Source organism: Dyella ginsengisoli LA-4, from assembly GCF_000334915.1.
GTDB classification, from domain to species: Bacteria; Pseudomonadota; Gammaproteobacteria; order Xanthomonadales; family Rhodanobacteraceae; genus Dyella_A; species Dyella_A ginsengisoli_A.
In genome coordinates this window covers 112,400-167,761 of record NZ_AMSF01000016.1, presented here as the reverse complement: position 1 = coordinate 167,761, position 55,362 = coordinate 112,400, and the positions used below count along the sequence as shown (strand labels likewise).

The 55,362-nt window shown below is 68.1% G+C and carries 54 protein-coding genes and 4 tRNA genes (2 of these 58 only partly in view); 34 read left to right on the top strand and 24 right to left on the bottom strand.

The genetic code is table 11. The features are described from left to right. Positions 1 to 571 carry the 5' portion of a hydroxyacylglutathione hydrolase gene (gene gloB, locus C693_RS0104985; RefSeq protein ID WP_017461154.1) on the bottom strand. Its footprint begins 197 nt before the window's first position, so the window shows 571 of its 768 coding nt (coding positions 1-571); the start codon lies at positions 569 to 571; the stop codon falls past the left edge of the window. A 184-nt stretch (positions 572 to 755) separates the two neighbouring features. Here gloB and C693_RS0104980 point away from each other — a divergent pair, with 184 nt between their 5' ends. The 3 genes from C693_RS0104980 to dnaQ are packed head-to-tail and all read left to right on the top strand — an operon-like array spanning position 756 to position 2,622. Then, positions 756 to 1,436, top strand: a complete 681-nt coding sequence (locus tag C693_RS0104980) for a methyltransferase domain-containing protein (RefSeq protein WP_017461153.1) — start codon at positions 756 to 758, stop codon at positions 1,434 to 1,436. Between the two features lie 26 nt (positions 1,437 to 1,462). Continuing rightward, positions 1,463 to 1,906, top strand: coding sequence for a ribonuclease HI (gene rnhA, locus C693_RS0104975; protein WP_017461152.1), 444 nt, complete (start codon positions 1,463 to 1,465; stop codon positions 1,904 to 1,906). After that, entirely contained in the window at positions 1,903 to 2,622 is a 720-nt protein-coding gene (gene dnaQ / locus C693_RS0104970) for a DNA polymerase III subunit epsilon (protein ID WP_017461151.1), read from the top strand. The genes rnhA and dnaQ overlap by 4 nt, the downstream gene beginning before the upstream one ends. A 5-nt stretch (positions 2,623 to 2,627) precedes the next feature. On the opposite strand, the gene C693_RS0104965 is transcribed toward dnaQ, so the two are convergent. Further along, positions 2,628 to 3,329 (bottom strand): PP2C family protein-serine/threonine phosphatase, encoded by a 702-nt coding sequence (locus tag C693_RS0104965; protein WP_017461150.1) that lies wholly within the window; start codon positions 3,327 to 3,329, stop codon positions 2,628 to 2,630. A gap of 111 nt (positions 3,330 to 3,440) precedes the next feature. On the opposite strand from C693_RS0104965, the gene C693_RS0104960 reads away from it, so the two are divergent. Beyond that, positions 3,441 to 3,530: transfer RNA gene (locus tag C693_RS0104960), tRNA-Ser, on the top strand. Between the two features lie 55 nt (positions 3,531 to 3,585). Here C693_RS0104960 and C693_RS21110 read toward each other — a convergent pair. Together C693_RS21110 and ppsA are read right to left on the bottom strand one after the other, a co-directional pair. Further along, positions 3,586 to 4,338 carry a TetR/AcrR family transcriptional regulator gene (locus C693_RS21110; RefSeq protein ID WP_017461149.1) on the bottom strand — a complete coding sequence of 251 codons (753 nt, stop codon included), beginning with the start codon at positions 4,336 to 4,338 and terminating at the stop codon, positions 3,586 to 3,588. Positions 4,339 to 4,518: 180 nt separating this feature from the next. Beyond that, entirely contained in the window at positions 4,519 to 6,891 is a 2,373-nt protein-coding gene (gene ppsA, locus C693_RS0104950) for a phosphoenolpyruvate synthase (protein ID WP_017461148.1), read from the bottom strand. Between the two features lie 225 nt (positions 6,892 to 7,116). Here ppsA and ppsR point away from each other — a divergent pair, with 225 nt between their 5' ends. Both ppsR and C693_RS0104940 read left to right on the top strand, forming a co-directional pair. Beyond that, the gene (gene ppsR, locus C693_RS0104945) at positions 7,117 to 7,932 is read left to right on the top strand and encodes a posphoenolpyruvate synthetase regulatory kinase/phosphorylase PpsR (RefSeq protein ID WP_026107192.1); all 816 of its coding nucleotides are present in this window, start codon (positions 7,117 to 7,119) and stop codon (positions 7,930 to 7,932) included. A gap of 25 nt (positions 7,933 to 7,957) precedes the next feature. Next, positions 7,958 to 8,440, top strand: coding sequence for a DUF1249 domain-containing protein (locus C693_RS0104940; RefSeq protein ID WP_017461146.1), 483 nt, complete (start codon positions 7,958 to 7,960; stop codon positions 8,438 to 8,440). Between the two features lie 61 nt (positions 8,441 to 8,501). Here the strand turns inward: C693_RS0104940 and C693_RS0104935 are convergent. From C693_RS0104935 to C693_RS0104925, 3 genes are all read right to left on the bottom strand, one after another. Then, positions 8,502 to 8,578: transfer RNA gene (locus C693_RS0104935), tRNA-Asp, on the bottom strand. A 54-nt stretch (positions 8,579 to 8,632) separates the two neighbouring features. Beyond that, positions 8,633 to 8,708, bottom strand: a tRNA-Glu gene (locus C693_RS0104930). Positions 8,709 to 8,716: 8 nt separating this feature from the next. Next, positions 8,717 to 8,792, bottom strand: a tRNA-Ala gene (locus C693_RS0104925). Positions 8,793 to 8,948: 156 nt separating this feature from the next. On the opposite strand from C693_RS0104925, the gene C693_RS0104920 reads away from it, so the two are divergent. The 5 genes from C693_RS0104920 (at position 8,949) to C693_RS0104900 (ending at position 13,900) form a co-directional block, all read left to right on the top strand. Further along, the gene (locus C693_RS0104920; RefSeq protein WP_026107191.1) at positions 8,949 to 10,691 is read left to right on the top strand and encodes a cation:proton antiporter; all 1,743 of its coding nucleotides are present in this window, start codon (positions 8,949 to 8,951) and stop codon (positions 10,689 to 10,691) included. Positions 10,692 to 10,861: 170 nt separating this feature from the next. Beyond that, positions 10,862 to 11,629 (top strand): FKBP-type peptidyl-prolyl cis-trans isomerase, encoded by a 768-nt coding sequence (locus tag C693_RS0104915; RefSeq protein WP_017461144.1) that lies wholly within the window; start codon positions 10,862 to 10,864, stop codon positions 11,627 to 11,629. Between the two features lie 127 nt (positions 11,630 to 11,756). Continuing rightward, positions 11,757 to 13,097 (top strand): UDP-glucose dehydrogenase family protein, encoded by a 1,341-nt coding sequence (locus C693_RS0104910; RefSeq protein WP_026107190.1) that lies wholly within the window; start codon positions 11,757 to 11,759, stop codon positions 13,095 to 13,097. A 5-nt stretch (positions 13,098 to 13,102) separates the two neighbouring features. Next, positions 13,103 to 13,327 (top strand): SlyX family protein, encoded by a 225-nt coding sequence (locus C693_RS0104905; RefSeq protein ID WP_017461142.1) that lies wholly within the window; start codon positions 13,103 to 13,105, stop codon positions 13,325 to 13,327. Positions 13,328 to 13,351: 24 nt separating this feature from the next. After that, complete coding sequence (locus C693_RS0104900; RefSeq protein ID WP_017461141.1) at positions 13,352 to 13,900, top strand: DUF2058 domain-containing protein; 549 nt, start codon at positions 13,352 to 13,354, stop codon at positions 13,898 to 13,900. 45 nt (positions 13,901 to 13,945) lie between these two features. Here C693_RS0104900 and C693_RS0104895 read toward each other — a convergent pair whose 3' ends face one another. Further along, a complete protein-coding gene (locus C693_RS0104895) occupies positions 13,946 to 16,015 on the bottom strand; it encodes a 3-hydroxyacyl-CoA dehydrogenase NAD-binding domain-containing protein (protein WP_026107189.1) in 2,070 nt (689 codons plus the stop codon). Positions 16,016 to 16,176: 161 nt separating this feature from the next. Between C693_RS0104895 and C693_RS0104890 the strand changes: the two genes are divergently transcribed. The 11 genes from C693_RS0104890 (at position 16,177) to recO (ending at position 28,049) form a co-directional block, all read left to right on the top strand. Beyond that, a complete protein-coding gene (locus C693_RS0104890; RefSeq protein WP_017461139.1) occupies positions 16,177 to 16,671 on the top strand; it encodes a hypothetical protein in 495 nt (164 codons plus the stop codon). Positions 16,672 to 16,690: 19 nt separating this feature from the next. Next, positions 16,691 to 19,249: a putative bifunctional diguanylate cyclase/phosphodiesterase gene (locus tag C693_RS0104885; protein ID WP_430536798.1), complete on the top strand. Its 2,559-nt coding sequence runs from the start codon at positions 16,691 to 16,693 to the stop codon at positions 19,247 to 19,249. 128 nt (positions 19,250 to 19,377) lie between these two features. Further along, a complete protein-coding gene (gene rpoE, locus C693_RS0104880) occupies positions 19,378 to 19,971 on the top strand; it encodes an RNA polymerase sigma factor RpoE (RefSeq protein ID WP_017461137.1) in 594 nt (197 codons plus the stop codon). Beyond that, a complete protein-coding gene (locus tag C693_RS0104875) occupies positions 19,968 to 20,618 on the top strand; it encodes a sigma-E factor negative regulatory protein (protein WP_026107188.1) in 651 nt (216 codons plus the stop codon). Before rpoE ends, C693_RS0104875 begins: the two co-directional genes overlap by 4 nt. Before the next feature lie 116 nt (positions 20,619 to 20,734). After that, a complete protein-coding gene (locus tag C693_RS0104870) occupies positions 20,735 to 22,192 on the top strand; it encodes a DegQ family serine endoprotease (protein ID WP_017461135.1) in 1,458 nt (485 codons plus the stop codon). Between the two features lie 141 nt (positions 22,193 to 22,333). After that, complete coding sequence (gene lepA / locus C693_RS0104865) at positions 22,334 to 24,124, top strand: translation elongation factor 4 (protein WP_017461134.1); 1,791 nt, start codon at positions 22,334 to 22,336, stop codon at positions 24,122 to 24,124. Between the two features lie 71 nt (positions 24,125 to 24,195). Continuing rightward, a complete protein-coding gene (lepB, locus tag C693_RS0104860; protein ID WP_017461133.1) occupies positions 24,196 to 25,143 on the top strand; it encodes a signal peptidase I in 948 nt (315 codons plus the stop codon). A gap of 136 nt (positions 25,144 to 25,279) precedes the next feature. After that, the gene (locus C693_RS0104855) at positions 25,280 to 25,657 is read left to right on the top strand and encodes a DUF4845 domain-containing protein (RefSeq protein ID WP_017461132.1); all 378 of its coding nucleotides are present in this window, start codon (positions 25,280 to 25,282) and stop codon (positions 25,655 to 25,657) included. A gap of 3 nt (positions 25,658 to 25,660) precedes the next feature. Further along, entirely contained in the window at positions 25,661 to 26,317 is a 657-nt protein-coding gene (rnc, locus tag C693_RS0104850) for a ribonuclease III (protein WP_017461131.1), read from the top strand. A 66-nt stretch (positions 26,318 to 26,383) separates the two neighbouring features. Beyond that, positions 26,384 to 27,331, top strand: a complete 948-nt coding sequence (era, locus tag C693_RS0104845) for a GTPase Era (RefSeq protein WP_017461130.1) — start codon at positions 26,384 to 26,386, stop codon at positions 27,329 to 27,331. A 7-nt stretch (positions 27,332 to 27,338) separates the two neighbouring features. After that, the gene (recO, locus tag C693_RS0104840) at positions 27,339 to 28,049 is read left to right on the top strand and encodes a DNA repair protein RecO (RefSeq protein ID WP_017461129.1); all 711 of its coding nucleotides are present in this window, start codon (positions 27,339 to 27,341) and stop codon (positions 28,047 to 28,049) included. 6 nt (positions 28,050 to 28,055) lie between these two features. Here the strand turns inward: recO and C693_RS0104835 are convergent, their stop codons facing one another. Continuing rightward, positions 28,056 to 28,814 carry a response regulator gene (locus C693_RS0104835; protein WP_026107187.1) on the bottom strand — a complete coding sequence of 253 codons (759 nt, stop codon included), beginning with the start codon at positions 28,812 to 28,814 and terminating at the stop codon, positions 28,056 to 28,058. A 45-nt stretch (positions 28,815 to 28,859) separates the two neighbouring features. Here C693_RS0104835 and C693_RS0104830 point away from each other — a divergent pair, with 45 nt between their 5' ends. From C693_RS0104830 to C693_RS0104790, 9 genes are all read left to right on the top strand, one after another. Beyond that, the gene (locus C693_RS0104830) at positions 28,860 to 30,881 is read left to right on the top strand and encodes a hypothetical protein (protein WP_026107186.1); all 2,022 of its coding nucleotides are present in this window, start codon (positions 28,860 to 28,862) and stop codon (positions 30,879 to 30,881) included. A 27-nt stretch (positions 30,882 to 30,908) separates the two neighbouring features. Beyond that, positions 30,909 to 31,511 (top strand): YdbL family protein, encoded by a 603-nt coding sequence (locus C693_RS0104825; protein ID WP_017461126.1) that lies wholly within the window; start codon positions 30,909 to 30,911, stop codon positions 31,509 to 31,511. Between the two features lie 79 nt (positions 31,512 to 31,590). After that, positions 31,591 to 32,901: a 23S rRNA (uracil(1939)-C(5))-methyltransferase RlmD gene (rlmD, locus tag C693_RS0104820; protein ID WP_017461125.1), complete on the top strand. Its 1,311-nt coding sequence runs from the start codon at positions 31,591 to 31,593 to the stop codon at positions 32,899 to 32,901. An 11-nt stretch (positions 32,902 to 32,912) separates the two neighbouring features. Continuing rightward, positions 32,913 to 33,443 carry a CYTH domain-containing protein gene (locus tag C693_RS0104815; protein WP_017461124.1) on the top strand — a complete coding sequence of 177 codons (531 nt, stop codon included), beginning with the start codon at positions 32,913 to 32,915 and terminating at the stop codon, positions 33,441 to 33,443. Then, positions 33,437 to 34,453, top strand: a complete 1,017-nt coding sequence (nagZ, locus tag C693_RS0104810; RefSeq protein ID WP_017461123.1) for a beta-N-acetylhexosaminidase — start codon at positions 33,437 to 33,439, stop codon at positions 34,451 to 34,453. Before C693_RS0104815 ends, nagZ begins: the two co-directional genes overlap by 7 nt. Beyond that, positions 34,450 to 34,998, top strand: coding sequence for a hypoxanthine-guanine phosphoribosyltransferase (locus C693_RS0104805; protein WP_017461122.1), 549 nt, complete (start codon positions 34,450 to 34,452; stop codon positions 34,996 to 34,998). Before nagZ ends, C693_RS0104805 begins: the two co-directional genes overlap by 4 nt. Positions 34,999 to 35,029: 31 nt before the next feature. Then, the gene (locus tag C693_RS0104800; protein ID WP_017461121.1) at positions 35,030 to 35,581 is read left to right on the top strand and encodes an NADPH-dependent FMN reductase; all 552 of its coding nucleotides are present in this window, start codon (positions 35,030 to 35,032) and stop codon (positions 35,579 to 35,581) included. Positions 35,582 to 35,604: 23 nt separating this feature from the next. After that, the gene (locus tag C693_RS0104795; protein WP_017461120.1) at positions 35,605 to 36,348 is read left to right on the top strand and encodes an S-methyl-5'-thioinosine phosphorylase; all 744 of its coding nucleotides are present in this window, start codon (positions 35,605 to 35,607) and stop codon (positions 36,346 to 36,348) included. A gap of 161 nt (positions 36,349 to 36,509) precedes the next feature. Further along, the gene (locus C693_RS0104790) at positions 36,510 to 36,719 is read left to right on the top strand and encodes a cold-shock protein (protein ID WP_017461119.1); all 210 of its coding nucleotides are present in this window, start codon (positions 36,510 to 36,512) and stop codon (positions 36,717 to 36,719) included. A gap of 69 nt (positions 36,720 to 36,788) precedes the next feature. Here the strand turns inward: C693_RS0104790 and pdeM are convergent, their stop codons facing one another. The 13 genes from pdeM to C693_RS0104725 form a co-directional block, all read right to left on the bottom strand. Continuing rightward, entirely contained in the window at positions 36,789 to 37,448 is a 660-nt protein-coding gene (pdeM, locus tag C693_RS0104785) for a ligase-associated DNA damage response endonuclease PdeM (protein WP_017461118.1), read from the bottom strand. Further along, positions 37,445 to 39,892 (bottom strand): ligase-associated DNA damage response DEXH box helicase, encoded by a 2,448-nt coding sequence (locus C693_RS0104780; RefSeq protein ID WP_017461117.1) that lies wholly within the window; start codon positions 39,890 to 39,892, stop codon positions 37,445 to 37,447. The genes pdeM and C693_RS0104780 overlap by 4 nt, the downstream gene beginning before the upstream one ends. Next, positions 39,849 to 41,444 carry an ATP-dependent DNA ligase gene (locus C693_RS0104775; RefSeq protein WP_017461116.1) on the bottom strand — a complete coding sequence of 532 codons (1,596 nt, stop codon included), beginning with the start codon at positions 41,442 to 41,444 and terminating at the stop codon, positions 39,849 to 39,851. The genes C693_RS0104780 and C693_RS0104775 overlap by 44 nt, the downstream gene beginning before the upstream one ends. Next, a complete protein-coding gene (locus tag C693_RS0104770) occupies positions 41,444 to 42,457 on the bottom strand; it encodes a ligase-associated DNA damage response exonuclease (RefSeq protein WP_026107185.1) in 1,014 nt (337 codons plus the stop codon). Before C693_RS0104770 ends, C693_RS0104775 begins: the two co-directional genes overlap by 1 nt. 121 nt (positions 42,458 to 42,578) lie before the next feature. After that, complete coding sequence (locus C693_RS0104765; RefSeq protein ID WP_017461114.1) at positions 42,579 to 43,061, bottom strand: L,D-transpeptidase family protein; 483 nt, start codon at positions 43,059 to 43,061, stop codon at positions 42,579 to 42,581. A 51-nt stretch (positions 43,062 to 43,112) separates the two neighbouring features. Continuing rightward, entirely contained in the window at positions 43,113 to 43,670 is a 558-nt protein-coding gene (locus C693_RS0104760) for a DUF3228 family protein (RefSeq protein ID WP_017461113.1), read from the bottom strand. Between the two features lie 219 nt (positions 43,671 to 43,889). Beyond that, positions 43,890 to 44,522 (bottom strand): glutathione S-transferase family protein, encoded by a 633-nt coding sequence (locus C693_RS0104755; RefSeq protein WP_017461112.1) that lies wholly within the window; start codon positions 44,520 to 44,522, stop codon positions 43,890 to 43,892. Further along, positions 44,519 to 45,406 carry a glutathione-dependent disulfide-bond oxidoreductase gene (gene yghU / locus C693_RS0104750; protein WP_017461111.1) on the bottom strand — a complete coding sequence of 296 codons (888 nt, stop codon included), beginning with the start codon at positions 45,404 to 45,406 and terminating at the stop codon, positions 44,519 to 44,521. Before yghU ends, C693_RS0104755 begins: the two co-directional genes overlap by 4 nt. A gap of 127 nt (positions 45,407 to 45,533) precedes the next feature. Then, positions 45,534 to 47,303 carry an ABC transporter transmembrane domain-containing protein gene (locus tag C693_RS0104745; protein ID WP_017461110.1) on the bottom strand — a complete coding sequence of 590 codons (1,770 nt, stop codon included), beginning with the start codon at positions 47,301 to 47,303 and terminating at the stop codon, positions 45,534 to 45,536. Positions 47,304 to 47,431: 128 nt separating this feature from the next. Further along, a complete protein-coding gene (locus C693_RS0104740; RefSeq protein ID WP_017461109.1) occupies positions 47,432 to 48,028 on the bottom strand; it encodes an IMPACT family protein in 597 nt (198 codons plus the stop codon). Beyond that, positions 48,025 to 48,909 carry a hypothetical protein gene (locus C693_RS23975; protein ID WP_017461108.1) on the bottom strand — a complete coding sequence of 295 codons (885 nt, stop codon included), beginning with the start codon at positions 48,907 to 48,909 and terminating at the stop codon, positions 48,025 to 48,027. The genes C693_RS0104740 and C693_RS23975 overlap by 4 nt, the downstream gene beginning before the upstream one ends. Beyond that, a complete protein-coding gene (locus tag C693_RS0104730) occupies positions 48,906 to 49,460 on the bottom strand; it encodes an RNA polymerase sigma factor (protein WP_017461107.1) in 555 nt (184 codons plus the stop codon). The genes C693_RS23975 and C693_RS0104730 overlap by 4 nt, the downstream gene beginning before the upstream one ends. A gap of 157 nt (positions 49,461 to 49,617) precedes the next feature. Next, a complete protein-coding gene (locus tag C693_RS0104725) occupies positions 49,618 to 51,369 on the bottom strand; it encodes a vWA domain-containing protein (protein ID WP_017461106.1) in 1,752 nt (583 codons plus the stop codon). Positions 51,370 to 51,484: 115 nt separating this feature from the next. Between C693_RS0104725 and C693_RS0104720 the strand changes: the two genes are divergently transcribed. Both C693_RS0104720 and C693_RS21100 read left to right on the top strand, forming a co-directional pair. Beyond that, the gene (locus C693_RS0104720; protein ID WP_017461105.1) at positions 51,485 to 51,958 is read left to right on the top strand and encodes a DUF1456 family protein; all 474 of its coding nucleotides are present in this window, start codon (positions 51,485 to 51,487) and stop codon (positions 51,956 to 51,958) included. A gap of 52 nt (positions 51,959 to 52,010) precedes the next feature. Next, positions 52,011 to 52,583 carry a BLUF domain-containing protein gene (locus C693_RS21100; protein ID WP_100243649.1) on the top strand — a complete coding sequence of 191 codons (573 nt, stop codon included), beginning with the start codon at positions 52,011 to 52,013 and terminating at the stop codon, positions 52,581 to 52,583. A gap of 4 nt (positions 52,584 to 52,587) precedes the next feature. Here C693_RS21100 and C693_RS0104710 read toward each other — a convergent pair whose 3' ends face one another. Continuing rightward, positions 52,588 to 54,036, bottom strand: a complete 1,449-nt coding sequence (locus C693_RS0104710; protein WP_017461103.1) for a hypothetical protein — start codon at positions 54,034 to 54,036, stop codon at positions 52,588 to 52,590. Positions 54,037 to 54,126: 90 nt separating this feature from the next. Further along, entirely contained in the window at positions 54,127 to 54,597 is a 471-nt protein-coding gene (locus C693_RS0104705) for a VOC family protein (protein WP_157798551.1), read from the bottom strand. Between the two features lie 131 nt (positions 54,598 to 54,728). Between C693_RS0104705 and C693_RS21095 the strand changes: the two genes are divergently transcribed. Continuing rightward, a protein-coding gene (locus C693_RS21095; protein WP_017461101.1) for a YdcF family protein crosses the window boundary here: on the top strand, positions 54,729 to 55,362 show its 5' portion. Its footprint extends 191 nt past the window's final position; the window shows 634 of its 825 coding nt (coding positions 1-634); its start codon is at positions 54,729 to 54,731; its stop codon lies off the right edge, out of view.

Genomic DNA, 55,362 nt, shown 5'->3' with positions numbered 1-55,362 from the left:
CGAGTCGTTCGGCCAGATCGGGATTCTCCGGTTCCACTTCCAGCGCAAAGCGCCCATTCGATGCGGTGTATTCGTGCGCACAGCAGACCTGAGTGCCTGGTGGCAGTGCAGACAGGCGATCGAGCGAAGCGAGCATCTGCTCCGGACTGCCTTCGAACAGCCGCCCACAACCGAGGCTGAAAAGCGTGTCGCCGCAGAAGAGCCAACCCGCGCCCACATAGGCGATGTGGCTCAGGGTGTGTCCGGGAACGGCGAGTACCTCCAGACGAACATCCGGTCCGAACAGCTCTACCACGTCACCATCGGCGACCCGCTGGTTGACGTGATCGATTCGTGGGTCGCCCGGTGCGTGAATCTCCACCGGATGGGACTGCCGCAACTGCGCCACTCCGCCGATGTGGTCCTGGTGGTGGTGGGTCAGCAGGATGGCGTGCAGGGAGAGCTCATGCTCGGCCAGGGCCTTTTCCACGACGTCGGCGTCGCCGGGGTCGACCACCGCTGCGCGTCCCTGGTCGTCATGCATCAGCCAGATGTAGTTGTCGGCCAGGGCCGGTAGCGCCATCAGGTGCAAAGCTCTCTCCAGGCGGGGCGTATGCGCCCTCCGTAGCGGATGGCAGCAAAGTCCGGCCGCCGACTATAGCCTTGGAGCAGAGGGAGGCTCGTTAGTCGGGCGTTAACTTCCACGCGTCGCGTGCAGCTGCCGGTCAGGGCGGTCAACCGCTACACTGCGACCGATCGGCCCACAGGTGCATCGCATGTCCGCTGCCTTCCCTGACATCTATGCCAGCGCACCCTTGCGGCGCCTGCTGGAAGATGAGGTGCGCGGACTGACTCCCGACCTGCAGCGTTGTCGCGGCGATCACGGCCTGCTGGTATCGGCCATTGAACAGGATCAGCTGCCGGCTGTGCCGATGCTGTCCTGCTGGACCCGGCTCGCCGTAGCCGGAACGCGCTACAGCGGCGACATCGCCGGCCGAAGCGACGAATCATTGCCATTTCTGGATGATGCGTTCGAGCTGGTTGTCCTCAGGCATGCGCTGGAAGCGGCTGCTGCGCCGATGGCCTTGCTGGACGAGTCGTTGAGGGTACTGGCGCCCGGTGGAATGCTTGCCGTCAGCGGGCTGCATCCCCTCAGCCTTTGGCTACCCTGGCTGGCCTGGCGGGCGCGCCGACAGGCCCTGCGTCTCCACATGCCGTTGCAGCTGGGTGAGTGGTTGCGGCGGCGTGACATGCAGGTGGAGTGCGTGCGCCGACTGGGGCCCGTGTGGCCGGTGGCCGATGCCGCGGCCGCCCTCGGCGATGCCTTGGGCGGAGGGTATGTCCTGATGGCCCGCAAGCGTCGGCGGGCAGCCGCGCCATTGCGGCTGGTGCCGCGGCCGATTCGTGCTCCGGTGGACGGGCGGCTGGCCCCCGGTGCCCGGCGGAACATCGCCTGAGCAATCCGAGAACAAGAGGAAACGTTTTGACGCAAGTGGAAGCATTCACCGATGGTGCCTGCCTCGGGAACCCGGGACCGGGTGGCTGGGCGGCGCTGCTGCGTGCCAAGGGCAAGGAGCGCATGCTCGCCAACGGCGAGCCGGACACCACCAACAATCGCATGGAGCTGATGGCCGCGATCGCTGCACTGGAGGCTCTCAGCCGGCCCTGTATCGTCGACCTGACCACCGATTCGCGCTACGTCATGCAGGGCATCGAGCAGTGGGTGCCGAAGTGGCGCGCCAATGGTTGGCGCACCGCGGACCGCAAGCCGGTCAAGAACCAGGATCTCTGGGTGCGTCTGTCCGATGCCGCTGCCCGCCATACGGTTCGCTGGCACTGGGTGCGTGGCCACAACGGGCATGCGGAGAACGAGCGTGTCGACGAAGCCGCACGGGAGCAGGCCGAGCAGCACAGGAGGCGCGCATGAGGCAGGTTGTGCTGGATACCGAGACGACCGGCCTCGAGGTGCGTCAAGGACACCGGCTGATCGAGATCGCCTGTCTGGAGATGGTGGAGCGTCGACTGACCGGGCGCCGTTACCAGACCTATCTGAATCCGGATCGGGCGATAGACGAGGGCGCGCGCCAGGTCACCGGCATCGAGGACGAGTTCCTGCTCGACAAGCCGCGGTTCGCCGATGTGGCCGGGGAGTTCCTGGCCTTCATCGAAGGCGCCGAACTGATCATCCATAACGCCGTGTTCGACCTGGCCTTCCTGAATGCCGAGCTGGCGCGGCTCCCTGGCGCTCTCGGGACGATCGGCGATCGATGCACCGTGCTCGACACCCTGGCGATGGCGCGCGAGCGCTATCCCGGCCAGCGCAACAGCCTGGATGCCTTGTGCAAGCGTCTCGGCGTGGACAACTCCGCCCGCGAGCTCCACGGCGGCCTGATCGACTGCCAGTTGCTGGCGGACGTCTATATCGCCATGACCTCGGGTCAGGTCGCGCTCGATCTGGGTTTCGAGAAGGCATCCGAGGAACAGCAGACGGCAGTGGTGGCGCCAGTGGTGCTTTCGCGCCGCCCGCGGGTGCTGCGGGCCGGGGCCGACGAGCTGGCAGCGCACGAAAAGCGGCTCGATGCCCTGGACAAGAGCGCCGGGGGAACCAGCCTCTGGCGCCGCGAAGCCGTGACTCCTGTCTGACCTGGTTAGCGCAAGCGGATCAGGATCGCGGTGAGGTTGTCGTTGCCGCCCGCATCGAGACCGGCCAGCAGCAGATGATCCACGCATTCCTGCGCGGCCAGATCGCTCCGTTGAACCAGGTCGGCCAGGGACGTGGTGTCGAGGCCATCGGTCAGGCCGTCGGTGCATAGCAGGAAGGCGTGGCCCGGGCGCTGCTGACCGCCGGCGACTCCTATGTGCAGTTGCCCGGCGGCGGTGATGCCCAGTGCCTGGGTCAGCACATTGCGCTGCGGATGTCGCGCCGCGAGCTCCGGATCGAGCCGGCCGGTGTTGACCAGTTCCTGCACCAGCGAGTGGTCGTGGCTGATCAACTGGAACTCCCCGGCCAGCCGGTAGATGCGGCTGTCGCCGACCCAGGCCACGTCATAGGCTTCATCGTGCAGGTGGAGAGCAGCCAGTGTCGTTCCCATGGGCAGGGTGTCGCGTCGTCGATACGCGTGCTGTTCCAGCTGTTCCGCCGCAAGTCGGACCGCGTCGTGCAAAGGCTGCCCGCGGCGGATCTGCTCGACCACCGCATCGCGAGCAAGCGCGGCTGCGACCTCGCCGTGCTGGTGCCCACCCATACCATCGGCAACAAGGAACAGCCCGAGGTCAGGATCGGCGTAGTAGGTGTCCTCGTTGCGCGTGCGGCGCAGGCCGACGTGGGTTCCGTGTCCGAATTCGATCATGGGGGCGGGCGGTGGCTGACCGGCGCAGCATGCCGGATGCATCCCCAGTTGTCACGGCGCTCATGCCTGCGTATCATTGCCGGCTCACGCGAACCACCGCGTGCCCCCTTTGGAGAGGTGGCAGAGTGGTCGAATGTACCTGACTCGAAATCAGGCGTACGTGTAAGCGTACCGTGGGTTCGAATCCCACCCTCTCCGCCAATTGAAAGGCCCCGCAGCGATGCGGGGCTTTTTCATTTTCGGCTCAGTCGAAGCGTCACGCTTCCGCAGGAGCGGCCGGAGGGGTGTGTTTGCGACTGCACGCCATTGACCGGACCTGGCTGAGCTGTTGCAGGCGGTGGATCTTTTCCACCTGCGCCGGGGTACCCAGGGGCGCGGTGAGGGCTGGAGAGACCAGCGCCACCAGGCGGGCGAGCAGTTCGGTGTCGGGGATCGACTGGCCCATGCTCAGCTCGGCGACGAGCTCGTCCATGTCGTCAGTCGCCAGTACCCCGGAGAGTGACTTGAGCGCGAAATGCAGCCGCAGGCCCAGCTCGCTGCGGGGCACGTGGGGCAGCGCACGTGCGAATGCATCGAAAAATCGTCCGAAGATCGGCCGATAGTGCTGCTGAAGATGGTCGCGGATGAACGGCGAGGCGTCGCTGTAGACCCTGCCCAGCAGCCTCAGGAAGGCCGGCCCCGCGTCGGGATCCCTCCCCAGTTGCATGGCCGGCACGAAGAGGATGCCCAGGATGGTCTCGCAATCCGGCAACTGCTCGGCGGCCTCACAGGCATCAAGCAACTGCAGGCGCTCCTCGTTGAGCCGGTCGAGCCGCTGGGAGAGCAGCTCGCGCAACATGGTGTCCTTGTTGCCGAAGTGGTAGTTCACGGCCGCCAGATTGGTGCCGGCATGCGCGGTGATCTGGCGCATCGAGAGGCCTTCGTAGCCCCTGTCGATGAAGAGGTGCTCGGCGGCGTCCAGCAGTCGCCGCCGGGTCTCTGCCGCCTGGTTTCCCCCGGTAGTGCGCATGTTGAGCCCCTGTGACCTGATGGAACGTGCCCCGATGCACGTGCGTCAAACGCGCGTATGACGCTAGTGGGCGAGCCCGGAAGGCTGCAAGCTGCACTGCACGACGTCGCGGTCATGGCCGGGAAAAAAAGAAAAAGGGCGGGGTTGCCCCCGCCCTGTTTTTCGATGTTCCGGATCGGGTTAGCCGCGCTTCTTCTTGGCCAGCCGCAGCCAGGTATCGACCACCGTGTCGGGGTTGAGCGACACCGATTCGATGCCCTGGTCCATCAGCCACTCGGCCAGGTCGGGGTGATCGCTCGGGCCCTGGCCGCAGATGCCGATGTACTTGCCCTTGGCACGTGCCGTCTGGATCGCCATGGCCAGCAGCTTCTTTACCGCCGGGTCGCGCTCGTCGAACAGGCTGGCGACGATCGAAGAATCGCGGTCCAGGCCCAGGGTGAGCTGGGTCAGGTCGTTCGAACCGATCGAGAAGCCGTCGAAGATCTCGAGGAACTCGTCCGCCAGCAGGGCGTTGGAGGGGACCTCACACATCATGATGACCTTCAGACCGTGCTCACCCTGCTTGAGGCCGTTGGCGTCCAGCACCTCGATCACCTTGCGGCCTTCGGCCAGGGTGCGCACGAACGGGATCATCACCCAGACGTTGTCCAGCCCCATGGTTTCGCGCACGTGCTTGACCGCCTTGCACTCCAGCCCGAAGGCCTCGGCGAAGCTGGGGTCGACGTAGCGGCTGGCACCGCGGAAGCCGATCATCGGATTTTCTTCGTGCGGTTCGTAGCGGCTGCCACCGACGAGGCCGGCGTACTCGTTCGACTTGAAGTCGGACAGGCGCACGATGACCGGCTTCGGGTAGACCGAGGCGGCGATGGTGGCGATGCCTTCGCCCAGCCGGTCGACGTAGAACGACACCGGATCGGCGTAGCCGGCCATCCGCTCATCGATCCTTGCCTTGGTATCGGCGTCCTGCTTGCTGTATTCCAGCAGCGCCTTCGGATGCACGCCGATGTGGCTGGCGATGATCATCTCCAGCCGCGCCAGGCCGATGCCGGCGTTCGGCAGCATGCCGAAGTCGAACGCGCGCTCCGGGTTGGCCACGTTCATCATGATCTTCAGGGGGGCTTCGGGCATCGCGCCGAGGTCGGCGGTGATGCGCTCGAACGGCAGTTTGCCCTCGTAGATCGTGCCGGTGTCGCCCTCGGCGCAGGACACGGTCACTTCGGCGCCGTCCGGGATCGACTGCAGCGCGTTGCCGGTGCCCACCACCGCCGGCACGCCCAGCTCGCGGGCGATGATCGCTGCGTGGCAGGTGCGGCCGCCGCGGTTGGTCACGATCGCGGCGGCGCGCTTCATGATCGGCTCCCAGTCCGGGTCGGTCATGTCGGCGACCAGCACGTCGCCGGCCTGGAACTCGCTCATCTGCGTCAGCGACTTGACCAGGCGGGCCTTGCCGGCGCCGATCTTCTGGCCGATCGCGCGGCCCTCGGCCAGCACCTTGCCCTTGCCGTGGAGCTGGAAGCGCTCGAGCTGGGTGGCATGGGCGCGCGACTTCACCGTTTCAGGGCGGGCCTGCACGATGTAGAGCTTGCCGGTGTTGCCGTCCTTCGCCCACTCGATGTCCATCGGGCGGCCGTAGTGCTGCTCGATGACGAGGGCCTGCTTGGCCAGTTCCTGCACGTCGACATCGGTCACGCAGAAGCGGTTGCGCAGCTCGGCCGGGGTTTCCTCGATCCGCACGCGCTCGCCGGGCTGGTCCGAATACACCATGCGCTGCTGCTTGGCGCCGAGGCTGCGGCGGAGCAGGGCGGGCTTGCCGGCCTTGAGCGTGGGCTTGAAGACGTAGAATTCGTCCGGGTTGACCGCACCCTGCACGACCATCTCGCCGAGGCCGTAGGAGCCGGTGACGAACACCACGTCGCGGAAGCCGGACTCGGTGTCCAGCGTGAACAGCACGCCGGAGGCTCCCACGTCCGAGCGCACCATCAGCTGCACGCCGGCGGACAGGAACACGTCCTCGTGGGCGAAGCCCTGGTGCACGCGGTAGGCGATGGCGCGGTCGTTGTAGAGCGAGGCGAACACCTCCTTGACCTTGTGCAGGACGTCCTCGATGCCGACGACGTTGAGGAAGGTTTCCTGCTGGCCGGCGAACGAGGCATCCGGCAGGTCCTCGGCGGTCGCGGAGGAGCGCACGGCCACCGCGATGTCGTCGCTGCCGGCGTCCTTGCATAGCTTGGCGTAGGCGCGGCGGATGGCCTGGTCGAGGTCGGCCGGCAGCGGCGTTTCGGTGACCCACTCGCGGATCTCTTTGCCGGCCCGGGTCAACGCATCGACGTCTTCCACATCCAGGCCTTCCAGGCGGGCGCGGATGCGCGCCGCGACACCGCTCTTGTCCAGGTATTGCTGGAAGGCGTCCGCCGTGGTGGCGAAACCGCCCGGCACCGACACACCCAGTTTGCTGAGGTTGCCGATCATCTCGCCCAGCGAGGCATTCTTGCCACCAACCTTGCCCAGGTCGGTCATGCGAAGCTGGTCAAGCCAAAGCACCAGGTCGTTCAAGGTGGATCTCCTCGGAACTCAAGTGGGGTAGGTCGGTGCGACCAGCCGAAAGCGGGTCACAAAGAACTGGTATTGTCCGCTGCGGATGGTGCATGGCACAAGAAGACCAATGCAATCCGTCGCCGCTCCACCTGCATACCAGTCAGCCGAGGATCAAGAAACACAGCGCCTCAGGCATGCGCTAACGTGAGCCACCGCCCTACACAGCCTCTTTCGGATCGAATCATGCAGCGGACTGTTTTCTTCATTTCCGATTCAACTGGTATTACTGCCGAGACAATCGGCAACAGCATCCTGGCGCAATTCGAGGGGATGGCCTTCGACAAGCATCGCCTACCGTTCGTGGACGACGCGAAAAAGGCCGAGGCAGCCGCACTGCGCATCAAGACGAGATACGCGCAGACGGGGCAGCGGCCGATCGTGGTCAACACCATGGCGGATCGAACCTTGTGCGATATCGTGGCGACCAGCGGAGCGTTGATGCTGGATGTGTTTGCCCCCTTCATTGGCCCGCTGGAGGTGGAATTGGGGGCGAAGCGCTCGGGGGCGGTGAACCGCTCGCACGGGCTGGTCGACTTCGACAAGTACGAGGCGCGCATCAACGCGACCAACTATGCGCTCACCCACGACGACGGCATCGACGTCGACTATGCCCAGGCCGACCTGATCCTGGTGGGCGTGTCCCGCTCGGGCAAGACGCCGACCTGTCTCTACATGGCCTTGCATTATGGGGTGAGTGCCGCCAACTATCCGCTCACGGACGACGACCTGGACAAGCTGGAGCTGCCAGCCCGCTTGCGCCCCTACAGGGACCGCCTGTTCGGCCTCACCATCGACCCCCAGCGTCTGGCGCAGATCCGCGAGCAGCGTCGGGCCAACAGTCGTTATGCCACGATCGAGCAGTGCCGCTGGGAGTTGGCGCAGGCGGAGAAGCTCATGCGTCGAGAGGCCATCCCCAGCCTCAATACCACGCATGTTTCGATCGAGGAGATCGCCAGCAAGATCTTCGAGCGCTTCGGCATCGAGCGCACCATGTTCTGAATTTCCAGAGGAGCTTTCCGGCTGTATGAGCGTTGTCCTGGATCGACGTACCGCGCTGCTTCCCGGGCGCTTCGAGTTCCTCATGGGGCTGTACGCCGAGAACTATCATCGGCTTGCACGACTTTTTGCTCCCCGGGATCTCTCTCCCGGACGCTACGTGTCGAGCATCGACGACGGTCTGGATGTGCACCTGCAGGTGCTGGAACGCCATCCGTACACGCTCGAGCTGGAACTGACCTACGACCTGGTCGACGAACAGACCGGGCTGCGCACGCCGTCGGCGCAGCTGCGGGTATACACGGACGCGCATGTGGCCGAGGCACTGCACTGCCATCCCGGACGGCACCTGTGGCAGGTGCTTGGTCCGTTTCCGCCGGCCCGCACGGTGCTGCAGCACCGTCTGCGGATGAATGGGTTCCTGACCCGCTGGCTGGAGTATCTGGCCGAGCAGGGGCACTCGCTTGGCACGCTAGAGCGCGAGCTGGAGCCGCCGACTCCGGTGGCATGAGCGTGCGCGCCGCACGAATCGCGGGCAACAAAAAACCCGCACAAGGCGGGCTTCTCGTAAGTGGCGGAGCGGACGGGACTCGAACCCGCGACCTCCGGCGTGACAGGCCAGCATTCTAACCGACTGAACTACCGCTCCACATTTTGGTACAGCTAAACTTCCATCGCTTTCGCGATCTGGCGGGCTCCAACTTGGCGTCCCCACGGGGATTCGAACCCCGGTCGCCACCGTGAAAGGGTGGTGTCCTAGGCCTCTAGACGATGGGGACTAATAAGTTGGTGGAGCCAGGCGGGATCGAACCGCCGACCTCCTGCATGCCATGCAGGCGCTCTCCCAGCTGAGCTATGGCCCCGCCGCTGGAAGCCCGAAAGAATAGGCAGGGTTCGCGATTCCGTCAAGCGAAATTTTGAAAAATTTTCACCCGACCCGTGCGGAGCGCTTCGACATCCATTGCACCCGCCTGTCGGCTCCAGCGACTAAGCTGGGTGCACGTCTCATGGGACCGCGCATGCACGAGATCGGCTTCATCCGCGACTTGGCGATCGTGATGATCGTGGCTGGTGCCACGACCATCCTGTTTCACCGTCTGCGCCAGCCGGTACTGCTCGGATACATCCTCGCCGGAGTGCTCATCGGCCCCCACACCCCGGGCGTACTGGTGGCTGATCCGCGCGCCATCGACGACATCTCCAATCTCGGCGTCGTGCTGCTGATGTTCACCCTCGGTCTCGAGTTCAGCATCCGCAAGCTGCGTGAGGTGGGGCTTGGCATCCTGCTCGTCGCGGTCGCCGAGGTCGGGGTGATGCTCTGGATCGGCTACGGCCTGGGCGAGGCTTTTGGCTGGCGTGGCACCGATGCCTTGTTCCTCGGTGGCATCGTCGCGCTGTCGTCCACAATGGTGGCGACGCGGACCCTTTCAGAAGTGGGGCTGGGCGATCGCCCGTTCGCGCGCCTGGTCATCGGTTTGCTGGTCGCCGAGGACATGCTGACCATCGTGTTGCTGACCATGCTCACCGCCGTGGCGATCGGCGGGTCGGTGGAGGCGTCCACGGCGTTTACGCTGATCGGCCATCTCGGACTCTTCGTCGTGGCGGGGATGATCGTCGGCCTGCTGCTGGTGCCCCGGCTGGTCGATTACGTGGCGGGCTTCGGTCGGTCCGAGGTGCTGCTGGTCAGCACCCTGGGGTTGTGTTTCGGGGCAAGCCTGTTTGCCGCCTGGATGGGGTTTTCCGTGGCGCTCGGCGCATTCCTCATGGGCGCGGTGGTGGCCGAGGCGCGCAGTGCGGGCCAGGTGATGCACCTGATCGAGCCGCTTCGCGACATGTTCGCGGCGCTCTTCTTCGTGGCGATCGGCTTGAAGATCGATCCGGCCATGCTGGCGCAATATGCGCTGCCGGCGTTGCTGATCGCCGCCGTCGTGATGGTGGGCAAGACGGTGACCTGCAGTCTGGGCGTGTTCGTGATTGGCCATGACCCGCGTACCGCCGTGCGCACGGGCGTCAGCATGGCGCAGATCGGCGAATTTTCCTTCGTGATCGCGACGCTGGGCCTGTCGCTGGGTGCGGTCAGCAACTTCATCTATCCGGTCGCGGTGGCCGTCTCGGTGATCTGCATGGCGCTGTCGCCGTACCTGGTCCGCTCGGCGGACGGGTTGGTCGATGGCTTGCGACGCGTTGCGCCATCGTCCCTCAGCCTGCTGGCCACCAGCTACAGCGGCTGGCTCGAAAACCTGCGACCGGTCGATGAGAATGCCGCCGTGGCCGCGATGCTGCGACGCCTGCTCGTGCACATCGCGGTGAACGTGATGCTCGTGGTGACGCTGTTCGTGGTGGGGGCTTACGTCAATGCCCACAACTGGGCCTGGTTCTCGCAACTGGGTCTGTCGCGTGACGCCCGGCACACGGTGATCTGGGCGACTGCGCTGTTCCTGTCGCTACCGCTGCTGATCGCGGTCTATCGCAAGGCAGAGGCGCTGGGCATGTTGCTCGCCGAGCTGGGAATCCGGGAGCGTCACGCGGGTGCCTACACTCGGGCCATCCGCGGCGTGCTGGCCAGGCTGATTCCCCTGGCCACATTGTTCGCGCTGGCGGTTCTGGTGGGCGCGCTCGGCTCGACCATCCTGCCGCCCCGCGGTATCGCTCTGTCGCTGGCGGCTGCGGGGGTTCTCCTGGCGGTGGTGCTGTGGCGGGGACTGGTCAAGGTGCATGCCAGGCTGCAGGCGGTCCTGCGGGACACGATCGCCAAGCCGTGACCCCTGTCACGTCCGCCCGAGGGAGGGCGCCAGGGAACCTTTTCCGGGGGTAAGGGTCGCAGGCCCCGCGTCGTTGCCAAGCGCTGGCGGCGGCCGCACAATGAACGGCCAGTCTCCGGGTCGGAGGCTTGTCCGGCGCCGCCGGCATATTCCATATGAGGGAGTCTCGAATGAAGCATTTTCTGCGTCCCACGCTCACGGCGGCCGCTCTGGCCGTGGCGCTGGGCATGACCGCCGGCGCCCATGCGCAGGCAGCCAAGTCCTCCGCGGCCGGCAAGGTCGACAAGACCAAGGCCAGCTACGTGGTGGGTTGGGACCTGGCCAGCTCGCTCCCGCCGCTGGTGCGTAACGAGGTCGATCCGGCCACGGTGGCACGCGCCGTGCAGTCCGCGCTGTCCGGCCAGAAGCCGACGATGAGCGAGGACGAGTACAAGCAGGTCAAGCAGGCGTTCATTGCCAACCTGCAGGCCAAGGCGAAGGCCGAGTACGAGAAGGTGGCCGCGCAGAACGAGTCCGAGGGCAAGGCGTTCCTGGCCAAGAACAAGACCAAGCCGGGCGTGAAGACCACGGCCTCCGGCCTGCAGTACGAGGTGATTGCCGCCGGCAGTGGCCCGCGCCCCGGCCCGAACGACACGGTGCAGATCGCCTATACCGGCACGTTCGTCAATGGCGAGAAGTTCGATGCTTCGGCGGACCATCCGGAACCGAAGGGCGGGACCTCGGTGCCGATTCCGCTGGCTGGCGTGATCCCCGGCTTCCGCGAGGGCCTGATGCTCATGCAGACCGGCGCCCACTACAAGCTGTTCATTCCGTCGAGCCTGGCCTACGGCGCGCAGCCGGGTAACGGCTTCCCGCCGAACGAGACGCTGATCTTCGACGTCACGCTCGAGAAGACCGGTCCGACCCCGGCAGGTCAGGCCTCGGGCCCGGGTAACTGATCCAGGTTCTTTCGCCGAGCTGAACCGGAAGAGGGCGCGAAGCGATTCGCGCCCTCTTTTTTCATGGGGAAGCGGCGGCGTGGGCTGCTAGAATTTGCGACTGATTTCCGCGGAAAGACGACATTCGATGAAAGTCACCATCTTCGGCACGGGATACGTAGGTCTGGTTACCGGCGCGTGCTTGGCGGAAATGGGCAATCACGTAGTCTGCGTCGACGTCGATGCGAGCAAGGTGTCCCGTCTCAGGCAGGGGAAGATCCCGATATACGAGCCGGGACTGGAGCCACTGGTGCACCGGAACTTCGCGGAGGGGCGTCTCGGGTTCACCACGGACGCGGATCCTGCCATCGAACACGGTGACATCATCTTCATCGCTGTGGGCACGCCGCCGGATGAGGATGGCAGCGCAGATCTTCAGTACGTGCTGGCGGTGGCTCGCACGATTGGCCGCCGGCTCGATCGCTATGCGGTGATCGTCAACAAGTCCACCGTGCCGGTGGGGACCGCGGACCGCGTGCGCGCTGCGGTCGCCGAAGAGCTCGCGAGGCGCGGCGTGCAGGTGCCGTTCGATGTGGTCTCCAACCCCGAGTTCCTCAAGGAAGGCGACGCTGTCGAGGACTGCCTCCGGCCGGATCGTATTGTGCTCGGCAGCGACAGTGAAAAGGCGGTCGCGGTGATGCGCAAGCTCTACGCGCCGTTCAATCGCAACCACGACCGCACCGTGCTGATGGACGTCCGCTCGGCCGAACTGACCAAGTACGCGGCCAACGCCATGCTGGCGACCAAGATCAGCTTCATGAACGAAATCGCCAATATCGCCGAGCGGGTGGGCGCAGACGTGGAGTTGGTGCGGCAGGGTATCGGTTCGGATCCGCGCATCGGCTATCACTTCATCTACCCGGGGGCAGGCTATGGCGGTTCCTGTTTTCCCAAGGATGTCCAGGCACTGGAGCGTACCGCCCGGGTCCATGGCTACGAGGCGCGGCTGCTGGGTGCCGTGGAGCAGGTCAACCGGAACCAGAAGGAAAAGCTGTTCGAGCTGATCCACCGTCATTTCAATGGCCAGCTGGCCGGCAGGACCGTGGCGCTATGGGGTCTGGCGTTCAAGCCGAATACCGATGACATGCGCGAGGCTTCCAGTCGACGCCTCATGGAGATGCTCTGGGAGACAGGTGTCCGCGTGCGCGCCTTTGATCCGGAGGCTGCGGACGAAACCCGGCGCATTTACGGCGATCGCGACGACCTGGTGCTGTGCGAGCACCCGTACGACGCGCTCGACGGAGCCGATGCGCTGGCGATCGTCACCGAGTGGAAGGCCTTCCGCAGTCCCGATTTCGACCGTATCAAGGCGACGCTGGGCACCCCGGTGATCTTTGATGGGCGCAACCTCTACGCTCCGTCAGCGGTAGAGGAGGCGGGGCTGGCCTATTACGGTATCGGCCGCGGCCGTAGTTTGAGCAGGGGCTGATCCGCATGGCTTCAGACCGTCCCGATCTCGAGCAGCGGCTGACCGAACTGGAGGTCAGGCTGACTTTCATCGACGACACGGTGCATGCGCTGGGTACCGCCGACGCCGAACAGGCACTGCGGATTGCCGCACTCGAGCGCATCGTGCGTGACCTCCGTACCGAGTTGGCTTCGGTGCGGATCGGGGCTGGCAGTGACGCTCGAGACGAGCCGCCGCCGCCGCACTACTGAATTATCACGGAGACGAATCGAAGCATGGGCGACTCCTTGCGCGACCAGCTGCTGAAGAGCGGCATCGTCAAACAGGTCAGGGATGAGCGTCGGGCCGCGCCGCCCGGGGCCAGGCCGAAGCCGGCCAAAACCGGTCGGCGCGACGGCGGGCGTCGTGCCGACAGTAGCGAGATCGATCTGGCCAAGGCGTACGCCATCCGGGCGCAGGCCGAAGCCGCCGAGCGACGCAAGGCGGAGCAGGAGGCGGCCGAGCGGGCGCGTGTCAAGCGCGAGCGCCGGAACCAGGTTCAGAAGCTCCTGGAGGGGCAGGCGCTGAACAAGCCGGAGGCTGATCAGGCCCGCCACTTCGAGTACGGCGGCAAGATCCGTCGCGTCTACGTCGACGCGGGCCAGTTGCTGGCACTGAACGCGGGCGAGCTGGGGGTGATCCAGTTCTCCGGGCGCTACATCCTGGTCAGTCGCGCCGTGGCCGATCAGGTGAGGGCTGTCGATCCGGACGCTCTGGCTCTGGTCGTCGACCCGGACGCCGCGGACTCGTCCAGCGACGGCGTGCCAGACGACCTGGTCTGGTAACGCGGGGCGCCGGCGGCAGCGTGCCGGTGCCCGCTCTGGAACGGCTCAGCCGGCGTCGAGCCCGGGTGACGCGCGCAGCGCAGGCAGGTCCCAGCCCGTCTTTGGCGCGAAGCGGATGCCGTGGACCCTTGCCAGTTTTTCCAGGCGCCCCTTGATCGCCTCGGCCCCCTCGCAGCGCGCGTAGGTAATCGGGCCGCCGCGAAACGGTGCGAAGCCTGTGCCGAAGATAACGCCCGCATCGAGCAGGTCCGCGTCGTCGACCACTCCCTCGGCAAGACAGGCGACCGCTTCGTTCACCATGGGCAGGATCATGCGATCCTGCAGATCGGCGGCCGGAGTGTAGTCCGGGTCGACTTCGGGTTTCTTCGGTTTGCCGTCTTCCCAGATGTAGAGGCCGGCGCCGTCCTTCTTGCCGCGTTTCCCGGCTTCGAGGCGATCTTCGATCCCCGGAGGCAGTTCGAGACCGAGGAACGGGGCGAGTTCCTTGCCCACCGAGGCGCACACATCCAGACCGACTGTGTCGGCCAGTTCGATCGGGCCCATCGGCATGCCGAATTTCTTCGCCTCGCGGTCAAGCACCGGTCCCGGCACGCCCTCGCTGTAAAGGCGCAGCGACTCGAGCAGATAGGGCATGAGGATGCGGTTGACCAGGAAGCCTGGCGTGCCCTTCACCGCGACCGGCAGCTTGCCCAGAGCCTTGCAGAAGGCAAGTGCGCGCTTCTCCACGTCGGCATCGAGCCCCTCGTGTCGCACCACTTCGACCAGTGGCATCTGTGCCACCGGGTTGAAGAAGTGCAGGCCCAGGAAGCGCTGGGGGTGCGCCAGCGAGGTGCTCAGCTCGTCCAGGGGGATGCTCGAGGTGTTGCTGGCGAGGATTTCACTGGCCTGGAACTGTGGCTCGATCACCGCATACAGCGCCCGTTTGGCTTCTGCGTTCTCGAAGATCGCTTCGATCGCCAGATCGGCTTCGGCTACGCCTTTGCCTTCGATATCTGCGCGCAGGCGTCGCACGGCAGACTCGATCTTTTCCTGCGTCTTGAGTTTCTTCTCATACAGCTTGCGCGCCCGCTCCAGTGCCGGCTGCACGTATTTGATCTCGCGGTCCTGCAGGGTCACCTGGAAGCCCTTGAGCGCGCACCAGGCGGCGATGTCGCCGCCCATGACGCCCGCGCCCACCACGTGGACATGTTCGATGCCATGCTCGATGTCGGAACCCTGATGCTTGAGGCGCTCCTGCAGAAAGAAGATGCGGATCAGGTTGTGGGCCGTGGGCGTGTCGGCCAGCTTTGCCACCGAGCGCGCCTCCAGCCTCAGCCGTTGCTGGATCGAGCCGCTGCCGCGACGCCACACCTCGATGAGGGCGAACGGCGCCGGGTAGTGCTCGCGGCGTACCTTGGCGGCAGTCTGCTTGACCACCATCGGCGCCAACACCTGGCGCACCGGCCACAGGTTGGTCGCCCAGGCCTTCGCTCGTCGCGAGAGCGGACGCTGCTGCGGGCGCCGGAGCAGGGTGCGTGCTTCAGCCAGGAGTTCGCTTGCCGGTGCGATCCGGTCGACTACTCCGAGCGCGAGCGCGCGCCTTGCAGACAGCGGCTTGCCGGTGAGCATGACCGGCAATGCGTCGGTGGCGCCGATCAGGCGGGGCAGCCTTGCCGAGCCTCCCCAGCCGGGATGGATCCCCAGCATCACCTCCGGCAGGCCAATCCGTGTCGTGTCCTCGTCGGCGGTGATGCGCTGGCGACAGGCCAGCGCCAGTTCTGTGCCGCCCCCCATGCAGGCTCCATGGATGGCGGCGACCGTCGGACAGGGCAGGCGCGCCAGCTGTTCGAATACCCGCTGTCCGTGCTCGATGTTTTCCCGCACCGTGCCCTGTGCGGCGTAGTTCACGAATTCCCGGATATCCGCGCCTACGGCGAACCCGGAGGCCTTTGCCGAGTGGATGATCACGCCGGCCGGCTTCTCGATGGCCAGGCGCTCGACGATCTGTTCCAGTTCGTCAAGCACCGCCCGCGAGATGGCGTTGGCGCTGCTGCCAGCCCTGTCCAGCGAGAGCGTGACGACGCCGTTGTCGTCCACGCCGGTTTTCCAGTGGTTGAATCGCAATCCTTCGAACATGGGCATGAGGTGCCGAGGGAGGGGAGCCAAACCATACCCTCCCGGAGGGTCGATTGCGAGATTGCTGCAGCCGTTCCGGGGAGCACCGGTGGCGCCCCGCGCCAACCGCGTCACGTCGGCTATTGCCAATTGCCCTGCAGTGCGCAAACGTACCGCGCTGTATGCAAACCATGATGGCCTCCAGTCCGCCCAAGGCGGGCATCGAGCTCTTCGAGCGCATCCTCTCGGCACCGGGAGGACTGATTGCGCTCGAGGGCGGGGACATGGCGGCCCTGGTGCAGGACTTCCGGGCGATCGCCCGGCATACCGGGCAGGCGGTCTACCTGTGGCAGCCGGACGTCGGGTTGGGCAGCCTGCGTGAGGCTCACTCGAAGGTGCCGGGGTGTCAGCGGCTCGGCAATGCCCTGCGCTACATGCAGCAGAGCATGCATTTCGGCGTATACCTGATATCGGGCATCGAACTTCCGCTCTCGGCGATGGATGCGACCTTGCTGCGACAGCTGGCACGCGCCCCCAGTGGTCACTTGCGGCGGGTGGTGCTGCTCGATCCGCCGGCGGCGCTGGTCGAGCACCTTGGCGAGGCGATCGTGCGGATCGGGGGCGAGGCCGACCTGCCTGTCCGTCCACGGCTGCGCGATGGTCGTTGGGTGGTCTGATTTGGCCGCCGCGAACGACATGCTGGTGGTTGCATCGCACCGCGAACTGCGGCGGCGGCTGTTCGACGTCCTCGATCGCGAGGACCACGATCGCATCCTGAGCGCTCGCGATGCCGCCCATGCGGCCATCCTGCTGGCTGGTCGCGGGCCTGTCTCGCTGGTCGTTCTGGCGTTCGAAGGGGACGGTCGTGCATCCCGCGCCTGCTGCGAGCAGCTCCGCGCGATGGAAAGCTGCCGCGCCGCGCCGATGCTGGCGGTGTTCGCGCCGGACTGCAAGATCGGTCCGGCGCTGCTGCCCGAGTCGGTGGCCGACTGGCTCGACAGCACCAATATCGAACGTGACCTGGTGGCCCGGTGGCAACGGGTCCTCATGCGCCAGTCGGCTGGCGTATCGGCCCCTGCAGAGCCGCTGCGCCCGGCGCCGGAGGAGACGCTCGCTTACCGCTTTGCCTTCGATGACGAGGATGGTGACGCCGAATGGGTGATCGTGGACCCGGCCGGCGACCGCGTGCTCGATCTCAACGCTGCCTTGCTCCGGCACTCGCTGCTTGCCGTGACCGATCTGCTCGGCAAGCCGCTCGGCCAGCTCCTGGCGTTCGAGGGTGTCGAACTCGAGCAGGTGCTCGGGGAGGCCGATCGCCACTGGTATCCGTGCCAGCGTAGAACCCGGCACGGTACCGACACGGGGCAGGCGAATGCACGGCGCGTGAGGCATCGCGGACGCGATGCCGTCGCCATCGCGTTTCGCAGCGATCGGGCCGAAGCCCGCGGCGAGGCGGCGCTGGCACTCCTGTCGCGCATCGTCCAGTCCGGCGGAGGGGTGGACCCGCATGCGTCCACGGCCCGGCTGCTGGTCGATGAGCTCTCTCTTGACTACCTGGCGCTGTGGTCGGCGCGTCCCGAGGACAGCGCCACGCCGATACGGCTACTGCAGCACTGGGAAGGCGACGACGTGCCCTGGCCGTCGCCGCAGGAGCAGGTCTCACTGCGGCGTGTGCTCGGCGGCAAGAGCATGTTTCACGCCGAGGATGGCCGCCGACTGGCCGAATACGATCCGCTGCTGCAGCTGCTCCAGCTGGAGGGATTTGCCGGGCTGCCACTGCTCGACGAGCGTCGCAGCGTCATCGGTGCGCTGCTGGTCGGACGCCACCGGAGTCTGGGGCGCGCGGAGATCGTGGAGCCCGTCCTGCACTGCGCCGCTGCGCGCTTTGCCCAGTCGATCGAGTTGGTGCGCACGCGCGAACAGGGGCGAGCCGAGGGACTGCTCGACGCGCTTACCGGCCTACCCAACCGCTTGTTGTTCAACGACCGCCTGGAAACGATTCTGCGGGAGGCCCACCGCACGGGCGAGTGCTTTGCGGTGTTGTTCCTCGACCTGGACAATTTCAAGGGGATCAACGACACCCTTGGGCATGCCGCTGGCGATCAGGTCCTGCGCGTGGTGACCCAGCGGCTCAGCAGCTCGATTCGCGCTTCCGATACGGTGGCGCGCTATGCGGGAGACGAGTTCACAGTCGTGCTCCGGCACATCATCAAGAGCGACGATGTTCTGCGCGTGGCAGAGAAGATCGTGCAGGTGATGGAGGCCCCCCTGCACCTCGACGGTGGCGAGGAGTTGCAGGTCACCGCCTCGATCGGCGTGAGTTTCTTCCCGGATGACGCTGCCGATGCCGACACCTTGCTCAGGCACGCCGACGAGGCGATGTACGCGGCCAAGCATCTGGGACGAAACAATTTCCAGATCTACGAGATGAGCCAGGACCAGGCTCAGCAGCAGGACGTGGCCCTGATATCGCGGCTACGCCACGCCGAACGCAACGGCGAGCTGCGCGTGTTCTACCAGCCGCAGGTGGATGCAGGCACCGAGGATATCGTGGGCATGGAGGCGCTGGTGCGCTGGGAGCATCCCGAGCTCGGGGGTATCAGCCCCGGCGTCTTTATCCCGCTGGCGGAGGAATCGGGCCTGATCGTGTCGATCGGCGAATGGGTCCTGCGCACGGCCTGTGCCCAGGCGCACGCCTGGGAGCAGGCGTATGGCCTGCGCCTGCGACTCGGGGTGAACCTGTCGGCGGTGCAGCTGATGGAGCGGAATCTTCTCGAGGTGGTTGCGGGGGTGCTGGGCGAGACCGGGCTCGATCCCGAGCTGTTGGAGCTGGAGGTGACCGAGAGCATCTCGATCAAGGAAGTGCCGAACCTGGTCGAGAACCTCGAGGGCCTTCACGAACTCGGGTGCCGGATCGCCATCGATGATTTCGGCACCGGCGCGGCGTCGCTGGACTATCTGCGGCGATTGCCGGCCGACCGCATCAAGATCGACCAGAGCTTCGTGCGCAACATCGGCATCGATCCGGACGACGAGGCCATCGTTCGCGCCACCATCGAGATGGCCCATCGACTCAAGCGCGGGGTTGTCGCGGAGGGCGTGGAAATCGAGCAGCACTTCGAGTTCTTGCGGGCCAATCAGTGTGACGAGCTGCAGGGTTATCTGTTCTGCCGACCCTTGCCGCAGTCCAGCTTCGAGCGGCTTCTGGCGGAGCGCCAGCGCCTGGTGGAGTCGGGTGGGGCGGTGGCGGCTTGAGCCGGGCCGGGTCCATCCCAACCTGAAGGGGCGGGGTGAACTTGCGGCGTCGCGACTTGTCTGACCGCCTCCATCCTCCCGTCGAGAATCCGGTATTCGTGGCGACAGTAATCAAGGAGACGGCCCGGATGGGCGAAAACGAGCTGGACCGGGCGCTGGTCGAACGCGTCCAGAAAGGGGACAAGCGGGCGTTCGACCTGCTGGTGCGGAAGTACCAGCACAAGATCATCGGGCTTGTTTCCCGCTATGCGAACAATCACGCCGAGGCCGAGGATATCGCCCAGGATGCGTTTGTCCGCGCCTGGCGGGCGATCGGGTCGTTCCGCGGGGACAGCGCCTTCTACACGTGGATGTACAAGATCGCCGTCAACACCGCCAAAAACCACCTGGTGGCGCAGGGGCGGCGTCCGCCGGCCGATGATATCGACGCGGAAGACGCCGTCTTCGTGCCGGGCTCCGACCGCATGCAGGAGACCGCGACGCCCGAGCGCGAAATGATGCGTCAGCAGGTGGAACAAACCGTGTTCGCCGCGGTCCAAGCCCTGCCCGAAGAGCTGCGGACTGCAATCACGCTGCGAGAGGTGGATGGTCTGAGCTACGAAGAGATCGCCGAGGCGATGCAGTGCCCCATCGGTACTGTGCGTTCCCGCATTTTCCGTGCGCGGGAAGCCATCGACTTTAAGTTGCGTCCGCTGTTGTCCGATCGAGAGGATCAGGCATGAATCATCAACCCGAACAACTTTCTGCCGGCATGGACGGCGAGCTGACTGGCGAGGAGCTTCGGTTCCTGCTTCGCGGGCTCGACCACGATCGAGCCCTGCTGGTGCGCTGGGAGCGTTTCCACCTGGCTTCAGCCAGCCTGCGTCGCGAGCTGCCGGCATTGGCGACGGCCTCGTTTGCCGACCGGGTGATGCATGCGATCGAGGGCGATTCGGCCTCTTCCGCCATGCCTCGTGCGCGGCGCCACCGCTGGCTCCGTCTATCGGCAGGTGGCGCCATTGCCGCAGGTGTGGCGGTGGTGGCGCTGATGGCAGCGCGTCCGACCGGTCCGGTCGCCAGCAGTGCCCCGGGGCCGGCTTCCGTTGCCCAGTCGAATGCGCCGGGACAAGCGGCAAGCCCCGCGCCATCGGCGTTGCCCGCACCTGCGGCCGTACCGCGCTGGCTCAGCAACAGCAATCCGATGCGCATGACGCAGATGGCGTCCTACCCGCAGGGCGACTCGATTTCCCCGTATGAGCAGTCCATCTCCCCGTACCGGGTAAAGGCCACGCTGCCGGCTGCCGATGGCAGCTATCTGCTGCTGGTCGATCCCGGTATGGCCCGTCAGTCGGCCCGGCGCCCCGTGCGCGAGGCCGCTACGGCCCAGTGACGAAGCGCCGCGCGGCTGAGCCGCGGCGCTTATTCCCTTCCCCGACCCCCGGTCCGATGCGTCTGCGACGCGTCGTCGGTCGCCGTTTGCCTGATTTAGTCCCACAGGAGGAGATCATGAGTCGTCCCACCCTGCGCCTGCTTGCTTGCAGTGTCCTTATCGGTCTGGCCGCCGCCGGTGGCGTGCAGGCCCAGGTGGCTGCCCCTGCGGCGGCTGCGGCCGCGTTGCCCGATTTCACCGGAATCGTCCAGCAGAACGCCCCGGCGGTGGTTCACGTCGAGGCCAAGTACAACGGTCGCAGCCAGCCGCGGATCACCGGCAACGGCGCCGGAGGCGATGATCAGGCGGAGATCCTGCGCCGGTTCTTCGGCATGCCCATGATGCCGTCGCCCGAGGATCAGAAGCACATCTCGCTGGGCTCCGGATTCATCATTTCCAGCGACGGCTACATTCTGACCAACAACCACGTGGTGGATCACGCCGACGAAGTCACGGTCCGCCTGCAGGATCGACGCACGCTGACGGCCAAGGTGGTGGGGACCGATCCGCAGTACGACATCGCTTTGCTCAAGGTGAGCGTCCCGGGCAAGCTGCCGACGGTCCATATCGGCGAGTCGCAGTCGCTCAGGCCCGGCCAGTGGGTGCTGGCGATCGGCTCGCCGTTCGGCTTCGACTACACCGTGACCCAGGGCATCGTCAGCGCGATCGGTCGCAACCTGGGCAGTGGCGACCAGCCGTACACCTCGTTCATCCAGACCGACGTGCCGATCAATCGTGGCAACTCCGGCGGTCCGCTGTTCAACCTGCAGGGTCAGGTGGTCGGCATCAACTCGCAGATCTACTCCAACACCGGCGGCTACCAGGGCGTGGCATTCTCGATCCCGATCGACGTGGCGATGAACGCGGTGGAGCAGCTCAAGACCAAGGGCTTCGTTACCCGCGGCCAGCTCGGCGTGATGGTGCAGGGCATCAGCGACGACATGGTCAAGGTCTACAAGCTCGACCGCGGGGCCGGTGCGGCGGTGACCCAGGTCAGCCCCGACAGCGGGGCGGAGAAGGCCGGTATCGAGCCCGGCGACATCATCCTCAAGTACAACGGACAGGAGATCGACCAGCCGGGCGATCTGCCACCGTTGGTGGGTCTGACCAAGCCGGGCACCCGGGTACCGATGGAGATCCTGCGTGATGGCAAGCACAGGACGCTGGAAGTGACGGTTGGTTCAGCTCCCCGTGATCCGGACGCGGTGTCCTCGGCCGGCAACCCGGTCCCCAGCATGACCGGAGCCAAGGCGCTCGGACTTACGGTGGGATCGATCGATGCGGATGACCGCAAACAGATGGGTCTGCGTCCTGGCGAGGGCGTGCAGATCACCGATATCAGCGGTGAGGCGGCCGCGCAGGCAGGGCTGCGTCCGGGAGATGTGATCCTGCGGGTCGACCAGAAGGCGATCGGCAGCGTGGCCGACTTCAAGTCCGCGACCCGGGACGTCAAGGCCGGCAGCACGGTACTGCTGCTGGTGCGTCACGACGGCCGGAGCGGCTTCATCGGCATCACTGTGCCCCAGGACAAGTAGCTGTTGGACACCCCGGGGCCACCCTTGGCCCCGGGGCGGTGGGAAAGGGGCGTTCCATGCGATAATGCCGGGTTCGTGCCGCCAGCCCGGAGGCACGCCGCCACGGCCCTCCCGTCGCGGTGCAAGCTGACAGCGTAGCCCATGGAACTGATCCGCAATTTCTCCATCATCGCGCACATCGACCACGGCAAGTCCACGCTCGCCGACCGCATCATCCAGCTCTGCGGCGGCCTCTCCGAGCGCGAGATGGAAGCGCAGGTGCTCGACAACAATCCGATCGAGCGCGAGCGCGGCATTACCATCAAGGCGCAGTCGGTGTCGCTGCCGTACAAGGCGCGCGACGGCAAGACCTACCAGCTCAACTTCATCGACACCCCCGGCCACGTCGACTTCAGCTACGAGGTCAGCCGCTCGTTGTCCGCCTGCGAGGGCGCGTTGCTGGTGGTGGACGCGGCCCAGGGCGTGGAAGCGCAGTCGGTGGCCAACTGCTACACCGCGATCGAGCAGGGGCTGGAGGTCATTCCCGTCCTCAACAAGATCGACCTGCCCACGGCCGACATCGAAAAGGCCAAGGGCGAGATCGAGGCGGTGATCGGGCTGGACGCGTCGGACGCGATCCCGGTCAGCGCCAAGACCGGCCAGAACGTCATCGAGGTACTGGAGGCGATCATCCACCGGATCCCGCCGCCGAAGCCGCGCGACACCGACAAGCTGCAGGCGCTGATCATCGACTCCTGGTTCGACAACTACCTTGGCGTGGTATCGCTGGTGCGCGTGATGCAGGGCGAGATCAAGCCCGGCGACAAGCTGCTGGTGATGTCCACCGGACGCACGCACGAGGTGGGCGAGCTGGGCGTGTTCACGCCCAAGCGCAAGAAGCTGGCGAAGCTCGGCGCGGGCGAGGTGGGCTGGATCACCGCCTCGATCAAGGATGTGCACGGCGCCCCGGTCGGCGACACGCTGACCCTGGCCGGCAAGCCGGCCGAGAAGCCCCTGCCGGGCTTCCAGACCATGCAGCCGCGCGTGTTCGCCGGCCTGTTCCCGGTCTCGGCCGACGACTACCCGGCGCTGCGCGAAGCGCTGGACAAGTTGCGCCTCAACGACGCGGCGCTGTTCTTCGAACCGGAATCGTCCGAGGCGATGGGCTTCGGCTTCCGCTGTGGCTTCCTCGGCATGCTGCACATGGAGATCGTGCAGGAGCGGCTGGAGCGCGAGTACGACCTGGACCTGATCACCACCGCGCCGACCGTGGTCTACGAGGTCCTCAAGACCGATGGCACCGTGATGTCGCTGGACAACCCGGCGAAACTGCCGCCGGTGCCGCAGATCGACGAGATCCGCGAGCCGATCGTGGTGGCCAGCATCCTCACGCCGCAGGACTACATCGGCAACATCATCACCCTGTGCGAGGAGAAGCGCGGCGTGCAGCGCTCGATCCAGTACCTCGCCACCCAGGTGCAGATCACCTACGAGATCCCGCTGGCCGAGGTGGTGCTCGACTTCTTCGACCGGCTCAAGTCGGTGTCGCGCGGCTATGCCTCGATGGACTACCACTTCGACCGCTTCGAGGCCGGCCCGTTCGTGCGCACCGACGTGCTGATCAACGGCGACCGCGTCGATGCGCTCAGCCTGATCGTGCATCGCGTCCACGCCGAACGCCGCGGTCGCGAGCTGGTCGAGCGCATGAAAGACCTGATTCCACGGCAGCAGTTCGACGTGGCGATCCAGGCGGCGATCGGCGCGCAGATCATCGCGCGATCCACCGTCAAGGCGCTGCGCAAGAACGTGCTTGCCAAGTGCTACGGCGGCGACGTGAGCCGCAAGAAGAAGCTTCTGGAAAAGCAGAAGGAAGGCAAGAAGCGCATGAAGCAGGTCGGCCGGGTGGAGATTCCGCAGGAGGCCTTCCTGGCGGTGCTGAAGGTCGACAAGTAAGGATCGAGGGTGGTGGCCCGCCGGTATGATCGTCGGGGCGGGCCGAGCGTTTTCCGCTGACGGAGCAACACATGGATTTCGATTTTTCCGCCATCCTGCTCGGGCTGACCGTGCTGTTCGGCGTGGTGTGGGGGCTGGATCGTCTGCTGCTGTATCGACGTCGCAAGGCGCGGTTGGACGCGGCCGGCGCAGAGTACCGCGATCCGGTGCCGGTGGATTGGGCCCGCTCGCTGTTTCCGGTGGTGTTCGTGGTGCTGCTGTTGCGCTCGTTCGTCGCCGAGCCGTTCCGCATCCCGTCCGGCTCGATGATGCCTACGCTGGACGTCGGTGATTTCATCCTGGTCAACAAGTTCGCCTACGGTCTGCGACTGCCGGCGTTCAATACCAAGTTCCTCGATCTCGGCGAGCCCAAGCGCGGCGACGTGGTCGTGTTCCGGTTTCCCGGCTACCTGTGCCGCGACGCCTCCGGCAAGCTGACCCGGGTTGGCGGCGACGAGAACGGTCCGCCGCGCCTGGGGCCCGGTGACCGCTGCCCGGCCGACGCGCTGCCGGTGCAGAGCCAGAACTGGATCAAGCGGGTGATTGGCCTGCCCGGCGACACGATCGAGGTGCGGGACAGCCAGATCGTGATCAACGGCAAGGCGGTGCCGTCGGACGAGCTCGGTCCCTACGTGGGCAATCCGCAGCGGGCGGAAGACGCCGAGCTGCTTTACTACGGCGCCTCGATCTGGACCGAGCACCTGCCGGGGGCTGACGGCAAGACGGTCAACCATCTGGTGGCGCGGATGCCGGCGCGCATGTCTACCAACGCCATTCCCAACGAGCTGGTGCCGTCGAAAGTGCCCCAGGGATGCTACCTGGTGATGGGCGACGATCGAGAGAACAGTCTGGACAGCCGCTGGTGGGGCTGCCTGCCGGAGAAGAACCTGGCCGGCAAGGCCTTCCTGATCTGGTTCAGCTGGCGCGGCCTGCACACCGGCTTCGTCGACTGGAAGCGCATCGGCACGCTGATTCACTGATTCCGGGACGGACTCCGCGTGACGATCGTCGCTCCCGGGTGCAGAATCTGCGGCGCGGTCGAGCGCGTGCCGACGGGGCGGCTGGACACCATCCATATCACCGAGGGTCGCCGCTTTGCGGCATAGCGAGGGGACTATGAAATCAAAGCAGTCGGGCATCACGATGATCGGGTTCCTGTTCATCCTGATCATTGCCGCCTTTTTCGGCTACATGGCGATGAAGCTGGTGCCGTCCTACATCGAGTTCATGGGCGTCAAGAAGGCGATGTCCCAGATCGCAACCGATGGCGGCGATCATTCGGTCGAGGCGGTACGGCAGGACCTGCTGCGCAAGCTGGACTTTCAGTACGTCGACGACGCCACCGTCGGTCCGAACGACATCAATGTCACGCGCAACAACGGCGCCTACACGCTGACCGTCAGCTACGACAAGCAGATCCCCTTCATCGCCAACATCGACTTCCTGCTGCATTTCGACAACAGCGTGCAGCTTCCCGGCACCCTGGGCGAGTGATTCTTGGCGCTCGATTATCGTTTCCGCGATCTGTCGCTGGTCGACCTGGCGCTCACCCATCGCAGCGTCGGCCGGCCGAACAACGAGAGGCTTGAATTCCTCGGCGATGCCTTTCTTGGGGCGATCGTTGCCGAGATGCTCTACGAAGCCCACCCCAATGCCAGCGAGGGTGAGCTTTCCCGTCTTCGCGCGCAGCTGGTGAACGGCCAGGCCTTGGCGGTGATCGCGCGCGAACTCGAGTTGGGTGATCGACTTCGGCTTGGTCCCGGTGAGTTGAAGAGCGGCGGCTTCCGTCGCGAGTCGATCCTTGCCGACGCATTCGAGGCGCTGATCGCGGCGGTGTACCTCGACGGCGGATTCGATGCTTGTCGCGGGGTCGTGCAGCAACTGTTCTCCGACCGTATCGCAGCGCTGCCACGCTCGTCCAAGGATGCCAAGACCCGGCTGCAGGAGCACTTGCAGGCCCTTGGGCTGCCGCTGCCGCGCTACGAGCTGGTCGCCAGCCACGGTGACGATCATGCCAAGCAGTTCGACGTGCGTTGCATGGTCAGCGAACCGCTGGTGGTGGAAGCCGCCGCCACGGGTTCGAGCCGCCGTGCTGCCGAGCAGGAGGCCGCCGAGTCGGTGCTGTCCCGCCTGCTGGAAGCGTCGAAAGACTGACCTTTCGCTGGCGCCGAAGCCTCCGCGGCGCGATGCTGGCGCCATATCCCCGATAGAACGAAGACCATGAACACCCCCATCGACCTGCCCGATTTCGACCAGGCTCCCCGCGAGCTCCCGCACGAGGACTACCGTTGCGGCCTGGTGGCCCTCGCCGGCCGCCCCAACGTGGGCAAGTCCACCTTGCTCAACGCGCTGATCGGCTTTCGCCTGTCCATTGTCAGTCCGCGTCCGCAGACCACGCGCCATCGCATCCTCGGCATCAACACCACCGAAGCGGGGCAGATCCTCTACGTCGATACCCCGGGCCTGCACCGGGGCGCCAAGCGAGCCATGAACCGCAGCCTCAACCGTGCCGCGCGCTCGGCCATCAGCGATGTCGATGTCGCGGTTCAGGTGATCGAGGCTGCGCGCTGGACCGACGAGGACGAGGCGGTCTATGCCGCGCTTGTCGAGCAGGCCGTGCCGCGTCTGCTGGTGATCAACAAGGTCGACCTGAGCAAGGACAAGGCCGTGTTGCTGCCGTTCGTGGCCAAACTCGCCGAAACCCACGCCTTCGACGAGATCCACTACGTCAGCGCGCTCAAGCGCAAGGGTTTGCCCGAGCTCGAGCGCGCATTGCTCGCACGCCTGCCGGTACAGCCGCCGGTCTACGGCGAAGACGAGGTCACCGATCGCAGCGAACGCTTTCTGGCCGCCGAGATGGTGCGCGAGCAGCTGATGCTGCGGTTGGACCAGGAGCTTCCCTATGCCACCACGGTGGAGATCGAGCGGTTCGAGGATCGACCCGACGGCGTGGCGGAGATTCATGCGGTGATCTGGGTCGAACGCGAGGGCCAAAAGGCGATCGTGATCGGGCAGGGCGGCGCCCAGCTCAAGGCGATCGGCAGTGCCGCGCGCCGGCACATGGAAAAAATGTTCGAGCGCAAGGTATTCCTCAAGCTGTGGGTCAAGGTCCGCGAGGGTTGGGTGGACGACGAGGGCATGCTCAAGCGCCTCGGCTACACCGACTGAGGCGATCGTGCGGATCGACCAGCAGCCGGCCTTCGTGCTGCATGCCCGGCCTTATCGGGAGACCTCGCTGCTGCTTGAATGCCTGACCCGCGACCATGGCCGGATCGGCGTGATCGCACGTGGCGTGCGCAGCGAGCGTGGCCGCGCGCTGCGGGCCTCGCTGGAGCCGTTCCAACTGCTCGCGATGGACCTGCTGCTGCGTGGCGAACTCGCCACGCTGCGATCGGCCGAGCCGTCAGGTGCAGTGCAGCGGCTGGCAGCCGACGCCGGGATCGCCGGCCTCTATCTCAATGAGCTGCTGGTTCGCCTGACCGGTCGCCAGGACCCCCACACGGGCGTGTTCGATACCTACGCCCTCGCGCTGTCGCGGTTGGCCGCTGGCGAGCCGGCGGCGTGGACCTTGCGCCGGTTCGAACGCGATCTGCTGGCCGCGCTCGGCTATGCGCTGGTGCTCGGGCATGAGGCGGAGACCGGTCTGCCGCTGGAGCCGGAGCTGTCCTATCGGTATCGCGTCGAACAGGGCCCCCAGCGTTGCCAGCCCACGGCCGGCGGTGCCCTGCGCGGTGCCTGGCTGGCGGCACTGGCCGGGGACGTGCCACCGGATGCCGCCGGGCAGCAGGCGCTGCGCGGCATGATGCGCGAGGTCATCCGGTTCCACCTCGGAGGAGGCGAGTTGCGCTCCTGGCATGTCCTGGCCGGAAGCGCGCCCCCTCGCTGAGGCCGCTCAGGCCGGCGTGGGCAAGTGGCAGTCCAGCGCCTGCAGGGTCTGGACCAGTGCGAGACGGAACCGGGCCATGTCCGTCTCGACCATGGTCGGCCGGTTGGTCATCGATTGCTGCAGCGTCACCACATGGGCGGACAGTGCCGCCGTCCCGCAAAAGCCGCATGACGAGCGCAGGCGGTGCAGCCTTTCGCGTAGCGCCTCCGGATCCACACGAAGCTGATCGAGCTCGTTGCACAAGGTCAGCAGTTCCTGCTGCAGCAGTTGTCGCAACGCCGCCATGGTGGCCGAGTCGCCGCTGGCCAGAAGCGCCGCAGCGTCGTCAAGCACCGGCAACTGGTGCATGTAGGCGGGGGTGAGACCCATGATCCGCCTGAGATCGTCGATCGCGCAGGGCTTGAGCAGGATCTCGCCGAAGCCCTCGGCCAGCAGCTCGGCGCGAAGCGGTGGCGCCAGTTCTGCGGTGGTCGCGATGGCGACGGCGCCACGGGAGGCCGCGGCGTCGTCCGCCCGCAGGGCGGCCAGCACCTCGCGGGCGCCCGAGTTCGGCATCCGGCAATCCAGCAGCAGCAGGTCGAACGGCCGGGATGACGCGGCATGCAGTGCCTGCGGACCGTCGCTGCATCCGGTCACCCGGGCGCCGAGTGCTTCGAGCGCGTCATGCAGGAAACGGAGGCTGGCCTCGTCATCGTCGGCGACCAGCACGCTCGGCGACACCCGATCCGGAAGGGGGGCGGCGGCGGCTGGGGCAGGGTGCGTCATGACCGGGTCCTTGTCGTTCAGCAGAGTTTGGCAGAATGGCGGGACATGGAATTCCTATCAAGCCGCATTTACGGGGTCATGCTGCTGGTGCTGCTAGGCATGCTGGCCGGACCGGTACGCGCCGGGGCGGTGTTTTCGGCGAAAACCCTGCAGCTGCCCGGCGCGACGCTCCAGCAGGTGCGTGGAGAGATCGTGCCGGCCGCGGGTGGCGGACTGCGGGTTCGCATCGATGCCGACCGGCTCGATCTGCCCGCGATGGGCTGGCGTCGCGTGCCCCTGCATCTCGATGGCGTGCTGCAGCGCGATCCCGAGCATCGCTGGTTGCTGGCCGGTGCCCTGCAACTCAAGAGCGCGCCCGGCAGCGCGATGAGCGATGCCACGGTGGACCTGCAGGTCGACGTGGCGGCCAATACCCTGTTGCTCGATGTGAGCCAGGGTGTGGCGCAGGCCACGGTAGCCGTGCCGCTGGACCAGCCGACCCACGCACAGATCCAGTTGAAGAAGCTGCCGTTCGGCTGGCTTCAGGGGCTGTTGGGCACGGTCTGGGCGGGAAGGGCCACCGGCGGGCGGATCGACGCGCTGATGGCGATGGACCTGCGCGATCCCGGGCTGCAGGCTTCCGGCCAGTTCAGCGTTTCATCGCTCGGTGTGGACTCGACCAGCGGCAAGCTGGCAGCCCAGGGGCTGGGGGGCAGCGGTCGCTTTTCGCTGGATACCACCCAAGGGCCGGCAAAGATCAATCTGGAGAGCACCCTGCGTGGGGGCGAGCTCCTGCTCGGTCCGGTCTACGCCAACCTCCCGGCACACGCGGTGCAGCTGTCGATGGATGCCGTGGCCGATGCGGGAAGGCTGGCGATCGATCGTCTGCGCGTGGGAGACCCCGATGCGCTGGCACTCAACGGCGCCATGGCGTTCGACGCCAAGGGGGACCTGCAATCACTCAACCTCTCCCGCCTCGAACTGGGGTTCCCTGCCGCCTATGACCGCTATGGCAAGGCATGGCTGGCGGCGATGGGGCTGCACGACATGACCATTCGTGGCGATCTGGACGCCACGCTGGATCTGCGCCAGGACGGTCTTCATGCATTCAAGTTCGACACCGATGGCCTGGACCTCGCCGACGGCGACGGCCGGTTTGCGGTGCAGAGCCTGAAAGGCGGGCTCGACTGGAACCGCAACGGCAGCCGTCCGTCGACCGACCTCGGCTGGCAGTCGCTCAGCGTCTACAAGCTGGTCAACGGCCCGGCGCGGTCGAAGTGGCAGAGCGACAACGGCATGCTCACTTTGCAGAAGCCGGTAAGCATGGGGCTGCTCGGCGGCCAGGTGCGCCTGAGTCAGCTGGCCTGGGCGCCAGCGGCGGCACGGGGGCAGCAGCTGGATGCGTCGCTCGCGGTGATCGGCGTCGACATGTCCGCCTTCAGCCGGACGATGGGATGGCCGGCCTTCCCTGGGACACTCGGTGGCGCAATCACCGGCCTGTCGGTCAGCGACGACCGGATTGCCTTGAACGGCGGTTTGTCGCTCAGTGTCTTCGGTGGCTTCGTGGACGTTACCGGGCTGTCGCTGCAGCAGCCATTCGGCGACAACCCGGTGCTGGCTGGTGACATCGCGTTGCGTCAGCTCGACCTGGGCGCGATTACCAGCGTGTTCGATTTCGGCAACATCACCGGTCCGCTCGACGGCCACGTCAATGGCTTGCGGCTGGTGAACTGGCAACCGGTGGCATTCGATGCGCAATTGCTCGCCGACCAGGGGGGGCGAATCAGCCAGCGCGCGGTGAACAACCTCACTTCGGTCGGCGGCGGTGGCATCGCGGCCGGACTGCAGGGCGCCGTGCTCAAGCTGTTCAAGACCTTCGGCTACAAACGGATCGGGCTCAATTGCCAGCTGCAGGGCTCGCTCTGCCATATGAGCGGACTGGAACCGAACTCGGGCGGCTACACTATCGTCGAGGGCAGCGGCTTGCCGCACCTGGAAGTCATCGGCCACCAGTCCGACGTCGACTGGCCCACCCTGGTCCGTCGCCTCAAGGCGGCCGTCGCCGGAGGCGGTCCGGAAGTTCGCTGACCCCTTTCCCCATCCACGGAGCTGATCATGCGGAAGATATTCATTGGATTGCTGGCCACGATGATGGTCGCCCTGGTGGGGTGCGTCACGATCAACGTGTATTTCCCCGAGGCCGCCGCGCAGAAGGCGGCCGACCAGTTCATCGGCACCGTGCTGGACAGGGCCGCCCCGGCGCCTGCGCCGGCCTCGTCCACACCGTCCCCGGTCAAGCCCGCGGCACGTCCGTCGGCCATGCTGCTGGACCTGCTGATACCTGCCGCCTATGCGGCGGACGTGCCGAACATCCGCATCGAGAACGCCACGACCGACGCGATCCGCAAGCGCATGCAGGCGCGCTTCAACAGCACCCTGGGTTCGCTGTTCGCCAGTGGGGCGGTGGGTTTCACCCATGACGGCATGGTTGCCGTGCGCGACGCCTCCAAGGTACCGCTGAGCCAGCGTGCCCAGGTCAATGCCACCGTGGCGGAGGAGAACCGGGACCGCGCCGCGCTCTACCGCGAGGTGGCGAACGCCAACGGGCACCCCGAGTGGCAGTCGAAGATCCAGGCGACCTTCGCCAAGGGCTGGATCGAGCGGGCGCCGGCCGGCTGGTATTATCAGGACGCTTCGGGCGCCTGGAAGCGCAAGTAAGCGCGCCGTCGGCGCCACCGTCCACCCGATCGACGCGCCCGGGTCCTCCATGACCCGGGCGTGCTGTTTTTGGAGCGTCATGCAAGAGATCCAAGCCACCATCTCCGCGCTGGGCCACGACGGCCGCGGCGTCGCCCGCATCGAGGGCAAGACCACCTTCGTCAGCGGCGCGCTGGTCGATGAGCAGGTCAGCCTGCGCATCCGCAAGCGCCATCGGCATTTCGACGAGGCCGAGGTGGTCCAGGTGCTCACGCCCTCGCCGCACCGCGTCGAGCCGAAGTGCCGCCATTTCGGTGCCTGCGGCGGCTGCTCGCTGCAGCACATGGACGCCGAGGCGCAGATCCATGCCAAGCAGCAGGTGCTCGCCGACAACTTCGCGCGCATCGGCAAGGTCGAGCCGAAACGCTGGCTGGAACCGCTGACCGATGCCCCCTGGGGCTATCGTCGCAAGGGCCGGCTGTCGGTGCGCTATGTCGCGAAGAAGGAGCGCGTGCTGGTCGGCTTCCGTGAGGAGAGCAACCCGCGCTTCGTCGCCGACATCAGCCACTGCGAAGTGGTGCATCCGGCGCTGGGGCCGAAGATCGGCGTACTGGCCGACCTGATCGGTTCGCTGGAAGCCGCGCGCGACATCCCGCAGGTGGAGTTCGCCGCCGGCGACGACACCATGGCGCTGGTGTTCCGCCACATGAACCCGCTGAGCGAGCGCGACTGCGCCGCCCTGGTGGCCTTCGGCCAGCAGCACGGTTTCGCTATCTACCTGCAGCCTGGCGGCGTCAGCAGCGTGCACCCGCTGTGGCCGGCCGATCACCGGCTGGCCTTCCGCATCGCGGCGGGCGAGGGCGTTCAGGACGTGGAGCTGGAGTTCCGCCCGCTGGATTTCGTGCAGGTCAATGCCGGCATGAACACGAAAATGATGGCGCGGGCGCTGGAACTGCTCGACCCTCAGCCGACCGACCGCGTGCTGGACCTGTTCTGCGGACTGGGCAACTTCACCCTGCCGATCGCCCGCCGGGTCGCCGAAGTGGTCGGCGTGGAGGGCGAGCACGGGCTGGTCGAGCGCGCCGCGGAGAACGCCAGGCGCAACGGGCTGGCCAACGCCAGCTTCCACGTGGCCAACCTGTTCGAGGACCAGCGTGGCACCGCGTGGGCCCGCCAGCCGTGGGACAAGCTGCTGCTCGATCCGCCGCGTGCTGGCGCGGACAAGGTGCTCGAGTACCTGCCGCACAAGGCGACGAAGCGTATCGTCTACGTGTCCTGCCATCCGGCCTCGCTGGCGCGCGACGCCGGCATCCTGGTCGAGAAGCATGGCTTCCGGCTGGCCGCGGCGGGGGTGATGGACATGTTCCCGCACACCGCGCACGTCGAATCCATCGCGCTGTTCGAGCGCTGAGGCCGGCCGCCATGGGACTGGAGATCGAACGCAAATTCCTCCTCGTCGGCGACGGCTGGCGCGCGGGCATTGATCGCACCGAGCGCATGGCCCAAGGCTATCTGGTCGGTGCGCAGGCTTTGCGTGATGGCACGGCGAAGTCGTCGGTGCGGGCGCGCATCGCCGGCGACCGGGCCTGGCTCAACATCAAGTCGGCGCAGCTCGGCATCGCCCGCGCCGAGTTCGAATACGCGGTGCCGGTGGCCGACGCCGAGGCCATGCTGGCCACTCTGTGCGACGGCGTGCTGGCCAAGCAGCGCCATTACGTGACCGTCGACGGGGTGCTGTTCGAGATCGACGAGTTCGAGGGCGACAACGCCGGGCTGGTCGTGGCCGAGGTCGAGCTGCCCGCCGTGGATGCACCGTTCCCGCGGCCGGACTGGCTCGGTCGCGAGGTCAGCACGCTGGCGCGCTACTACAACGTCAACCTCATTGCGTACCCTTACGTGCGCTGGACGCCCGACGAACGCGACGCCCTCGACGGAGAACCCCCCGCATGCTGATGATCGGTCTGGCCGGGCTCGCCCTGGAGCCGCGCGAACGCGACTGGCTGGTCGCGCCCGGTGTGTCCGGCGTGCTGCTGTTCGCCCGCAACTTCGCCTCGCGCGAGCAACTGGGCGCGCTGGTCGAGTCGATCCGCGAGGTCGGCGGCGAGGACATGCTGATCGCGGTCGACCAGGAAGGCGGACCGGTACAACGCTTCCGCGACGGCTTCACCCGGTTGCCGGCGCTGGCGAAGGTGGGAGCGGCGTACGACCGTGATCCGGTCGACGCCATCCGGCTGGCCGAGGAGCACGCCTGGGTGATGGCCAGCGAACTGCGCGCCATGGGCGTGGACTTCAGCTTCGCCCCGGTGGTGGATCTGGCCCGCGGCAACGCGGCGATCGGCCTGCGCGCCTTCCATGTTGATCCGGCGGCGGCCAGCGAGCTGGGCCAGGCCTACGTGCGTGGCATGCATCTGGCCGGGATGGCCGCCGTGCTCAAGCATTTCCCGGGACACGGTTCGGTGGCTGCCGACACGCACGAGGCACAGGCGATCGACCCGCGCCCGCTGGCCGCCATCGAGCTGGCTGACCTGGTGCCGTTCGCGCAGTGCCTGGAGTCGCGCGTCGAGGCGGTGATGATGGCGCACGTGATCTATCCGGCCGTCGACGAGCGTCCGGCCGGTTTCTCGCCGATGTGGATCGGCGACATGCTGCGTGGACGGCTCGGCTTCGACGGCGCGGTGATCAGCGACGACATCTCGATGGCCGCGGCCGGTGCCGCCGGCGGCGTGGCTGCGCGCGTGCACGCGCACCTCGATGCCGGCTGCGACCTCGTGCTGGCCTGCTTCCCCGACGTGGTGGACGAGGCTATCGCCGCCGTGGCAGGCCGCGCGCCGGGTCCCGCCCATCGTCTCGCGGCCCTGCGCGGCGCGATCGGCGCCAGCTGGGACTCGCTCAACGACAACCCGCAGCGCGACCGCTTCATCGCGCGCATCACGGCGCTGGACGCCGAAGGAACCCCCGCATGACCCTGCCGCCGCTCGCCGATGCCCTGAACAAATCCGACCTGCTGGTCGACCGCGCTGCCATCGACGCCGCCGTCGCCCGCATGGGTGGCGAGATCGACGCAGCGCTCGAGGGCGAGCGGGCGCTGTTCCTCACCGTGATGAACGGCGCGTTGATGTTCGCCGGCCATCTCGCGCTGGCGATCCGCACCGACCTGGAATTCGACTACGTGCACGCCACCCGCTACCGCGGGGACACTACCGGCCACGACCTGCGCTGGCTGCGCGAGCCACTGGCGCCGATGGAAGGGCGCACCGTGCTGCTGGTCGACGACATCCTCGACGAGGGCCATACGCTCAAGGCGGTGCGCGACGACTGCCTGCGCCGCGGCGCGCGCCGCGTGCTGATCGCCAGCCTGTGCACCAAGCAGCACGAGCGGCTGGTCGAGGGTATCGCCTCGGATTTCAACGGCTTCGAACTGCCGGACCGCTATGTGTTCGGCTACGGCATGGACTACCACGAACAGGGCCGCAACCTGCCGGGCATCTACGCCCTGCGCGAGGACTGATCGGCTCCACCACACACGGGAGGGATGCGCCATGAAGCTCCTCGGCATTTCCGGCAGCCTGCGCCGGGCCTCGTTCAATACCGCCTTGCTGCATGCCGCGGCCGAGCTGCTGCCATCCGGCCACACGCTGGCGATCCACGACCTGCACGGCCTGCCGCTGTTCGACCAGGACGTGGAGGAACAGGGCGATCCGGCCGAAGTGGTCGCCCTGAAGGACGCCATCGCGGCTGCGGACGCACTGTTGCTGGCCTCGCCCGAGTACAACGGCGGCATCAGCGGCGTGCTGAAGAACGCGATCGACTGGGCCTCGCGCAAGGGCACGGCGCGCGAGACTGCGCCGCTGGCCGGCAAGCGTGTGTGCATCGTCGGCGCCAGCCCCGGCATCACCGGAACGGTGCGCGCCCAGGACGCGTTGCGGCTGGTGCTGCGCCGTGCCGGCGCGGTGGTCGAGCCGCAGGGCGAGGTGCTGGTGTTCCAGGCACACACCAAGATCGCCGACGGCAAGCTTGCCGATGAACGCACGCGCGAGCTGCTGGCCCGGCATCTTCAGACCTTCGTTGCACCGACCGGGCGCACGTCCTGAATCATTCAACCGGAAACGACATCGTGAGCATCGATCTGGCCGTCATCGGCGGCAGTGGCCTGTACAACTTCCCGGGGCTGGAAAACACCCGGCGGCAATCCGTCGATACCCCCTACGGCCCCGCCTCGGGTGACGTGGTTACCGGCGACTTCGCCGGCCGGCGCCTGGCTTTCCTGGCCCGCCACGGCGAGAGCCACAGCCTGCCGCCGCACCGGGTGAACTACCGTGCCAACCTGTGGGCGCTGCACCAGCTCGGCGCGCGCCGGGTGGTCGGCGTCAACGCCGTCGGCGGCATCCGCGACGACATGGGGCCGCGGGTGATCGTGGTGCCGGAACAGATCATCGACTACACCCATGGCCGGTTCACCAGCTTCTGCGACGTGGAAGGGGCCGAGGTGAAGCACATCGACTTCAGCGAGCCCTACACGGCGTCGCTGCGGCGCGACTTGTTGGCCGCGGCCGCGCGTGCCGGCGTGCCGGCGATCGACGGCGGCTGCTACGGCGCCACGCAGGGGCCGCGGCTGGAGACCCGCGCCGAGATCGCCCGCATGAAGCGCGATGGCTGCGACCTGGTCGGCATGACCGGCATGCCCGAAGCCGCGCTGGCCCGCGAGCTGGAGCTGGAATACGCCTGCCTCGCGCTGGTGGCCAACTTCGCCGCCGGCTGCGGCGACGAGGAGGAGATCAGCATCGAGGAGATCTTCGCCCACCTGGCGGCGGCGACCGCCGAGGTGCCGAAGATCCTCGCCGCGATGCTGGCTGGCTAGCAGCCCGGAAAAAGGCCTGGCAGGGGAACCTGTTCAGGATGTTGCGCTCGACCCACAAACATGCTGATACTTCGGAGGTGCCAGGGGCGGCGGACCAAGGGGATCAAGGGTTCAACGCGACACCTTGGTGCATCCATCCTTAAGCTTCAGAGGTTGCCGCAATGCGTTTCGGTACGGTCAAGTGGTTCAACGACGCCAAGGGTTTCGGTTTCATCGCGCCCGAGGACGGTGGGGAGGACGTTTTCGTCCACTTTTCTGCAATCAACGCCAAGGGCTTTCGCAGCCTGCAGGAAGGCCAGCGCGTGAAGTTCGAAGTCACCACGGGCCCGAAGGGTGCCCAGGCTTCGGGCGTCGAGCTCGCCACGGCCTGATCGCTCGGTCCAGGCAGTTTCGCAAGTAGAACCCCGCGCTCCGGCGCGGGGTTTTTTTGTGCACGCCTCTCAGCGCCTATGCGAGGGCGGCAGCGGCAGCAGGCCGGACGGCGTGACCGCCACCACGCGTTCGCCGCGCGCCACCGGCGTGTCGTGCAGGCCGGTGAGCGCGCCGAAGGCCGGCAGCATCGCCACCGCAGCCCCGAAGCGGAAGGCCGGCAGGCGATGGCTGCGCCAGCCGTCGCGCACGCGCACCGCCGGATGGACGTGGCCGGCCACGACGTAACGGCCGGGCCGCGCCTCCGGTTCGTGGCAGAAGGCGAACGGACCCTCCTCGAGGTGCTCGCCCAGCACGGTGAAGCCGAGCGCATGCGGGTCGGCGTGCCGGTCATGGTTGCCGGCCACCAGCGCCATCTCGACCTCGTCGTGCCGCCGGCGCCAGTCGCGCACGGTGGTCTGCCATGGCGAATCAGGCGGAGTGCGTCCGTGCACGAGGTCACCCAGCACCAGCAGGCGCGTCGGGCGATAGTGGTCGATCAGCGCGTCGAGCCGGGCGAGGTCGTCGACGGTCTGCCCGGTGGGGACCGCGACGCCGGCACGGCGCAGCACCGCGCCCTTGCCGAAATGCACATCGGCGACCAGCAGCCAGCGCCGCGCCGGCCACCAGAGCGCGCGTTCGGCGTGCAGCAGCAGCGACTCGCCGGCGACCTCGATCGCGTGCTCGATCATCGGCCGGCCGCCTTTTCCAGCCGCGCCGCCATGCGCTCGACGCGGCTTTTCCAGTCGTCCGCGTGCACGCCGCCGCGGATCCGTTCGGCCCACAGCGGGAACGCCATCGGCGTCAGCCGTTCCGTGTCGCACAGGCGCAGCGGTCCGCGCGCCGCCTGCAGCAGCGCCGCGCGCAGCCGGCGGTATTCCAGCGCCTGGTCGAGCACGTCGCGCTCGGCCTGCCACAGCAGCGGATGCGCTGGGTCGTGCCGCGACAGCACGTCGAACAGCAGGCCGCTGGAGACCTGCAGCTGGCGCAGGGTCTTGTCGCGCCCGGGGTAGCCGTTGAACACCAGTCCGGCCACCCGAGCCACCTCGCGGAACTGGCGCTTCGCCAGCTCGGCGAGATTGACGCTGGCGCGGATGTCCCGGCGCAGCCCCCACGGATGCAGCAGCCGGCGCAGCGCGGCCTCGTCCAGCGACGGCAGCGCGTGTGCAGTGACCACCAGCCCGTAGTCGTTGACCGCGTAGCCGTAGTCGGCGCGTGCGAGCGCGGCCAGCCGATAGGCCAGCACCGCGGCCAGCCCTTCGTGCGCGAGGCGTCCGGCGAACGGGTAGACGAACAGGTGCTCTCCCTCGCGCGTGCGGGTGCGTTCGACCAGCAGCTCGCTGGTGCCAGGCAGGTGCGACTGGCTGCGCTGGATCGCCCGCAACGGCTCCAGTGCATCCAGCTCGGGCTCGCGGCCGTTGCCGTCGGCGAGTACCGCGCGCATCGCGTCGGCCAGCTCGCCGGACAGCGGCAGCCGTCCGCCGGCCCAGCGCGGCACGCCGCCGCGCCGTGCCGTGGCCTGGCGCACCCAGGCGGTCATGTCGCGCACGCGCACCAGTTCCAGGTGGCGGCCGGCGAACAGGAAGCGGTCGCCCGGACGCAGCCGGGCGATGAAGCTCTCCTCGACCGAACCCAGTCGCGCGCCCTTGAGGTAGCGCACGTGCAGGCTGCCGTCGGCGGTGATGGTGCCGATGGAGAAACGGTGGCGGCGCGCCACCTGCGCGCTCTCCACCCGGCACGTGCCGTCGGCGTCGCGCACCAGCTTGCGGTATTCCGGATAGCCGGCCAGCGCGCTGCCGCCGTGTTCGAGGTAGTCGAGCACGGCATCGAACTGCGCGCGCGGCAGCTGTGCGTAGGCGCGGGTGCGGCAGACCTCGGCGTAGGCGTCGTCGGGGCAGAAGCCGCCGCCCAGCGCGAGGGTGAGCAGGTGCTGGGCCAGCACGTCGAGGCCGCCGCGCGGCGGGTGGCGCGGTTCCAGCCGACCGGCGGCGAGCGCGCGTCGCGCGGCGGCAATCTCGGCCAGCTCCAGCAGGTGGGTGGGCACGCACAGCACCCGCGACGGCGCACCGGGCGCGTGTCCGCTGCGGCCGGCGCGTTGCAGCAGCCGCGCCACGCCCTTCGGGCTGCCGATCTGCACCACGCGTTCCACCGCCGGAAAGTCCACCCCCAGGTCGAGGCTGGAGGTGGCCACCACGCAGCGCAGGCGCCCCTCGCGCAGGTCGTCCTCCACGGCGCGGCGCAGCGCCGGGGCGATCGAGCCGTGGTGCAGTGCTAGCGTCGCCGGGTCGTCCGGCCACACGGCGGCGATCGCCTCGTGCCACAGCTCGGCCTGGGCGCGGGTGTTGGCGAACACCAGTGCACTGCGCGCCTCGCGTACTGCCTGCGCCACGCGACCGAGCTGGCTCAGGCCCAGGTGCCCGGCCCACGGGAAACGTTCGCCCGGTTCCGGCAGGGCGGTGTCGATGCGCAGCGGCTTGCGCGCCTGGGTGCCGATCAGCACGCCATCGCCGGCCAGCGCGTGCAGCGCCTCGTCGAGGTTGCCCAGCGTGGCCGACAGCCCCCACAGGCGCAGCGTCGGACGCAGCGTGCGCAGGCGCGCCAGGCCCAGCTGCAGCAGGGTGCCGCGCTTGTTGCCGATCAGTTCGTGCCACTCGTCTACCACCACGCCGCGCAGCTGCGCGAAGCGCGCCGCCGCGTCCGGGTAGGAGAGCAGCAGGGCCAGGCTCTCCGGCGTGGTGACCAGCAGCTCGCAGGCGCCGCGGCGCAGGCGGACGCGCTCGGCGCTGGAACTGTCGCCGGTGCGGCGCAGGACGCGCCAGGGCAGGCCCAGACCCTCGACCGCGGCGGTGAGGTGCACGGTGGTGTCGGCGGCCAGCGAGCGTAGCGGGGTGATCCACAGCAGTTGCAGCCCGCTGCCCGGTTCGAGCAGGCCATCGATCAGCGGGCCGCCGAGTGCGGCCAGCGTCTTGCCCGTGCCGGTGGGAGCATGCACCAGTCCGCTGTGGCCCTGCGCCCAGGCCTGCCACGCGGCGCGCTGGAACGGCGCCGGCCGGCGGCCGAGCGTGGCGACGAACCAGTCGCGCAGCCGCGCTTCAGCCCGTCGCCAGGCGGCGGAGGTCGTCGAGGCGGTCGGCATCGGTGGGCTTCTTGTCGGTGCGCCAGCGCACGATGCGCGGAAAGCGCACCGCCACGCCGGACTTGTGGCGGCCGGAGGGCTGCACGGCCTCGAAAGCCAGCTCGAACACCTGCAGCGGCTCGACCGCGCGCACCGGGCCGAAGCGCTCGGTGGTGTGGGCGCGGATCCAGCGGTCGAGGCGCGCGATCTCGGCATCGTCCAGGCCGGAATAGGCCTTGGCCACGGTGACCAGTTCGTCGCCGTCCCACACGCCGAAGCTGTAGTCGGTGAACAGGCCGGCGCGGCGGCCGTGGCCGGGCTGGGCGTACAGCAGCACGGCGTCCAGCGTGTGCGGGTCGATCTTCCATTTCCACCAGTCGCCGCGCTTGCGGCCGACCCGGTAGGGCGCGGCGCGGCGCTTGAGCATCAGGCCCTCGGTGCGCGCCTCGCGCGAATGCTGGCGCAGCGCGGCGAGCGCGGGCCAGTCCGGCGCGTCCAGCGCGGGCGAGAGCATCAGCGGGGCATCGGCACCGGCAAGCAGTGCAGCGAGGCGTGCGCGTCGTGCGTCCAGCGGCTGCCCGCGCAGGTCGGCGCCGGCGTGTTCGAGCAGGTCGTACGCCATGAATCTCACCGGCGTGTTCGCCAGCAGCTTCGGACCGGGAAGTCGCTTGCCGATGCGTTTCTGCAGCGCGAGGAACGGCTGCGGCCGGTCGACATCGGCATCCCAGGCCAGCAGCTCGCCGTCGAGCACGGCGTCGCCGCCCAGCGCGGCGGCGGCCTGTTCGATCTCGGGAAAGCGACCGTCGAGCCGCTCCTCGCCGCGCGACCACAGGCGGCAGCGGCCGTCGCGGCGGATCAGCTGGGCGCGGATGCCGTCCCATTTCCACTCGGCGAGCCAGTCGTGACGATCGCCCAGCGAGGCGGGGTCGGCCTCCAGCGGTGAGGCGAGGAAGAACGGATAGGGCCGGTCGGCGAGATGCTCGTCGGTCTGCGCCGGTGCGGCCAGCGCCGCAAGGGCCGCGGGCGTGGGGCGCCATTCGCCGCTGAGGCGGTGCGCGATGAGGTCGGTGGGCTGACCGCACCAGGCCGACAGCGCCTGCACCACCAGTCGCTGCGACACGCCCACGCGCAGCGCGCCGGTGATCAGCTTGTTGAGCAGGAACACCTGACCCGGCGGCAGCGCGGACCACCACGCCTGCAGGGTGGCCACGCGACGCTCCGGGTCGAGCTTCGCCAGCGCCGGCAGGTCGTGCTCCATCCATGCGTGCAGGGGACGGTCGTCCAGCGAGCCGTCGCCCGGCGGCAGCACCAGCGCGATGGTCTCGGCAAGGTCGCCCACCTGCTGATGGCTGGTCTCCACCAGCCAGTCGGGCAGGCTGCTGGCCTCGGCCAGCGCGCGGCGCAGCTCGGTGGCGGTCGCCAGCCGGCGCAGCTTGCCGCCGGCCAGCACATGCACCGCCCAGGCCGCGTCGGCCGCGGGCGCATCGCGCAGGTAGCCGGCGATCGCCTCCCGTTTGGCGAGGGTCGAGGTGGTGCCGTCGAGCGCGGCGTAGAGTCCGGCGAAGCGCTGCATCAGCCGCCGCTCTCCGCATCGCGTTCGCGCGGCAGGTGCAGCGGCGCGGCGTCCACGCCCTGTTCGCGCAGGTAGCGCACCAGCGCATCGCTGTCGCCGTGGGTCACGCGCACCTGCCGCGCGCCGGACTGCGCCACGCTGGCCAGCAGGCCCGGCCAGTCGGCGTGGTCGGACACCACGAAGCCGCGGTCGTAGCCACGCCGGTGGCGGTTGCCTCGGATCTGCATCCAGCCCGAGGCGAAGCCGGTCGAGGCCTTGCCGAAGCGCTTCATCCAGGTCGAGCCGGCCGCCGAGGGCGGCGCCAGCACCAGTTCGCCGGCGAAGTCGCGGCCGCGCGCGGACTCGCTCACCGGCACGGTCGGCACCATCGTCACGCCGGCCTGGCGGTACTGCTCCACCAGCCGCAGCATCGCGCCGTGCAGGTGCACGGTGCGCCCGGTGCGTGCGGCCAATTCGGCGAGGATCCGCTGCGCCTTGCCCAGCGCGTAGCAGAACAGCACGGCCGGCATGCCGCGGCGCGCGCAGTCGTCCCACCACGCCAGCAGGTCGTCGATGACCCGTTCCATCGGCGGCCAGCGGTACACCGGCAGGCCGAAGGTGCACTCGGTGACGAACAGGTCGCACGGCACCGGTTCGAAGGGGGCGCAGGTCGGGTCCGGATCGCGCTTGTAGTCGCCGGACACCACCACCACGCGGCCGTCCAGCTCCATCCGCACCTGGGCCGAACCGAGCACGTGGCCGGCCGGGTGCAGCGACACCGTGACCGGCCCCATGCGGAAGGCCTCGCCATAGCCGCGCGCGGTGATCGCCGCGTCCTGGCCCAGCCGCTCGCGCATCAGCCCCAGCCCGGCGGCCGCCACGTCGTAGTGACCGCTGCCGCTGCGGGCGTGGTCGGCGTGGGCGTGCGTGACCACGGCCCGCGCGACGGGGCGCAGGGGATCGATGTAAAAGTCACCCGCAGGGCAGTAAGGCCCCTCGGGGCGAGGTTGTATGAGCTCTTCGGATCTCACCAGGGCCTCTGTTGATCGGCGCGCACGCGCTTCTGTCGCGTATCGGCTTACTGAGTCACGTAAGCGTACGGGTGATGGGACAATCCGGTTCCCGCCGCCTGCACGTCCGGCCGCTTGCCGCGACCTACGGCGTGATCAGGATTGGCGTGCCGGCCGGCACCATCGACCAGATCCTGTCCATGTCCGCATCGCTGACGGCTATACAGCCGCGGGTCCAGTCGAAGCGTTGGGTCATTGATGCAGCCCAGCCCAGGCGGTTCTTCTGGCCGTGGATCATGATGTCGCCGCCGGGATCCACGCCGTGGCGGCGTGCTCGCGCGCGATCCGCGGCGTCCGGATAGGACACGTGGATGGCCTTGTAGAAGGCGCTGTGAGGATTCTTCCGATCGAGCAGGTAACGCCCTTCGGGCGTTCGACCATCGCCCTGTTGTTGCTTGGTGCCGACCGGCTCGAAGCCCAGTGCGACGCGGTAACTGCCAAGCAGGTGATCGCCGCGATACAGGCTGAGCGTTCGTGTGTGCTTGACCAGGACGACGCGCGTGGCGATCTCGCTCCCCGAGGCGGGCAGTGCTGCAAGCAACAACAGCAGGGCGACGGCAGGATGCATGGCTTTCGGTCCGGGTAGAGGAACGGACTCAGCGTATCCGTGGGGAGGAAACTAACCGCGCCAGTTCGCGTGCGCGTCCCAGAACGCCGCCGCGCGCCGGTAGGCCTCGCGGTCCAGCGGCACGCCGGAGCCGCCTTCCTCTACGCCGAGCGCATTGCGCAGCATGGTGATCGGTACCATCGGGATCTCCTCCGGCTCCATCGTGTAGAGACAGCCGACGACGCCCCAGTCGGCGTCGATCGGTTCGCCTTCCTTCGCCAGCTGCTCGCGGCTGTAGAGAATCGGCAGCAGGTAGTGGGCGACCGGCGGTTCGACGCCTTCGAACCAGCGCACCAGCACCGGCAGTTCCTGCTTGGTGCGGGACTCGTAGGCCGAGCGCAGCAGGTGGCGGTTGGCGTCGGTGACTGGCACCGCCATGCAGCGGGTGGAGGTCCAGTTGCGGTGCACGTGCAGGCGGCAGAACGGCGCGTAGCCCTCCAGCACCTTCAGTGGGGCTTCGTCGTTGAGACGGCGCTCGAAGGCCTCGGCACTGCAGTCCTGGATGGTGTTGCGGCGGGATTCGCGGGGAAACAGGCGGGCACGGGCGAACGGGGTGAGGACGATGGACATGGTGGGTCTCAGGCGATGTTCCGGGTTTCGGCTGGCAGGGTCATGGTCACCTGTCACCGGTTGAATCATTTCGATGTGCGGTGCTTCGGCGTCGACGGAAAACGCCCAACCGGGGGCTCGTCGTCGACCGCTGCCAACGTTTCCTCTCGATGGCATCCGGCCAGGGGATCAAGCGCCTGGCGCAAGTAGCCCCGGACCGGCTGCATGTCGGCGTACGGATCAGGTGGCCATCGACGGTCGCTGCGCCATGGCCGCGCGCCATCGCAGCAGGTGCGGCAGGCTGTCGTCGGGCTTGAGTCGGACCACCCGCGCGAAATCCACGGTCACCACCGCGGTGATATCCGCGATGCTGAACTGGTCGGCGGCGATGAAATCGCGTCCGGCCAGTTGCTCGTCCAGGGTCACGAAGAACTGCCGAACCCGGGCCAGGCCACGCTGGGCCAATTCGGGAATCTGCGGGTAGTCCACCGGGCCGGGCAAGGCGCGGTTGACCATGGCCGGGTTGCTGTTGCGAAGGGCGTCAGCCACCGCCATCAGACCTTCGAACTCGCAGCGCCACTGCCAGCTGGCGATGGCCGCCTTGTCCTGCGGGGTGCGGCCCAGCAGCGGTGGCTCCGGATAGCGGGCTTCGAGGTAGGCGGCGATGGCGGCGTTGTCGGTGAGCAAGGTGCCTTCGTCCGTGCGCAGCGCGGGCACGGTGCACTGCGGGTTGATCTGGCGAAAGGCCTCGCCCATCTGCTCGCCGCTGCGCAGGTCGATCGGTACCGTGGCGTGCTGCACGCCTTTTTCCGCCAGGAAGATGCGGGCGCGGCGCGGGCTGGGCGCGGTGGCGCAGTCATAAAGCGTGATCATGATGCGTCCCTGGCCGGAGGGGCCAGCTTGTCCTGGGTGCAGGTGTCGAAGTCGCCGGCATCGTGGCGCTCGTGCAGCTGGCTGGACGGCTCTCCCCAGGTTCGATTGACCTTGCGCCCGCGCTGCACGGCGGGACGCGCGGCGATCTCGTCGGCCCAGCGCAGCACGTGCTTGTACTCGTGCACGGCGAGGAACTCGCCGGCGTCGTACAGCTGGCCTTTGGCCAGCGCGCCGTACCACGGCCACACCGCCATGTCGGCGATGGTGTAGTCGTCGCCCGTCAGGAATCGGTGCCCTGCCAGCTGGCGGTCCAGCACATCGAGCTGGCGCTTGACCTCCATCGCATAGCGGTTGATCGGGTACTCGAACTTGGCCGGCGCATAGGCGTAGAAATGACCGAAGCCGCCGCCCAGAAAAGGCGCGCTGCCCATCTGCCAGAACAGCCAGGACAGGCATTCGGCGCGCGCGGCACCAGCGGTGGGCAGGAAGGCGCCAAACTTCTCGGCCAGGTACATCAGGATGGCGCCGGACTCGAACACCCGCACGGGCGTCGCGCCACTGTGGTCGATCAGGGCCGGAATCTTGGAGTTCGGGTTGGCGGCCACAAAGCCACTGCCGAACTGGTCGCCGTCGTTGATGTTGATCAGCCAGGCGTCGTACTCGGCGCCGCGGTGGCCCAGTGCCAGCAGCTCCTCGAGCATCACGGTCACCTTGACCCCGTTGGGCGTGGCCAGCGAGTAGAGCTGCAGCGGATGGCGCCCCACCGGCAGGGCCTTGTCATGCGTGGCGCCGGCGATCGGACGGTTGATGTTGGCAAACCTGCCGCCGTTCTGCTGATCCCAGCTCCAGACCTTGGGCGGGGTGTACTCGGTTGCGTTGCTCATCGGGTGTTCTCCAGTGCCGCGCGCCGATATCGGTGCCTGATTGTTCAACTGGGTGAGTGCATCTCGCGGCGGAGCATCCGGCCGCTGACGACTGTACGCCGCCCCGTGCGGTCCTGGAGCCACGTCCTCAGGCGACGAACTGCAGCCTGGCCAGTTCGGCGTAGAGGCCACCCTCGGCCAACAGGCTCTCGTGCGTGCCCTGGGCCACGATGCGGCCGCCGTCCATCACCACGATGCGGTCGGCGCGCTGCACGGTGGCCAGGCGGTGCGCGATGACCAGGGTGGTGCGGCCTTTCTCCAGCCGCTCCAGTGCCTGCTGGATCGCCGCCTCGGACTGCGCGTCGAGCGCCGAGGTGGCCTCGTCGAGCAGCAGCAGCGGCGCGTCGCGCAGGATCGCCCGGGCGATCGCCACGCGCTGGCGCTGGCCGCCGGACAGGCGCACGCCGCGCTCGCCCATCTCGGCCCGGTAGCCGTCGTCCAGGGCGCTGATGAACTCGTGCGCCTCGGCGGCGCGGGCTGCCTCGATCACCTCGTCGTCGCTGGCGTCCTGCCGGCCGAAGCGGATGTTGTCGGCCGCCGTGCCGCTGAAGATCACCGTCTCCTGCGGCACCAGCGCGATGGCGCCGCGCAGCTCCGGCAGGGGCAGCGCGCGCAGGTCCACGCCGTCGAAGGTGATGCGGCCGGACTGCGGGTCGTAGAAGCGCAGCAGCAGCCCGAACACCGTGCTCTTGCCGGCGCCCGAGGGGCCGACCAGGGCGACCGTCTCGCCCGGGTTCACCACCAGGCTGAAATCTTCCAGCGCGGCGGTATTCGGGCGGGTCGGGTAGTGGAAGCGCACGTGTTCGAAGTGGAGGGCGCCGCTGGCGGGCGAGGGCAGGGCCAGGGGCTGCGCCGGGGCGGTGACCTGCGGCGTCTCGGCCATCAGCTCGCCGATGCGCTCCATCGCGCCGGCCGCGCGCAGCACGTCGCCCCACACCTCGGAAAGACCCGCCACCGAGCCGGCGGCGAACACCGCGTACAGCACGAACTGGCCGAGCACGCCGGCGTCCAGCGTGCCGGCGAGCACGTGGCGGGCACCGGCCCACAGCACCAGGGTGATCGCGCCGAACACCAGCACGATCACCGACATGGTGAGCAGTGCGCGCATGCCGATGCGGCGCCGCGCCGTGGCCAGCGCCAGCCGGATCGCGTTGCCGTAGCGGCCGCTCTCGATGCCTTCGCGGGCATAGGCCTTCACGGCGGTGGCGGCATTGAGGGTTTCGTTGGCGATCGCCGCGGCGTCGGCCAGCCGGTCCTGGCTGGCGCGCGACAGCTTCTGCACACGACGGCCGAACACCAGGATCGGCAGCATCACGCCGGGAATCACCAGCGCGGTGAGCCCGGCCAGCGATGGCGCGGTCCACACCATCGCCACCGCCGCGCCGACCAGCATCACCGCGCTGCGCAGGGCGACCGACACACCGGAGCCGACCAGCGCCTGCACCACTTCGGTGTCGGCGCTCAGGCGCGAGGTGAGCTCGCCGACGCGGCTCTTTTCGAAGAACTCCACGTCCAGCCGGATCACGTGCGCGTACAGTGCATCGCGCAGCGAGGCGAGCGAGCGCTCGCTCAAGAGGGTGATGCAGAAGTAGCGGCCTGCGGTGGCGACGGCCAGCACCAGCGCCACGCCGAACAGCGCCAGGAAGGTCTCGTTGATCACCGCCAGGCTGGAGGTGCCGAAACCCTGGTCGATGATGTGGCGGAACGCCATCGGCAGCACCAGCGAGGCACCGGAGGACAGCCCCAGGAACACCAGCCAGCCGATGGCCAGGGCCTTGTGTGGCCTGAGATAAGGCCAGAGGGAGCGCAGGGAGGTCAGGCGACGGGAGGAGCGGGGCTTGCCGGCGTCGTCGGTCATGGGAGTCGCTTGCAGGGCATCAGCCGCTTGAGGTGGGGTGGCCGGGCGGGGTTTCAATGCGCGCGTCCGTGCATCGAGCGAAGCACGGCGTGTCCCGGTCGGCCCCGGCGTGCGTTCGCGACTGCGCGTCAATCCAGCCGCTTGCCCTCGCTGCGCCCCCGCGTGAGGTCGACGATGCGCGCCTGCGCCTCGGCCACCCGGCTTTCCGGCAACTGCAGCTGCAGTCGCGCGCCGCTGGCGTGGAACTGCTCGTCGGTCACGCTGGCCTCCAGCTCCGCCAGCCGCGTCTTGAGCAGGGCGAGGTCGGCGAATTCGCAGTCCAGGGCCAGGGTGGCCTTGGGCACGATCGGCACCCGCTCGGCCAGCCGCAGGCACTCGGCGGCAGTGCCGCCGTAGGCGCGGGCCAGACCGCCGGCGCCGAGCTTGATGCCGCCGTACCAGCGGGTGACCACCACCACGGCATGGTCGATGCCCTGGCCTTCGATCGCCTGCAGGATGGGACGCCCCGCGGTGCCGCCGGGCTCGCCGTCGTCGTTGAAGCGGTAGGCCTGGCCGATGCGGTAGGCCCAGCAGTTGTGCGTGGCCGCCGGGTCGCCCACTTCCTGCACGAAGGCGAGCGCTTCCTCGGGCGAGTCGACCGGGGCGGCCAGGGCGAGGAAGCGGCTCTTCTTGATGTCCTGCTCGTGCCGACAGCGTCCGGCGAGGGCCGTGAGTGCGTCGCTCACGGGATCCTGTCCAGGTGGCGGCGGAGGTCGTCGGGCAGTGGCCAGTCGGGGTGGCTGTCGTGGAAGGCCTGCAGCCGCTTGTCGGCCTCGACGGTCTCGCCCTTTGCATAGAGCACGCGGATCGCATCCAGCTCCATCCCGGGGCTGGGCGTGAACTGCGTACCGATCGTGGCCGCCCCGGGCGCCGGGGCGAACGTCGGCGCAAAGATCGGAGGCGCCGACGGCGGTGCCGGTGGTGCCGGTGGTGCCGGTGGTGCGGGGGCCATCGGCGCAGCCGGTGCGGGCATGGGCGCAGCCTCGAGCACGTCGGCTTCCGATGCGCGGGTCTGGCGCTGCGGCATCGGCGCCGCCGGGAGCGTTGGCTCCGGCGCCATGCGCTCGGGCATCCGTGATGCGGCGACAGGTGCCGGTGCGCGCCGTGCTGCCACCGGGTGCGCCGGGGCGGCGGGCCTGGCCTGGTTGGTCGTCATCGACGGCTCGCTGGCGACGGATTTCATCGCCGGAGTCCCGCGTGGGGGCGGGCTGGCGGGGCCGGCGCCGGCCGGCATGCGAGCGCCGTCGTTGCGGGCGGCGTCCATGGCCGCCGCAGGCGCGGAAGGAGACGACGTCTCGCGCACCGGCATCTCCCGCATGCGCCAGGCCAGACCCGCTGCAAGCACGACCGTCGCGGCGGTACCCAGTGCGATCGGCCAGTGCCGTCGGCGTCTCGCCTGCTCGGGCCGTTCACTGCCCAGCGCGGCCCGGGCTGCCGCCTGCCGGATCGTCGCATCCAGCGCGGGAGACGGCTCGGCGGTCGGCAGCCGGCCATACAACGCCTTCAGCTCGGCTTCGCCGGGCAGGTTGTCGTCGTGCGTGGGATCGGGCGGCAGGGGCGTGGTCATGGACTCAGTACGTCGCGCAGTTTGGTCATGGCGTAGCGCAGGCGGGATTTCACGGTCTCGCGGCCCACGCCGGTGACGTCGGCGATCTCCTCCAGGCTCAGCTCGTTTTCCAGGCGCAGCAGGATGGCATGGCGCTGCTCGTCGGGCAGTTGCTCGATGGCGAGCTGCAGGCGACGACGCTGTTCGAACTCGGACAGCGACTGCTCGGGTTGTTCCCGTTCGGGCGCGGGATGGGTGGACAGGGCGATCTCGGCCTCGTCACCGCCGGCCAGCGGACGCTTGCGGCGATGGCCGTCGATGACCAGGTGGTGCGCGATCTGCAGCAGCCAGGTCTGGAAGCGGGCCTGCGGCTGGTAGCGCTCGCGCGCGGCGATCACCCGACTCCACGTTTCCTGGAACAGCTCGTCGGCCAGCGCCCGGTCGCGCACGCTGCGCAGCAGGAAGCGGTAGAGCGGTCCGCGGTGATTGGAGTACAGCGCGTCGAACGCGGCGAGGTCGCCACGTGCATAGGCCAGCATCAGCTGGGCATCGGGATCGACCGCCGCATCCATGGGCGGCGAGGGTACGCGATCCGCGCTGTCACGATAAGTCGTCATGCGCCTGGGTCGGACCGGGGTGACCGCGACCGTGGCGACGTCGCGACGGGGGAGGAGGGCCGGCGGGGATCCGGCCATCGCCATCGCCGACGGCGCCACGGCACGGCCGACCTCAACGCTGCGCGGTGGCGTCGTCGGCCACGTCCGGCGCATGGGTGGACAGACCGTCGGCCAGCGACACCAGCTGCACGAAGGCGGCGCGGTAGCCGTCCGGGTCGTTGCCACGCGCGCCGCGGGCCAGTTCGGCGATGCGGGCATAGTCGTAGCCGTCGGTGTAGCGGCCGCCGCGCAGCCGGTCGGCGAACGCGGCCACCGCGGCGGCGAAGCGCAGGCGTGCGCTCGCCCCGTGCGCGGGCTGCTCGGCGATCGGGCGTTCGATCAGCGTGCTGCGGTCGTGTCCGGGCAGTTTGTAGCGCAGGCGCAGGAAGGCCAGTTCGCCATGGTGGGAGTCGTCGTTCTTCGGCGTCGTGTAACGCAGCGGATCGACGCGTGCGGCGTCCGACCCGGCCGGCGTGATCTCGTACAGCGCGGTGACGTTGGCGCCGGCGCCGATGTCGCCGGAATCCACCGCGTCGTTGTTGAAGTCCTCGCGCCGCAGTACGCGCTTCTCGTAGCCGATCAGGCGGTATTCCTTCACCTGGGCGGGGTTGAACTCCACCTGCACCTTCACGTCCTTCGCGATGGTCAGCAGGGTGGCGGACATCTCGTCGACCAGTACGCGCCGGCCTTCGGCCAGGCTGTCGATGTAGTGGTGGCTGCCGTTACCGGCGTCGGCCAGCATCACCGCCATCGCGTCGTTGTAGTTGCCCTGGCCGAAGCCCAGCGTGGTGAGGGCGACCCCGCTCTTGCGATGGTCCTCGATGGTCGTCTTCAGCGCTTCCTCGCTGACCGTGCCGACGTTGAAGTCGCCGTCGGTGGCGAGGATCACGCGGTTCACGCCGCCCTTGATGAAGCCCTGCTCGGCTTCGGCGTAGGCCAGGTCGATGCCGGCCGCACCGTTGGTGGAGCCGTACGCGCCGAGCCGGTCGATCGCCGCGTCGATGGTGGCGTGCCGGTCGCCGGGCGTGGAGGCGAGCGCCACGCCGGCGCTGCCGGCATAGGTGACGATGGCGACGCGGTCCTGTTTCCGCAGCCGGGTGACCAGCTGCTTGAGCGAGGCCTTGAGCAGCGGCAACTTGTCCGGCTCATTCATCGAGCCGGAGGTATCGACGAGGAACACCAGGTTGGCCGCGGGAATCGCGCTGGCCGGCACGCGGTAACCCTGCACGCCGATGAGCAGCAGCTGGCGCTGCGGGTTCCATGGCGCCGGCGCCAGTTCGGTGGTCACGCTGAAGGGCTGGCTGCGGTCCTGCGGTGGCGTGTAGCCGTAGTCGAAGTAGTTGATGAATTCCTCGGCGCGCACCGCATCGGCCGGCGGCAGTTGGCCGGCATCGAGCATGCGGCGGACGTTGGTGTACGAACCGGTGTCGACGTCCAGCCCGAAGGTCGATACCGGCTGCTCGCTGGTCAGCTGAACCGGATTGCTGTCGCGGTGGGTGTAGTGCTCGGTGTTCACGGCGACCGGCAGCACCGGGGCGAACGAAGCGATGCGCATGGGTGCACCAGCGACCTGCATCGCCTTCAGCGCGCCGAGGCTGCGCGCCTCGCGGGCGAGAGCGGGTGCGGTTGGCGGCGCCGGCGGTGCAGGGGGCGCGGACAGGCGGTCCGTCACGGGGGACGGACGGTCGGCCGTGGGATCCGGCACCGGGGTCGCTGCGTGCGTATCCGCCGCCTGCGGTGTCTGGCGGGCGGGACCGCAGGCGGCGAGTGCCAGAGCGGCGGCGAGCGCAAGGGGCAGGGTGCGTGGCGGGATCTTGGTGGGCATCGGACGACCTCCGGGTGGGTGTGGAGGGTGGAACGTGTCCGTGCGGCAAACGGGGTCAAACCGGGGCGCTCGCGGTAGCATGGGCGCCCTTTCCCCACGCGGTGCCGTCCCGACCATGCTCCACAACGACATCCTGCGCGCCATCCGCTACATGCTCGACCTCAGCGACGGCAAGGTGGTGGAGCTGGTCAAGCTGGCCGATCCGGCCTATCTGCTGGAGAAGGAGGACGTGCAGGCGATGCTGCTGCGCGAGGACGAGCCCGGCTACCAGACCTGCAGCACGCCGGTGCTGGCCCGCTTCCTCGATGGCCTGGTGCTCTACCGGCGTGGCCGCGACGACAGCCAGCCGGCACGGCCGCCGGAGAAGCGCATCACCAACAACGTGGTGCTGAAGAAGCTGCGCGTGGCGTTCGAACTGAAGGACGTGGACATGCACGCCATCTTCGAATCGGTCGGCCTGCCGGTGTCCAAGCCCGAGCTGAGCGCGCTGTTCCGCCAGCCGGAGCACAAGAACTTCCGTGCCTGCGGCGACCAGATGCTGCGCAATTTCATGAAGGGCCTGACGCTGCGTCTACGCGGCGGTTTCTGACGTATACGCCCGGTCGCTGCCCGCGAGGCGCGAAATGCCCGAGGCGAATTCCATGTCAGACATCCAGCAGCTGGTGTACGCCAGCCGTGCCACGTTCCAGCCCTCCAACAACGGTGGCGGCGTAGAACCCGCGGTGGCCCGTATCCTCATGCAGTCGCGTCGCAACAACCCGCGGCGCGACCTGGTCGGCGCGCTGTATTACGGCGATGGTTGCTTCTTCCAGTGCCTGGAGGGGCCGGGAGCTGCGATCGACGAGCTGTTCGGCCGGCTGCTGGCGGACCCCCGTCACCGCGATGTGAAGGTACTGCGTCGCCAGGCCATCGGCGCGCCGTCGTTCGCCGACTGGTCGATGAAATACGTGCCCGCCGCCAGCGACGTGCAGACCTTGCTGGCCATGCACGGCAAGGGGCGTTTCGACCCGTACGACTTCGACGATTCGTTGCTGGAGGCGATGGTCGGCCTGCTCCACCGTCGTGCCGATGCCGATAGCCTCAATCCGGTGTCGATACCTGCGCCAGCTGCTGCCGCCGGTACTGGCGCTCGAGTGCAACCCGGCCGGAGCTGGCTGGTGCCGGCGCTGCTGGCGATCGCCGCGGCGGCTGCGGTTGCCTGGTGGCTGCGCTGATCGATCAGCCGATCAGCGCTCCCGGCAACGGATGACTGAAGTCCTGCGGGGCGAGGTCCTGGGTCAGCCGGAACACGCCTTCATGGATCTTGCGTGGCAGGACCACGTCGAGCACCGTGGTCTGGTGCGGCCCCAGCGCGGTGAACAGGTCGTCGCCGGCGCCGCTCTGTGCCAGTGCGTGATGCACCAGGCCGGTCAGGTCGACCGGTTTCACCAGCGCGCCGTAGGGGCGGTGGGCCTGGATCGCCGGACGCAGCGTGCGGCGCGTGTTGCGGGGATCCGGCACGCGGTCGTCGCCGGCCAGCAGGGTGTGGTTGAGGAACAGCGACACCGTGGTGCGCTGGTGGGAATTGGCCTGGCGATCGATCAGGAAGTCCGGTGGCATCAGGTCCGGGCTCGGTGGGGTACCGGCGGTCAGCAGGAGGCCGGCTCCGGTGAGCGGTTCGCCCGCTTCGTCGGTCAGGCGCAGGATCAGCAGGCTGCGGGGGTCGTGGATGTGCACGCGCGGCGGGAACGGCTCGGCCGGCTCCAGCTCCACCTTGTCCGCATCGCGCGCGGCGTTCTCCCGTTCGAAGGCATCGCACAGCGCGACATAGCCGGGTGCATCGCGCACCGCGAGGCAGCGAAGGATCACTTCAATGGTGGCCGGCTGGGCGCTGGCGAGGATGCCGTGGTCGGTGCCCGAGTGTGCGGCGCCCGCGATCATCTTGAACGCGCAGCGCGGGCCGCGCGTGAGGTAGAGCGAGAGCGGATCGGTGCCGGCGGCTACGCCGCTGCCGCCACCGGCGAGGCTCAGCACTGCATGCGAGGCGTTGAGGTTGGCCGCGGCGATGCGCACCACGCCGTCGGAGCCGTCTTCGCCGGTGTAGCTGTTCAGATGATCGTAGAGCGAGCGGTCGGGCCGGTCGCCGGTGAGCACGAAGCGGAACAGCCCGCCGTCGAGCGGATCGCTGCCGTGGATCATGTCCAGGTTCAGCCGCAGCGATTCGGCACTGCCCAGTTCCAGCCAGTCGAGGATGCGCTGCCCGGGCTCCACACCGTCGAACCAGGCTTTCAGGCGGCCAAGCACGCCCTTGCCGAGTTGCGCCAGGGCCGAACCGAAGTTGGCCGGAGCGAGCATGACCAGGTGGCTGAGGCGGATGGTGCTGTAGCGGGTCGGCGTGTCGCGCTGCGCGCGCAACCACTCGCGCACGACCGGGCCGCCGGTGGAATGGGTGATGCAGGCAAAGGATGGCTCGAGCAGATGCAGGTCACGCAGGGCATGGTCGAACGCGCGCACCAGGTCGGTCATGGTGACGGCGTCGTCGAAGCTCACGTATTCGCTCAGCCAGATGTCGCGGATGGTCAGCGGCAGGCCCTGTGCCGCCGCTTGCTGCTGCAGGCGTTGCGGCATCTGGCCGTAGGTGGATGTGTTGGTGACGCTCCAGCCGTGGACGAAGACCAGGGTGCCCATGCGCCGTCTCCCTCTCCATGCCCGGCGGGGGAGGGGCCGCCGGGTTTCGGGGGCATCGTACGCCGCCGCAGCGACGCCCGGGGAGCGGCCTCAGTCGACCGCCAGCGGTCGGGTCGCCGCGATCGGTGCGGCGTGGCCGTAGCCCACCAGCTCCAGGGTCTGTCCCCAGGGGGTGCGCACGTCGATGTGCAGCAGTCCGTCCGGGCCGAGCGTGCCGGCGGTACGGTCGTCGACCAGCGGAACATGGCGCTGCCGCAGCCAGCCAAGCGTGGCATCGGCGTTTTCCGTGCGCAGGCGCAAGGCCGGCTGGCTTCCGTTGACCGGCCGGCCACGGGTGATCTCCACCACGCTGCCCGGGCCGCACTCCAGCAGCGCCCGCGACGCCCCGGCATCGAGCACGTCGCAATTCATGGTGTCGCGCAGGAATGCCGTGGCCGCGGGGACGTCCGGTGCGGTCAGGCGGGCGTAGTCGCTACCGGACTCCGCCCGGGCGGGAGCGGAAGCGCCGGCGAACAGCAGCGCCAGCATCAGCCCGGCAAAAAGCAATCCTCGTTGGACCACGACACGCACCTCGAATCGGCGATGCCCGGAAGATTGGACTGCCCGGGTGACTTTCCAGTGGCGATTCGGTGGTCGCTGCGTTTCCCGACACGAACGCTGCGCTAGGCTTGCCGTTTCGATGGAGGAAAGCGATGAGCCTGGGCGTGTTGGGGATACTGCTCGTGCTGGGATTGGTGCTGGCATGGCGGGGATCGAGGCGGACGGGCGTGGCCGTCCTGCTGCTGGCGCTGGGGACGCTGTGGGGAGTGGGGTATCGCCCGGTGCCGCAGCGCATGCTCGATGGCCTGCAGGACGGGCTATCCACACAGGTGAGCGGTACCTGGGCGCCGCGCAACGCGATCATCCTGCTCGGTGCCGGCACCACGCGTGTGCCGGATGGCACGGTGGAGCCCTCGTTCTATGCTTTCGGCCGGATCGCCCGTGCCGCCGCGGTCTATCAGCAGTGCCACGCCTCGGGGAATGACTGCAAGCTGCTGGTCAGCGGAGGCGACGCCGTGCACAGCGGCCGCGCCGAGGCGCTGGTGTACTCGGACCTGCTCGTCGGGATGGGCGTGCCACGCAGCGACCTGGTGCTCGAGTCGCGCAGCCTGTCGACCTGGCAGAACGCCCAGTTCAGCCGTCCACTGCTGGCGGCCTACCACCCGCAGAAGCTCGTGCTGGTGACCTCCGGCATGCATATGCGGCGGGCATTGCTGTATTTCGGCCATTTCGGCATGCATCCCGAACCGGTGCGTGCCGACCTGCTGCGGGCCCGCAAGGGCTGGT

Excerpts from the sequence above, each read along its gene's own strand:
- C693_RS0104730 (WP_017461107.1), bottom strand. The coding sequence starts at position 49,460 with ATGGATGCGGCGGTCGATCCCGATGCCCAGCTGATGCTGGCCTATGCA.
- yghU (WP_017461111.1), bottom strand. The coding sequence starts at position 45,406 with ATGAGCAACGCAACCGAGTACACCCCGCCCAAGGTCTGGAGCTGGGAT.
- C693_RS0104755 (WP_017461112.1), bottom strand. The coding sequence starts at position 44,522 with ATGATCACGCTTTATGACTGCGCCACCGCGCCCAGCCCGCGCCGCGCC.
- rpoE (WP_017461137.1), top strand. The coding sequence starts at position 19,378 with ATGGGCGAAAACGAGCTGGACCGGGCGCTGGTCGAACGCGTCCAGAAA.
- C693_RS0104875 (WP_026107188.1), top strand. The coding sequence starts at position 19,968 with ATGAATCATCAACCCGAACAACTTTCTGCCGGCATGGACGGCGAGCTG.
- nagZ (WP_017461123.1), top strand. The coding sequence starts at position 33,437 with ATGCTGATGATCGGTCTGGCCGGGCTCGCCCTGGAGCCGCGCGAACGC.
- C693_RS0104765 (WP_017461114.1), bottom strand. The coding sequence starts at position 43,061 with ATGCATCCTGCCGTCGCCCTGCTGTTGTTGCTTGCAGCACTGCCCGCC.
- C693_RS0104900 (WP_017461141.1), top strand. The coding sequence starts at position 13,352 with ATGGGCGACTCCTTGCGCGACCAGCTGCTGAAGAGCGGCATCGTCAAA.
- C693_RS0104745 (WP_017461110.1), bottom strand. The coding sequence starts at position 47,303 with ATGACCGACGACGCCGGCAAGCCCCGCTCCTCCCGTCGCCTGACCTCC.
- C693_RS0104905 (WP_017461142.1), top strand. The coding sequence starts at position 13,103 with ATGGCTTCAGACCGTCCCGATCTCGAGCAGCGGCTGACCGAACTGGAG.
- C693_RS0104805 (WP_017461122.1), top strand. The coding sequence starts at position 34,450 with ATGACCCTGCCGCCGCTCGCCGATGCCCTGAACAAATCCGACCTGCTG.
- C693_RS0104830 (WP_026107186.1), top strand. The coding sequence starts at position 28,860 with ATGGAATTCCTATCAAGCCGCATTTACGGGGTCATGCTGCTGGTGCTG.
- C693_RS0104910 (WP_026107190.1), top strand. The coding sequence starts at position 11,757 with ATGAAAGTCACCATCTTCGGCACGGGATACGTAGGTCTGGTTACCGGC.
- C693_RS0104920 (WP_026107191.1), top strand. The coding sequence starts at position 8,949 with ATGCACGAGATCGGCTTCATCCGCGACTTGGCGATCGTGATGATCGTG.
- C693_RS0104760 (WP_017461113.1), bottom strand. The coding sequence starts at position 43,670 with ATGTCCATCGTCCTCACCCCGTTCGCCCGTGCCCGCCTGTTTCCCCGC.
- C693_RS0104815 (WP_017461124.1), top strand. The coding sequence starts at position 32,913 with ATGGGACTGGAGATCGAACGCAAATTCCTCCTCGTCGGCGACGGCTGG.
- era (WP_017461130.1), top strand. The coding sequence starts at position 26,384 with ATGAACACCCCCATCGACCTGCCCGATTTCGACCAGGCTCCCCGCGAG.
- C693_RS0104890 (WP_017461139.1), top strand. The coding sequence starts at position 16,177 with ATGCAAACCATGATGGCCTCCAGTCCGCCCAAGGCGGGCATCGAGCTC.
- C693_RS0104885 (WP_430536798.1), top strand. The coding sequence starts at position 16,691 with ATGCTGGTGGTTGCATCGCACCGCGAACTGCGGCGGCGGCTGTTCGAC.
- C693_RS21110 (WP_017461149.1), bottom strand. The coding sequence starts at position 4,338 with ATGCGCACTACCGGGGGAAACCAGGCGGCAGAGACCCGGCGGCGACTG.
- C693_RS0104915 (WP_017461144.1), top strand. The coding sequence starts at position 10,862 with ATGAAGCATTTTCTGCGTCCCACGCTCACGGCGGCCGCTCTGGCCGTG.
- C693_RS0104870 (WP_017461135.1), top strand. The coding sequence starts at position 20,735 with ATGAGTCGTCCCACCCTGCGCCTGCTTGCTTGCAGTGTCCTTATCGGT.
- C693_RS0104720 (WP_017461105.1), top strand. The coding sequence starts at position 51,485 with ATGCTCCACAACGACATCCTGCGCGCCATCCGCTACATGCTCGACCTC.
- C693_RS21100 (WP_100243649.1), top strand. The coding sequence starts at position 52,011 with ATGTCAGACATCCAGCAGCTGGTGTACGCCAGCCGTGCCACGTTCCAG.
- C693_RS0104725 (WP_017461106.1), bottom strand. The coding sequence starts at position 51,369 with ATGCCCACCAAGATCCCGCCACGCACCCTGCCCCTTGCGCTCGCCGCC.
- pdeM (WP_017461118.1), bottom strand. The coding sequence starts at position 37,448 with ATGATCGAGCACGCGATCGAGGTCGCCGGCGAGTCGCTGCTGCTGCAC.
- C693_RS0104825 (WP_017461126.1), top strand. The coding sequence starts at position 30,909 with ATGCGGAAGATATTCATTGGATTGCTGGCCACGATGATGGTCGCCCTG.
- C693_RS0104800 (WP_017461121.1), top strand. The coding sequence starts at position 35,030 with ATGAAGCTCCTCGGCATTTCCGGCAGCCTGCGCCGGGCCTCGTTCAAT.
- C693_RS0104980 (WP_017461153.1), top strand. The coding sequence starts at position 756 with ATGTCCGCTGCCTTCCCTGACATCTATGCCAGCGCACCCTTGCGGCGC.
- ppsR (WP_026107192.1), top strand. The coding sequence starts at position 7,117 with ATGCAGCGGACTGTTTTCTTCATTTCCGATTCAACTGGTATTACTGCC.
- C693_RS0104775 (WP_017461116.1), bottom strand. The coding sequence starts at position 41,444 with ATGCAGCGCTTCGCCGGACTCTACGCCGCGCTCGACGGCACCACCTCG.
- lepB (WP_017461133.1), top strand. The coding sequence starts at position 24,196 with ATGGATTTCGATTTTTCCGCCATCCTGCTCGGGCTGACCGTGCTGTTC.
- C693_RS0104940 (WP_017461146.1), top strand. The coding sequence starts at position 7,958 with ATGAGCGTTGTCCTGGATCGACGTACCGCGCTGCTTCCCGGGCGCTTC.
- C693_RS0104855 (WP_017461132.1), top strand. The coding sequence starts at position 25,280 with ATGAAATCAAAGCAGTCGGGCATCACGATGATCGGGTTCCTGTTCATC.
- C693_RS0104965 (WP_017461150.1), bottom strand. The coding sequence starts at position 3,329 with ATGATCGAATTCGGACACGGAACCCACGTCGGCCTGCGCCGCACGCGC.
- C693_RS0104835 (WP_026107187.1), bottom strand. The coding sequence starts at position 28,814 with ATGACGCACCCTGCCCCAGCCGCCGCCGCCCCCCTTCCGGATCGGGTG.
- C693_RS23975 (WP_017461108.1), bottom strand. The coding sequence starts at position 48,909 with ATGACCACGCCCCTGCCGCCCGATCCCACGCACGACGACAACCTGCCC.
- C693_RS0104790 (WP_017461119.1), top strand. The coding sequence starts at position 36,510 with ATGCGTTTCGGTACGGTCAAGTGGTTCAACGACGCCAAGGGTTTCGGT.
- C693_RS0104780 (WP_017461117.1), bottom strand. The coding sequence starts at position 39,892 with ATGCCGACCGCCTCGACGACCTCCGCCGCCTGGCGACGGGCTGAAGCG.
- rlmD (WP_017461125.1), top strand. The coding sequence starts at position 31,591 with ATGCAAGAGATCCAAGCCACCATCTCCGCGCTGGGCCACGACGGCCGC.
- C693_RS0104895 (WP_026107189.1), bottom strand. The coding sequence starts at position 16,015 with ATGTTCGAAGGATTGCGATTCAACCACTGGAAAACCGGCGTGGACGAC.
- C693_RS0104710 (WP_017461103.1), bottom strand. The coding sequence starts at position 54,036 with ATGGGCACCCTGGTCTTCGTCCACGGCTGGAGCGTCACCAACACATCC.
- lepA (WP_017461134.1), top strand. The coding sequence starts at position 22,334 with ATGGAACTGATCCGCAATTTCTCCATCATCGCGCACATCGACCACGGC.
- dnaQ (WP_017461151.1), top strand. The coding sequence starts at position 1,903 with ATGAGGCAGGTTGTGCTGGATACCGAGACGACCGGCCTCGAGGTGCGT.